Raw genomic sequence first — 54,777 nt, 5'->3', positions numbered from 1 at the left:
CGGCCCGCGGGATCGTGAGAACGGCGGCCTGTTGTTCGCGATCTGTTCGCACAATTGCCCGTCGACATTGCCACATGATCATTTTGCGCCTATATTGCAGTGCAACAATGTATTGCGACGCAAAATGGCGCGGCATCACGGTTGGAGGGTCGAGGACATGGAAGAACTGCACGGCTATTACCTCGAAGACCTCTCCGTCGGCATGACCGCGACCTATGCGAAGACGGTGACCGATGCCGATGTCGTCCTGTTCGCGGGCATCACCGGCGACAGCAACCCGGTCCATCTCGACCAGGAATTCGCCAAGCAGACGATGTTCGAGGGCCGTATCGCCCACGGCATGCTGACGGCCAGCTTCATCTCAACGGTGCTCGGGACCAAGCTGCCCGGGCCGGGCTGCATCTATGTCAGCCAAAATTTGAACTTCAAGGCGCCGGTCCGGATCGGCGACACCGTGCGCGCCCGGGTGACGGTCACCGCGGTTGACGAGAAGCGCGGACGTCTCGTCGTCGAGACCGTTTGCCGCGTCGGCGACGTGGTGGTGATCGAGGGCGAGGCCAAGCTCCTGGTGCCGCGCCGGCCGGTCCAGAAGGTCGCGGCGGAGTAAGCGCAAGCTCATTGCCCGTTTTTCGGTAAACGCCCTACCCAGGGCTGAGAGCAGGCGATATCTTCATATCGGACTTGACGCATGTCGGACCTCATGGTTCGACAGGCTCACCATGAGGTCCTCGTCCTGAGCTTCCTCACCCTGCGGTTCGGCAGGCTCACCATGAGATCCTCATCCTGAGCTTCCTCATTCCGAGCCTGTCTAGGGCGAAGGATGAGGGCCGCGCGGAAGACGTCGGAGGCTGCCGATTCGATGCGATTGTTTCGACATTATAGCGAAGTGCCGGTGGAGGCGCGGGGCGCCGTCGTCGCGCTCGGCAACTTCGACGGCGTGCATCGCGGCCATCAGGCGGTGATCGGCGAGGCGGCGCGCCTCGCGCGCGAAGCGCGCGCGCCCCTCGCCGTGCTGACCTTCGAGCCGCATCCGCGCGAATTCTTCCAGCCCGATCAGCCGCCCTTCCGACTGACGCCGTTCCGGATCAAGGTCCGTCAGCTCGAGACGATCGGCGTCGATTACCTGTTCGTGCTGCATTTCGATGCGGAGCTCGCCCGCAAGAGCGCCGAGGCGTTCGTGGTCGAGGTGCTAGGCGAGGGGCTGGAGGCGGCGCACATCGTCGTCGGCTACGATTTCGTGTTCGGCCATCAACGGCGCGGCAACGCGGCGCTGCTGCGTGATCTGGCAGGACCGCAGGGCGTCGGCGTCACCTCGGTCGAGCCGGTGACGAGCGAATCCGGCGAGGTCTTCTCCTCGACCCGGATCCGCGAGCATCTGCGCGCCGGACAGCCGCTGAAGGCCGGCATTCTTCTCGGTCGCCCGTGGGAGATCGAGGGGCGGGTCGAGCATGGCGACGCCCGCGGCCGGCTGCTGGGTTTTCCAACCGCGAACCTGGCGCTGGGCGACTATATGCAACCGGCACTCGGCGTCTATGCGGTGAAGGCCGGCATCGACGAGGGGCGCGGCACGGTCTGGCGCGACGGCGTCGCCAATCTCGGCCGGCGGCCGACGGTCGGCGGCGAGCGGGTGCAGCTCGAGGTCCATCTCTTCGATTTCGCGGGCGATCTCTATGGCCGTCATCTGCGTGTGGCCCTGATCGACTTCCTCCGCGGCGAGAAGAAGTTTGACGGGCTCGAGAGTTTAAAGGCACAAATTGCCGCGGACACCGAGGAGGCGCGCCGCCTCATGGCCGCTTATACCGGTCCGGCGCCGGGGGCGGCGCCGTCGCGGCCCAAGATCCCGGAGGATCGGTTCATCCGTCCGGGCGTCTATGAGGGCGCGTTGCGTCCACGGACCAAGTCGAGGAATTGAGCGAGATCAGCGTGGATTATAAATCGACCGTCTTCCTGCCGCGCACCGGCTTCCCGATGCGCGCCAATCTCCCCGAACGCGAGCCCGAGATTCTGAAGCGCTGGCAGGCGATGGATCTGTGGCGCCGCTTGCGCGCGGAGGCACGCGGGCGCGAGAAGTTCATCCTGCATGACGGTCCGCCCTACGCCAACGGCGCCATCCATATGGGCACCGCGCTGAACAAGATCCTGAAGGACGTCGTCAATCGCTCGCAGCAGATGCTGGGCAAGGACGCGAACTATGTTCCCGGCTGGGACTGCCACGGCCTGCCCATCGAATGGAAGATCGAGGAGAAATATCGCGCGGCGGGGCAGGATAAGGACGCCGTGCCGATCGTCGAGTTCCGCCGGGAGTGCCGGGAGTTCGCCGAGCACTGGATCGACGTGCAGCGGGAGGACTTCAAGCGTCTCGGCGTCGAGGGCGACTGGAGCCACCCCTACACCACCATGGCCTATGCCGCCGAGGCGCAGATCGTCCGCGAGATCGGCAAGTTCCTGATGAATGGCGGGCTCTACAAGGGCTCGAAGCCGGTGCTCTGGTCGGTGGTTGAGAAGACCGCGCTGGCCGAGGCCGAGGTCGAGTATCACGATCACGTCTCGACGACGATCTTCGTGCGCTTCCCGATCGTGACGGCCTCGGTTCCCGCGCTCGAAGGCGCGAACGTCGTGATCTGGACGACGACGCCCTGGACGATTCCGGGCAACCGCGCCGTCGCCTATGGCGAGGATATCGACTATTGCGTGGTCGAGGTCACGGAGGTTGCCGAGGGCGGTGGCGCGGTCGTGGGCGAGCGGCTGCTGCTGGCCCGCGAACTGGCGCAAACGGTGCTCGCCGAGGCCGGCGCAACGGCGCATGAGGTCATCGCCACGATCGCGGGACTCGATCTCGCGGGGACCGTCTGCCATCATCCCTTGCATCGCCAAGGCTACGATTTCGCCGTGCCTCTGCTTCCGGGGGACTTCGTCACCACCGAGCAGGGAACGGGCCTCGTCCATATCGCGCCCGGTCACGGTGCCGATGACTGGGAACTCGGCATGGCGCATGGCGTCGAGGTGCCGCAGACGGTCGGCGAGGATGGCATCTATTACGATCACGTCCCGCTCTTCGCCGGGCGCCATGTTCTCACGCCCTACGGCAAGAAGGGCGATGCCGACCCGGCCGTTGTGACGGCGCTGACCGAGGCCGGCGCGTTGCTGGCCTCCGGCAAGCTGACCCACAGCTATCCGCATTCCTGGCGCTCGAAGGCGCCGCTGATCTTCCGCAACACGCCGCAATGGTTTATCTCGATGGAGACGAACGGCTTGCGCGAGACGGCGTTGAAGGCCATCGCGGAAACCCGCTTCGTCCCGCCGCAAGGGCGCACGCGCCTCAATTCGATGGTCGCGAACCGGCCCGACTGGGTCATCTCGCGGCAGCGCGCCTGGGGCGTGCCGATCCCCGTCTTCGTCGACAAGAAAACTGGCCAGCCCTTGCGCGACCAGGCGGTGATCGACCGCGTCGCCGAGGCCTTCGAGGCGGAGGGGGCCGACGCTTGGTTCGCCAGCGATCCGGCACGGTTCCTCGGCAGCGATCACAATCCCGACGACTGTGAACAGGTCACCGACATCGTCGACGTTTGGTTCGACAGCGGCTCGACCCACAGCTTCGTGCTCGAGAAGCGTGACGACCTGCAATGGCCGGCCTCGCTCTATCTCGAAGGCTCGGACCAGCATCGCGGCTGGTTCCATTCTTCGTTGCTCGAATCCTGCGGCACGCGCGGACGCGCGCCCTACGAGGCGGTGCTGACGCATGGCTTCGTGCTCGACGAGCAGGGCCGCAAGATGTCGAAGTCGCTGGGCAATGTCGTCGTGCCGCAGCAGGTGATGAAGCAGCACGGCGCGGACATCCTGCGGCTCTGGGTCGTCGCCTCCGACTATTCCGAGGATCTGAAGATCGGGCCGGAGATCCTGAAGCATCACGCCGAAGCCTATCGGCGGCTGCGCAACACGCTGCGCTATCTCCTGGGTGCGCTGGCGGGTTTCAGCGAGGCCGAACGGCTGCCGGAGTCGGAGATGCCGGAGCTGGAGCGGTGGGTGCTGCATCGGCTCTACGAACTCGACGGCGAAGTCCGCGCCGCGGGAGAGGGGTTCACCTTCCACAGCCTGTTCACGGCATTGCATAATTTTTGCGCGGTCGAGTTGTCGGCCTTCTATTTCGACGTCCGCAAGGATTCGCTCTATTGCGATGCTGTGGACGCGCCGCGGCGGCGGGCGGCCCGGACCGTGCTCGACCATCTGTTCTCCTGTCTCACCGCATGGCTTGCGCCGATCCTCTGCTTCACTGCCGAGGAGGCGTGGCAGCATCGGAACCAGGATGACGAGAGCAGTGTGCATCTGCGCCTGTTTCCCGAGATTCCGGCGACATGGCGGGACGACAGGCTTGCCGAGAAGTGGGAGACGCTGCGCGCGCTTCGGCGGGTCGTCACCGGCGCGCTGGAGCTCGAGCGTGCCGCCAAGCGCATCGGGTCGAGCCTGCAGGCGCGGCCGACGGTCTATGCCGGGGCCGATTTCATTGCCGCTCTCGACGGGGTCGACCTGGCAGAGATCGCCATCACCTCCGCGGTCGCCCTGGTCGAAGGCACCGCCCCGGAGGGCGCCTTCACGCTGCCCGACGTGCCGGGCGTCGGCGTTGTCGTCGAGCCGGCGGAGGGGGAGAAATGCGAGCGCTGCTGGCGGGTCCTGCCCGAGGTGGGCACGCAGCCCGACCATCCGGATATCTGCGAGCGCTGCGCCGAAGTGGTGGCGTCCCGTCCTGAAGCGGCAGATTAGCCCTTGATGGCCCGTTCGCACAGCATGTGGCGCCTCGGCATTCCGCTGGCCGGCCTCGTGATGGTGCTGGATCAGCTCACCAAATGGGTGATCCTGTCGCAGGTGATGCAGCCGCCGCGCGGGATCGAGGTGACGCCGTTCTTCAACCTGGTTCTGGCCTGGAACCGCGGAATCAGCTTCAGCCTGCTCACGAACGACACGGCGGCCGGCCCCTTCATACTGGCGGGGATGGCCGGCGCGATCGTCCTCGGCCTGGCTTGGTGGCTCGGCCGTATCGACCGCCGTTGGCCGGCTGTCGGCATTGGGCTGGTGATGGGCGGCGCTCTCGGCAACATCATCGATCGGTTGCGGTACGGCGCGGTTGTCGATTTCCTCGACTTCCACCTCGCCGGCTGGCACTGGCCGGCTTTCAATCTGGCCGATGCCGCCATCACGGTCGGAGTCGGGATGCTGATCGTGGACGGGTTGTTCGATAAGCCGGAACGCGCTAAATAGGGACCCCCGCAGGAGAGGATGCAGATGCAAAAGAATGCCTGGACTGGCGGTTTTGCCGCCAAGGCTTGTATCCGCGGTCTTGCCGCCATCGCCCTCATGGCCGGCCTCAGTGGCTGCAGCCAGACCCAGGACGCGCTCGGCCTGACCAAGAGCGCACCGGACGAGTTCCAGGTCTTCCAGCGTGCGCCGCTCAGCCTGCCGCCGAACTTCGCCCTGCGCCCGCCTGAGCCCGGGGCACCGCGGCCGCAGGAAGGAACGGCGCGGGATCGGGCGGAATCCGCTGTGTTCGGCGAAGCCGGGACGAGTTCCACACAGACGGCGATGTTCGGGAATCTAACGCCCGGCGGTGCCCTGGGAGGGGGCACGGGAGGCACCTTGGGCGGTGACTATACGGGCGGGACAGCCCGGCCGACCGGGCCGTCGTCGGGCGAGCAGGCCCTTCTGGCAGAGGCGGGGGCCATGGACGCCAACCCCGAAATTCGCGCAGTAATTGAGCGGGAGACGGCAGCCCTGGTCGAGCAGGACAGCGATTTCGTCGAGCGGCTGATCTTCTGGCGCGACCCGGAGCCCTTCGGCACCGTCGTCGATCCGGCCGAGGAGGAGCAGCGGATCCAGGAGAATGCGGCGCTCGGCAAGCCCGTGACGGCAGGCGAGACACCGACGATCGAGCCCAAGAAGCGCGCGCCGCTCGAAGGGCTGTTCTAGCCCGCGCTATCGGAACTCCGTGAGGCCGGGCCTCGCCCTTCGTCCCTCAACAAGCCCGGGATGAGGATACCGAGTCCTCATGCTGAGCTTGTCGAAGCATGAGGTACGGCAACTCGTTCCGATGACGCGAACGCAACACCGTCCTTTGAATCGACGCGATCGATCGCCATATCTTTGGCCAATTTCTCTGGCCTATCTGCCGAAGACCTTTCCAGGAGCAGGCATGATCCGATCGACGCTGGCGAGACGCCTTTGCTTGAGCGCCTTGTTCGCCTTTACCCTCGTTGGGGCCGGACCGGCTCCTGCGGCGGTCTTCAATCCGGAGACCTTCACGCTCGACAACGGGCTGCAGGTGGTGGTGGTCCCCAATCATCGGGCGCCGGTCGTCACCCATATGGTGTGGTACCGCGTCGGCGCCGCCGACGAGCCCCTGGGCAACTCAGGTATCGCCCATTTCCTCGAACATCTGATGTTCAAAGGCACCGAGACGATGCCGCCGGGCGCGTTCTCGAGCGAAGTCGCCCGGCTGGGCGGTAATGAGAACGCCTTCACCGCGCAGGACTATACCGCCTACTTCCAGACCGTGGCCGCCGAGCATCTGGAGACGATGATGCGCTTCGAAGCGGATCGTATGGCAAACCTGGCGCTGACCGACGAGCATGTGCTGCCCGAGCGTCAGGTAATCCTCGAGGAGCGGCGGCAGCGGGTCGAGAACGATCCCGGCGCCCAACTCAGCGAGATGATGCGCGCCAGCCTGTTCCTCCATCACCCCTATGGCACGCCCATCATCGGCTGGGAGCATGAGATGCGCGGCCTGACGACCGCGGACGCCCTCGCCTTCTATGAGAAATGGTATACGCCGAACAACGCGATCGTAGTGATCTCGGGCGATGTGACGGCGGAGGAGGTCCGGCCGATGGCCGAGCGGACCTACGGCCAAGTCCCCCGCCGCGCGGTACCGGAGCGCAAGCGGGTCGAGGAGCCGGCGCAGACCGCGCCGCGGCGCGTGGTGTTGGAGAGCGCCCAGGTGCAGCAGCCTTCCTGGTCGCGCCTCTATCTGGCGCCGAGCTATAACCGCGATCCGGAGAATGCCGCCTATGCGCTGGAGGTGCTGGCCGAGATCCTCGGCGACGGCCCGCCCGGCCGGCTCTATCGCGGCCTGGTCGTCGAGGACAAGGTGGCGACCAGCGCCGGAGCCTATTACAGCGCCGACGCCTTCGATCTCGGCACCTTCGGCTTCTATGGCAGCCCGCTCCCCGGCGCGGAGATCGAGCCCGTCGAAGCGGCGATCGATGCGGCGATCGACCGGCTGCTGAAGGAGGGCGTGACCGAGGCGGAGGTCGAGGCGGCGAAGGGACGACTGCAGGCGGGCGCGGTCAAGGCGCGCGACAGCCTCTTCGGCCCGGCGCGCACGTTCGGCGCGGCGCTCACCACCGGCAGCACGATCGAGGATGTCGAGTCCTGGCCCGAGCGGATCGGGGCGGTGACGGTCGAGCAAGTGAACGAGGCGGCGCGTGCCGTTCTGACGCCGGAGACTTCGGTCACCGGGCTGCTGCTTCCCAAGCCGACATCTTAGACATTCCGAGCCAGCGCTCTTGAGGAGACAAGGGATGATGCGAGTCCAGAAGTTTCTCGCCGCCGGCGCGATCGCGCTCATGACCGCGGCGGGTGGCGCGTCGGCGCAATCGAATCCGGTCGAGCGGGCGATCCCGGTCGAACGGGTGGTGAGCCCCGGCGGCATCGAGGCCTGGCTGGTCGAGGACCACGGCAACCCGATCATCTCGGTCGCGCTGGGCTTCCGCGCCGGCGCCGCCAGCGACCCCGAAGGCAAGGCGGGGCTTGCCGAGATGGTGTCGGGCCTGCTCGACGAGGGCGCCGGGGACCTCGAGTCCCAAGCCTTTCAGCAGCGTCTCGCCGATCTCGCCGTGGACCTCGGTTTCGATGCCGGTCGCGACAGCTTCACCGGGTCGATGCGGACCCTGACGGAGAATCGCGATGCTGCCTTCGATCTGCTGCGTCTCGCTTTGACCGAGCCTCGCTTCGATCCCGGACCGGTCGAGCGCATCCGCAGCCAGGTTCTGGCTCGGCTCGCCAGCAGGGTCAACGACCCGACGGAGATCGCCGATCGCGTCTGGTGGCGGGCGACCTTCCCCGATCATCCCTATGGCCGTCAGCCGTCGGGCAGGCCGGAGACGATCGGCCGCATCACGACGGAGGACCTTCACAATTTCGTCGACCAGCGCTTTGCTCGCGACAATCTGGTGCTCGGCGTGGTCGGCGACATCACGGCGGCCGAGCTCGGGCCGCTGCTCGACGAAACCTTCGGCGCCCTGCCGCCGGCTGCCACGCCCGTATCCGTGGAGCCGGTGACACCGAGCGCGGCCGGCGAGCTGATCGTCGTCGACCGAACTGTGCCGCAGAGCGTCGTCATGTTCGGCCAGCGCGGTCTCCAGCGCAACGATCCGGACTTTTACGCCGCATCCCTCGTCAACCACATCCTCGGCGGCGGCGGGTTCTCGTCACGGCTCATGCAGGAGGTCCGGGTGAAGCGCGGCCTTGCCTATTCCATAGGTACCTATCTCTATCCGCTCGATCACGCCGGACTTCTGATGGGGCATGTCGCCACGCAGAACACGCGGGTCGGCGAGTCGATCGACGTGATCCGCGCCGAGTGGCGGCGCATGCAGGAGGAGGGACCCACGGCGGAGGAGCTGGCGGACGCCAAGACCTATCTGATCGGCTCCTATCCCCTGAACTTCACCAGCACGGGCAGCACAGCGCAGGTGCTGGTCGCGGTGCAGCTCGAAAATCTGGGCATCGACTATTTCAACCGGCGTACCGCTCTGATCGAAGGCGTGACGCTCGATGAGGCCAAGCGGGTCGCCGGCGAACTGCTTGATCCGGCGAACCTCGCCACGATCGTGGTCGGCGCGCCCGAAGGCCTCACCCCGACCCGATCCGCGCCGGACGACGCGAGCTGACGCCGGCGTTGGCCGCTGACCGAGTTGTTTGCTACTGTTCGGAGTCACAGCTAGACGGCACGGAGCGCCGGCTTCTACGTTTGAGAAGCTCGTGCTTCGACAGGCTCAGCACGAGGTCCTCATCTTGAGCTCGCCGAAAGATGAGGGGCGACTCCTGGGTTTCTGAAGCTGACTCAATCACTGCCGTCTCCAAGAGAGTTCAGTATGCCGATCCGCCTGCTGCCGCCCGATCTGATCAACCGAATCGCCGCCGGCGAGGTGGTTGAGCGCCCGGCCTCCGCCGTCAAGGAGCTGGTCGAGAACGCGATCGATGCCGGCGCCACCCGGATCGAGGTGGTCCTGCGCGATGGCGGGCGCAGCCTGATCGCGGTGACCGACGACGGCTGTGGCATGGATGCCGCCGAGCTCGCGCTCGCGATCGAGCGCCACGCCACCTCGAAGCTGCCGGGCGACGACCTGACGCATATCGCCAGCCTGGGATTCCGCGGCGAGGCGCTGCCCTCCATCGGCGCGGTCGGCCGGCTGACCCTGACCAGTCGCAAGCGCGGCGCCGACAGCGCCTGGAGCCTGACCGTCGAAGGCGGCGTGAAGGGCGCGCCGCAGCCGGCGGCGCTGGCGGTCGGCACGCGGATCGAGCTGCGCGACCTGTTCTTCGCCACGCCGGCGCGGTTGAAGTTCCTGAAGGCGCCGCGCACTGAGTTCACCCATGCGGTCGATGTCGTGCACCGCCTCGCGATGGCGCATCCGCACATCGCCTTCGCGGTCCATGACGACACGCGGGCGGTGGTGCGTCTGGCCGCGCAGGCGCCCGACCTCGTCGGCGGTGCGGAGGCGGCGCGGCTTGCGCGGTTGGCCGCAATCATGGGACGGGACTTCGCCGACAACGCGCTGGCGCTCGACGCCACGCGCGAGGGCGTCCGGCTGACCGGCCATATCGGTCTGCCGACCCTCAACCGCGCGACGGCGGCGATGCAGTTCCTGTTCGTCAACGGCCGGCCGGTGCGCGACCGGTTGCTGCAAGGGGCGGTGCGCGGCGCCTATCAGGATTTCCTGGCCCGCGACCGCCACCCGCTGGTCGCCCTCTTCCTCGAGCTGCCGGCGGAGGAGGTGGACGTCAACGTCCACCCAGCCAAGGCCGAGGTCCGGTTCCGCGATCCCGGCCTGGTGCGCGGGCTGATCGTAGGCGGTGCCAAGCATGCGCTGGCGGCGGCCGGCCACCGCGCCTCGACCACGGTGGCGACGGCGGCGCTCGGCAGCTTCCGGCCCGCCGTTGGCGGCGGGGCCTTACCCTATCTACAGCATCATGCGACGCTACCGCGCGGCCTCGCCGAGCAGGCGGCGGCCGCCTTCGCGCCGCTGACGGAAACTGACCGGATCGGCGAACTGCCAGGCTTTGATGCGCCGGCCGCGCCGCCCGGACAGCCGCAGCCCCGCGAAACCGAGCCCGCCGCCGAAGCCTATCCGCTCGGCGCCGCGCGGGCGCAGGTCCATGGCACCTACATCGTCGCGCAGACGGCGGACGGAATCGTGATCGTCGATCAGCATGCGGCGCATGAGCGGCTGGTCTATGAGCGGATGAAGCAGGCGCTCGCCGACGGCGGGGTAAAGCGCCAGGGCCTGCTGATTCCGGAGGTGGTGGAGCTAGATGAGCCGGCGGCGGCCCGGTTGGCGGCCCGCGCGGCGGAGCTGGCGGAACTCGGCCTAGTGCTGGAGCCCTTCGGTCCCGGCGCCGTCGTGGTGCGCGAGGTGCCGGCGCTGCTCGGCGCCACCGATGTGCCCGGCCTGATCCGCGACCTCGCCGACGAGCTCGCCGAGTTCGGCCAGGCGCTCGGGCTGAAGGAGCGGCTGGAGACGGTCTGCGGCACGCTGGCCTGTCACGGCAGCGTGCGCGCCGGCCGACGCCTCAACCCGCAGGAGATGGACGCGCTCCTGCGCCAGATGGAGGCGACGCCCCATTCCGGGCAGTGCAACCACGGTCGCCCGACCTATGTCGAGCTGAAGCTCGCCGACATCGAAAGGCTGTTCGGGCGGCGGTGAGGCTGATCTTTGATCGCGATTGAGTCGCCGTGCTTCGATAAGCTCAGCATGAGGGCCTCACCCTGAGCTAGTCGAAGGGCGAGGTCCGACGAGTTTCAGAGCCGCAGCCAGCCGCGCTGCGCCGCATAGGCCAGCGGCAGGCCGATAGCGAAGGCGATCGCCGGGTTGAGGGCGACGCCGATCGCTGCCAGCGTGAGGACGATGAACAGCTCCTCGTCCCTGTAGCGCTGCGGCTTGGAGGACTGCGCGAGGTCGATGCCGGAAAACAGCAGCAGGGCGCCGAGCACCGCGTCGGGGACGAGCTGCAGCAGCAGGAACCCGCCGTCGCCCAGCAGCACGCCGAGCGCCACGAAGGTGAGGCCGATCAGCAGCGGCGCGGTCGCCGTGCGGGCGCCGAAGCGGTAATGCCCGGTGACGCCCCCGGCGCCGTGGCACATCGGATAGCCGCCCAACGGTGCCGCCAGCAAATTGCCGATCCCGGTCGTCAACGATAAATTGCGCTCGGTGACCGCATGGACCTCGCGCGGGAAGAGTTCCCGCGTGACCGCGGCGGTGACGATGATCGCGTTGGTCAGTGTCAGCGGGATCTGCGGCAGCACGGCATATTGCGTGCCGTGCAGGATCTGCTCCCAGCTCGGGATCACGATCGGCGGCAGGTGAAGGCCGAGTTCCAGGTCCGGGAAGGGCGGCGACTCGCCGAAGACCTGCCCGGCGATCACGCCAACGACGACCGCCGCCAGCGCCGCCGGCAGGCGGCTGTTGCGCAGCATCACCAGGATCAGCGCGCAGATGCCGAGACCGAGCCAGAGATGCTCGCTGAGCAGCTCGATGCCGAGCGCGGCGAGCGAGAGGCCGAGGCCGAGCTGCAGGCCCGCGGCGACGGTCGGCGGGATGATCCGGGCGATCCGGTCGACGAGGCCGGTCGCGCCGACGATCAGGAAGAACAGCCCGATCACCAGCCCGGCGCCGGCGATGGAATGGGTGTCCATCGGCTCGATCAGCACGGCGGCGGAAGCCGCCTTCATCGGCTGAATCGCGATCGGCAGGCCGTAGAACGCGCCGGAGAAGGCGTAGAACAGTCCGAAGGTGGTCAGGATGCCGGCAGGCGCCATGCCGACCACGGTGATCGCGCCGATGATGTGCGGCAGGAACGTGCCGAGATCGCCGAGCGCGCCGGAAATTTCGCGCGGATCGCGGCCGAAGCGCGGTCGGGCGAACATCGGCGGTTCGTCCGCCGCCTGGGTCCGACAGCGGACCTTGATGTCGGGCAGCCGGAAGACGCGGCGGAGCACCCCCTGGGGGGCGTCCTCGACGCGGTAAACGCCGGCGCGCGCGCGGCACTGCTTGTCGATCTCGGTCTCTGTTGTCATGTCGTCGTAATTACGGCCCACTATGTTGCCGCGCAACCATCTCACATGCCGTATCGGATTGGTCATGGAAGAAACGACGTCGAGCCGAATCGCCGCCGGAGCCGACGAGCGCTCGTTCCTGAGCATTCTCCTGGTGTTCCTGAAGCTCGGCGTCACCTCCTTCGGCGGTCCGATCGCTCACCTCGGCTATTTCCGCGACGAACTGGTGACCCGCCGCAAGTGGCTGGACGAGCGGGCCTATGCCGACCTGGTTGCGCTCTGTCAGTTCCTGCCCGGCCCGGCCAGCAGCCAGGTCGGTTTCGCGCTCGGCCTCACCCGCGGCGGCTTCGCGGGCGGTGCAGCCGCCTGGCTCGGCTTCACCCTGCCGTCCGCCCTTGTCTTGGTCCTCTTCGCCTATGGCGCGGACCTCTTCGCGGGGACGGCTGGCGCCGGCATCCTGCATGGGCTGAAAATCGTGGCGGTCGCGGTCGTGGCGCAGGCGGTCTGGGGCATGGCCCGGACGCTCTGTCCCGACCGGCAGCGCGCGAGCATCGCGCTCGCGGCGACGCTGATCGTGCTCGGCCTGTCCACCGCCTTCGGCCAGATCGCGGCGATCCTCCTGGGCGGTCTGGCCGGCCTGTGGCTCTGCCGGGCCGATCCGGTCATGCCGTCGGACCATCTATCTGCCCCGATTCCGCGTTCGGTCGGCGCGATGGCGCTGGCTCTCTTCTTTCTGCTGCTCGGGATGCTGCCGATTGCCGCGGCACTGCTCCCAGGCCAATCCGTCGCGCTGCTCGATTCCTTCTACCGCTCCGGCGCGCTCGTGTTCGGCGGCGGCCATGTGGTGCTGCCGCTGCTGCAGGCGGAGGTCGTCCCCCCCGGTTGGATCGGCGAGGACGCGTTCCTCGCCGGCTACGGTGCCGCCCAGGCGGTGCCGGGGCCGCTCTTCACCTTCGCCGCCTATCTGGGCACGGTGATGGGGCCGGCGCCGAACGGCGTGGCCGGCGCGGCCCTCTGCCTCGTCGCGATTTTCCTGCCGGGCCTGCTGTTGGTCGTCGGCGCGCTGCCGTTCTGGGACGCGTTCCGCCGCCGCTCCACCGCACAGGCTGCCCTGCGCGGCGTCAATGCCGCCGTGGTCGGCCTCCTCGGTGCCGCGCTCTACGACCCGGTCTGGACCAGCGCGATCCGCAGCCCCGGTGATTTCGGGCTGGCGCTGACCGGCTTCGTCCTGCTCACGGTCTGGAAGGCGCCGTCCTGGCTGGTGGTTGTCGTCGTCGCCGGCGGTGCTGCCGTCCTGGCGCTTTTCTGAGACGTGACTTATGTCCGGAACCGGAGGAACACGAACCGCGCCTTGCCGTAGCGGCGCTCGTCAAAGCTCGTGAACCCCGAGGGCGCTGCGAAATTCTCCTTCGCCTCGACTTCGACGATGCAGAGTGCGCCGTCCGCAACCCAGCCTCGGTCGGCAAGGGCGGCGAGGGCGGGGGCGCCGAGGCCGCTGCGATAGGGCGGGTCGAGGAAGGCGAGGCTGCAGGGTTCGGCCGGGCCGGGCGGTGGGCGCGTCGCATCGGCCTGGTGCAGTGTCACCCGGGCACGCTCGCCCAATGTCGCGACGTTGGCGCGGATCACCGCGATCGCGCGAGGCTCGCTGTCCATGCAAGTCAGGCGCGCGGCGCCGCGCGACAGCGCCTCCAAGCCCAGCGCTCCGGTCCCGGCGAAGGCGTCGAGCACGACGGCATCGACGAGCGGCGAGGTGCCGTCCTCGGTGAAGCCGCCATGCTCCAGGATATTGAACAGCCCCTGCCGCGCCCGATCGGAGGTTGGGCGGACGTCGAGTCCCTCGGGCGCCTGCAGGGGCCGGCCCTTATGGCGTCCGGCGACGATTCGCATGATGTTTTATCGCCGAGGGTTTCTTGGCGGCGGCCCGCCGGGGCGCGGGCCTCTCCGGTTCTGAGCCGAGCTGGTCGCGCAGCACCCTCGCCGGCACCTCCTCAGCGGCACCGGGCAGCAGGTTGCCGAGCTGGAATGGGCCGAAGGCGACGCGGATCAGTCGGCTGACCGGCCAGCCGAGATGTTCGCAGACGCGGCGGATCTCGCGGTTCTTGCCCTCACTCAGGCTCATGGTCAGCCAGGCATTTTCGCCCTGCTGGCGGTCGAGCCGGGCCCGGATCGGACCATAGGCGACGCCGTCGACGGTCACGCCTTCGGCAAGCGCGTCCAGGCGGTCGAGATCAACCCGGCCGTGCACCCGCACCCGATAGCGGCGGGTCCAGGCGTTGCTCGGCAGCTCCAGCCGGCGGGCCAGGGCGCCATCATTGGTGAGCAGCAGCAGCCCTTCCGAGCCGAGGTCGAGCCGGCCGACGGCGATGACCCGCGGCAGGTCTTCGGGCAGATTGTCGAACACCGTTGGACGGCCCTGCGGATCCTTCGCCGTGGTGACCAAGCCGCGTGGTTTGTGATAGCGCCATAGCCGCGGCGGCTGCTTCTCGGGAATCGGCCGCCCGTCGACGGCGATCTGCGCCGCCGGGCCGACATTGACCGCCGGGCTGGTCAGGACCTTGCCGTCGACCATGACGCGGCCCTCGGCGATCCACCGCTCCGCCTCGCGCCGCGAGCACAGGCCGACGCGCGCAAGGCGCTTGGCGATGCGCTCGTTTGTGCCTTCGGTCAGTTCGCTGTCGCGCTTATGTCGGACCATCGGTGAATAAGCCTGCAGATATAAGCCCTCTACCCTTGTGGGAGAGGAAGGGGACCCATGCGAAGCACGGGGAGGGTGAGGGGGCGTGAGGCAAGATTCTTCCGCGCGTGGACGCGCGCAAAACCCCTCACCCTGCCCATCTCGCACAAGGGGAGAGGGAGGTAAAGCGCGTCAGGGGATGTTCAACATTCTTCGGTGAATGACAAGGGATCGAATGACAGGAGGAGCGATTGTCTCAGCGACAGGAGGCGATGAAGGCGTCGAAGATCTTCGCGTCGCCGACGCTGATCGAGAATTCCGGATGCCACTGGACGCCGAGACAGAAGCGCCGGCCCGGATCCTCGATGCCTTCGATCACGCCATCCTCGGCGACCGCATTGACGATGATGCCCGGGCCGACCGCCTTCGCCGCCTGATGATGGGCGCTGTTCACCGACAGCTCGGCCACGCCGCAGATGCGGTGCAGCAGCGTGCCGGCCTCGACCCGGACGCTGTGCCCCGGCTCGTCGCGCGGGTTGGGTTGCTCATGCGCTAGGGCCGCGCCCACTTCGTCGGGGATGTGCTGGATCAGCGTGCCGCCCAGGATGACGTTGAGAAGCTGCTGCCCGCCGCAGATTCCGAGGACGGGCATATCGCGCTCCAGCGCGCCGCGCGTCATCGCCGCCTCGAAGGCGGTGCGCCGGCCCTTGGTCTTCACCGTCGCGTGCCGGCTCGTCGCGCCGAACAGGCTGGGATCGACGTCGAAGGCGCCGCCGGTGACGATCAGCCCGTCGATCCGGTCGAGATAGGCCGCGGCCTGCTCCGGCTCGTGCGGCAGCAGGATGGGCAGGCCCCCGGCGCGCGTCACCGCACCGCAATAGTTCTCGCGGACCGCGTACCAGGGAAACTTGGAATAGCCGCCCGGCTCTTCGGAATCCAGAGTCAGGCCGATCACGGGTTGGGTCATACAAATAATCTTATCACAGGGGGCCGGTTAAGAAATCGCCATGAGGCGTCATGGGTAGCGGTTCCATGGCATTGCGTCCATGGCCGATTGACAAACGGCCGCCGCCGCGCAATACTTATCCGGATGGTTAAGTATCAAGATTCCGCCCTGGATCGCACCTTCGCCGCGCTTTCCGACCCGACGCGGCGTGCCCTGATCGCGCGGCTGAGCGAGCAGCAGCCTTTGTCGGTCAGCGAACTGGCGCGCCCTTTCGAGATGTCGCTGCCGGCGGTCATGAAGCATCTCGACGTCTTGTCGGATGCCGGGCTGGTCACCCGGAAGAAGACCGGCCGCACGGTGTCCTGCCGGTTGAATGCCGGCCCGATGAAGGAAGCGACCGACTGGCTGGAACGCTACCAGCGCTTCTGGTCGGAGAGCCTCGACCGCCTGGCCACGCTCGTGGAGGAGGATGAATGACGACCAAGCCGAGCCTGACGCTGGTCCGCCGCATCAAGGCGCCGCCCGCGAAGGTATATGCCGCCTTGACCCGGCCGGAGCAGATGTCCGGGTGGTGGGGGCCGCACAACACCGAGGTCGTGCATGCCGAAGCCGACCCGCGCATCGGCGGCCGGTTCCGCGTGATCATGCGCGCCACCGATGGCGAGCAGCACGACGTCAGCGGCGTCTATCGCGAGGTGGAGCCCGACCGGAAGCTGGTCTTCTCCTGGGCATGGATCACGACGCCCGAGCGCGAATCGCAAGTGACGATTTCACTCCGGCCGATCCAGGACGGGACCGAACTGACCCTGCTCCATGAGCAGTTCTTCGACGAAGCTGCCCGCGACGGCCACCGGGAAGGGTGGAGCGAGGCGCTCGACCGACTGGAACGACAATTCGCATGATGACGAAGGAGTCCGCATGAAGCTCTATTATTGGGACACGCTCAATCCGCGAAAGGCGTGCGCTGTCGCGAAGTACCTGAATTCGCCCGTGGAGTTCGTTCCTGTCGACCTCGGCAAGGGCGAGCATAAGAGGCCCGAATACCTGGCGATCAATCCCAACGGCGTCGTCCCGGCGCTTGAAGACTCCGGCAAGACGCTTTGGGAATCGAACGCGATCATGTGCTATCTGGCCGACAAGGCGGGGTCGGATCTGTGGCCGCATGACGAACGCCAGATCGAGATCATCCGCTGGCTGAGTTGGGACGCGCTCGAATTCGCGCCGCAGGCCGGCACGTTCTATTTCGAGCACATCATCAAACCCCGCTACAGCCTAGGCGATCCCGATGCGACCGCGCTCGAGCGCGCGACGGTTCAGTTCAAACGGTTCGCCGGCGTGCTGAACAATCATTTGCGCGGCCGCGACTATCTAGTGGGCGACGGCCTGACGGTTGCTGATTTCGCCGTCGCCGCGAGTCTGCCCTACGCCGACGAAGCCGGAATACCGCTGGACGGTTTCTCCGAGATCCAGCGCTGGCATGCCCGACTCAATGAGCTGGAGGCCTGGCGCCATCCGTTTCCGGACTGAAGGAGAGCAGCATGAATCGTCCGAAAATCGTGTCGCGGGATGAATGGCTCGTCGCCCGCAAAGCGCATCTGGCGCGGGAGAAGGAACTCACCCGGCTGCGCGACCAAGTGAGCGCCGAGCGGCGCCGGCTACCCTGGGTCAGGGTCGAGAAGAACTATGTTTTCGAAGGTCCGGATGGTCCGGCCGGTCTGCTCGACCTGTTCGCCGGGCGCCGCCAGCTCATCGTCTATCACTTCATGTTCGACCCGGATTGGGATGAAGGCTGTGCGGGCTGCTCTCTCCTGGTCGACAATGTCGGCCATCTCGCGCATCTGCATGCGCGCGACACGTCCCTCGTCCTCGTCTCCCGCGCGCCGTTGCGGAAGATCGAGCCGTTCAAGGCCCGCATGGGCTGGACCGTCCCCTGGTATTCGTCGTTCGGGAGCGACTTCAACCACGACTTCCATGCGACGCTGGACGAAGCCGTTGCTCCCGTCCAGCACAACTACCGGACCAAGGCGGAGCTCGAGCGGAGGGACGAGCCCTGGTTCCTACGGGGCGAGCAGCACGGCCTGAGCGTCTTCCTGCGTGACGGCGACGACATCTTCCACAGCTATTCGGCCTATGCGCGCGGCGTCGACCTGCTCACCGGAACCTACAACTATCTCGATTTGACGCCCTTCGGCCGACAGGAGGACTGGGAGGACTCACCCGAGGGCTGGCCGCAAACCCCCACCTATGGGTGGCAACGGCACCATGACCGCTATGACGACCTTCGCCCCGAGGCTGCGGACTCCTGCTGCGGTTCAGGAAAGCCCAAGGACGGCGAGGCGGGATGAAAAAGACCTGTCAGGCTCTGATGCCGCGTCTCAAGGAGCGAATGCCCTGAACTCGAGAACGGCCGGCGTCCACGCCTTCTTCCGCCTCGCCCTTCGTTCCTCCTCGGTTTCGGCGTCGTAGGTCACTGTGACTGGATTGCGTCCGAGTCCGTCCGAGGGCTCGAACGCATTGACGTTCACCGTGGCCCAGGCGGAGTCGTCCTCGGTCAGCAGGGCACCAACGTAGACGCCGCAAGTCTTGCAAACGAGGAAGTCCGCCGCCTTCAGACCAAACTGATAGCGGCTCAATCGATCGGTATCCTGAATGGTGATCCGGACGCGACCCTGCGGATCGGAGGTGCAGCGTGCGCCGTGACTGGAACAGAAGGAGCAGGCGCAGGCCCGTAGGGGCAATCGATCAATCGGCAACTCGGTCTCGAAAACGAGTTCGATGTTGCCGCAATGGCATCGACCGGACAATGCTGTGACGTCCGACTTCATGTCTCCTCCTTCAATGCGTTGGAGGGCACGGCGGTGCTGATCGTCGGAAAGCGCGGCCGGTCGTCGTCGATGCGCAGCCAGGGAAGCTGCTCCTCGGTCCAGACATGATCGTCCGGCCTCACATCCTGCGGCCGGTCGAGGCTGCCGAGCGTCACCTGGACCCGGTCGGCCAGGACGGTTTCATGCATCGTCAGCGTGCTGCCGCAGCGCCGGCAGAATCCCCGCTCAGCGTCGGCCGAAGAGCGATAGCGGGTCGGCCCGCCCTTCGTCCATGTGAAGGCCTCGACCGGAAAATGGACGAAGGCCAGGAAAGGGGCGCCGGAAACCCGGCGGCACATGCCGCAGTGGCAGATGACGGCGCGCAGCGGATCTGCTTCGGCGCGATACTGCACGTCACCGCAAAGGCATCCACCCGTCCACACCATGGCATCCTCCTTCGTCGAAGTCAGTCTAGCTCATCCAGCTCGATTCCATTACTTGGTTCGTGCGCCCGTATCATGCGGCTGGTTCGATCTGCTCCAACGTATCGCGTAGTCGGTTGCGGGCATGCCACAGGTCGTAATTGTCCTGCATGCGCAGATAGAGTTCTGGAGCCCCGCCGACCAGACGGCCGAAGCGCAGAGCCATATCGGCGGTGACCGACCCCGTACCGTTGAGCGCGGCATAGAGGGATGGGCGGCTCACCTTCATCCGGCGCGCGGCCTCGGAGATCGACAGTCGGACATGATCGTCGAGTATCTCGCGCATGAGCACGCCGGGATGTGTCGGCGGACGCTTGATGGGACGGGATAAATGATGCTCGCTCATGGTGACCTCCTTGGTGAAGCGATCAAGGTTAGTGGTACTGCTCCAGATCGACCCTGAGCGCATTGCCGTCTTGCCATTCGAAGGTGATGCACGACGGGCCATTGACATGGATCGTGTAGTGTTGCGGCTTACGGTGCAGGGCGTGAAAGTCGAACCCCGGCTGGCTGAGTTCCGAGAGGGCCGCTGCCGCCTCAAGAGCGTCGAGTCGAACAATGACCCGCTTCTGAAGCTTCGCTGCTACTTTTGACGACCGGCCAGTCTCGAACAGCTCCTTCAAGCCCTTGTGTCTGAAGCTCTCAATCACGGACGGAGTGTAAGGCGTTACCTATCACTCTGTCAAGTATTGCCTTACAATTCCATATGACGGGCCTATTGTCATACAGGTTTCAAGCTCTCGCCGCTCGGCGGCGCCCGTTTTCAGGTTGACCGGGCGCGATCGCCGAGGGCATGTCACGGGGCATGTCGAAGCTCGATCCCATGACGCTGGCGCTGGCCGAGGCAGAGGCCGCTGCTACGCGTGGCGAGGTGCCGGTCGGCGCCGTGATCGTCGATGGAACGACCGGTGCGCTGCTGGCCAAGGCGGGAAACCGGGTGGAAGAGCTCCACGACCCAACGGCGCATGCGGAGATGCTGGTGATCCGTGACGCCGCCGGCTCGGGACTCAAGCGCCTGACCGGCGCCGATCTCTACGTGACGCTCGAGCCTTGCCCGATGTGCGCCCAGGCCATGTCCTTCGCCCGGATCCGCCGCCTCTATTTCGGCGCCTACGACCCCAAGGGCGGCGGCGTCGACCATGGGCCGCGCATTTTCGGTCAGCCGACCTGCCACCACCGGCCGGAGGTCTATGGCGGCATCGGCGAGACCCGCGCCGGCGATCTGCTGAAAGCGTTCTTCCGCGAGCGGCGATGATGCCGCTGCGCTCGACAAACCGCCTGCGAACCGCCATCTGTGAGTGGCGATGCGGCATTTGGGGACATCTTCGATGACGGTTTCTCTTCGATCCAGCGGGCACCGCTGGCCGGCTCTGCTTCTGGCGCTCTTCCTGCTGACGCTGCTCAGCGGCTGCGGCGTCAACACGATCCCGACCCTGGAGGAGCAGGCCAAGGCGGCCTGGAGCCAGGTTCAGAACCAGTATCAGCGTCGCGCCGATCTGGTGCCCAATCTGGTCGAGACGGTGAAGGGCTTCGCGGCCCAGGAGCGCGAGGTGCTGACCGAGGTCGTCGAGGCGCGGGCGCGGGTTGGGCAGACGCAGATTTCGCCCGAGATGCTGACCGACCCGCAGGCCTTCGAGCAGTTTCAGCAGAATCAGGCGGCGCTCTCGAGCGCGCTATCGCGGCTCCTCGTCGTGGTCGAGCGCTATCCCGAGCTTCGCTCCAATCAGAACTTCCTAACGCTGCAGTCGCAGCTCGAAGGCACCGAGAACCGCATCGCGGTCGCACGCCGCGACTACATCCAGGCGGTGCAGCGCTACAACACCGAGCTGCGCACCATTCCCGGCCGCTGGTGGGCGGCGCTGGTCTATACGGATGCGGAGCCGATGCAGAACTTCACCGCGGAGGCTTCGGCCACGCAGGCGCCGCAGGTCGATTTCGGTGATCCCTCGTAAGTTGGCCCTCGTAAGTTGGCATTCGTGGTGAGTTTGCACCTCCGCCAGTGGGCCGCAGTCGCGCTCGCCTGCCTGCTGCTGGGCATCGCGGCCGCCGCGGCGCAGGAGTTCCCGTCGCTCACCGGTCGCGTCGTCGATCAGGCAGGCGTGATCGCGCCTGCCACCGAGCAGCGGCTCACGGAGCGCCTTGCGGCGCATGAGGCGGCGAGCGGCAACCAGGTTGTCGTCGTCACCCTCGACTCGTTGCAAGGCTACGACATCGCCGATTACGGCTATCAGCTCGGGCGCGCCTGGAAGATCGGCCGCGAAGGCGAGGATGACGGGCTGCTGCTGATCGTCGCGCCGAATGAGCGGCAGGTGCGGATCGAGGTCGGCTACGGCCTCGAAGGCACAATGACCGACGCGCTCAGCCACGACATCATCCAGAACCGGATCCTGCCACAGTTCCGGCAAGGCGATTACGAGGCGGGAATCGAGGCTGGCGTGACCGGGATCCTGTCGGTCCTCGACGGCGGCTACACGCCTGTCGGCGACCGCCGCACTGAGTCGCGGGAGCCGGTCGCGCCGATGATCCTGTTCTTCGCCTTCATATCGGTCGTTGCCCTGATGCGCTATTTCAAGGGCAATCGTCGCTCCCGCCGGCGCGGCTGGGGCTATGGGCCGGGTGTGATCGTCGGCGGGCATGGTGCCCGGCATCGCGGCGGATTCGGCGGTGGGGGTGGCTTCGGTGGCGGCGGCGGATCCTTCGGGGGCGGCGGCGCCTCAGGAAGCTGGTAGGGGAGTTGACAGGCATGGCTTTCCTGACAGATGCCGACCGCAGACGTATCGCCGATGCGATCCGCCAGGCGGAGGCGCGCACCAGCGGCGAGATCCTTACCGTCATCGCGCCGGCGAGCGACGATTACCGCTTCGTTCCGCTGCTGATCGCGGCGGCTGGGGCCTTCATCGTACAGGGCATCGCGTCGCTGCTGATGCCCTCCTGGGGCTTCCCGATGCTTTACGCCCTGCAGCTCGCGAGCTTCGTCCTGTTGCTGCTTTTTCTCTCATGGCAGCCGATCACCATGCGGTTGATCCCCACCTCGGTGAAGCAGGAGCGGGCGCGCCGGCTTGCGCAGGAGCAGTTCTATGCCCAGGGGCTGCACCGCACGCGCGACGGCACCGGCCTGCTGCTCTTCGTCTCGGTTGCCGAGCATTATGTCGAGATCCTGGCGGATTACGGCATCGACCGGAAGGTCCCGCCGGGCGCCTGGGCCGCGATCATCGGTGATTTCACCCGCGCCGTCCGCGAGCGGCGGGTCGCCGACGGCTTCATTCTTGCCGTCACCGAATGCGGCGACCTGCTGGCCCGGGATTTCCCACGGCGCCCCGACGACAAGGACGAGCTGCCGAACCGGCTGATAGAGCTCTAACGGGGCTTGCGATTATGCCCGGAGGGGTGGCCCCGCGTCATGCCTTCGGGGCGACGCCGCCGAAGCTTCGCAGGGCGCGGGCAAGCAGTGCTGCCAGCATGTCGGGGTCGGTTTCCCGGCCGAGCTTCACCGGGCGTTCGACGTAATAGGGCTGCAGGGACTGCCCCGGATCGATCTCGAAGCTCTCCGCATACTGGCCGTCGCCGAGGTCCTTCAACTCAACCTGGATCTTAAGCGTAAAAACCTCGGCGAATTGCCCGCCCATCTTCGGGCGCGGCAACGAATCGGCGTCGCTCATCTGTGGCTCCCCCTTAACGGATGAGTCAGCATAACAGGGGTTGCCCCGGAGCGGAACCGGGCGATCAACGTTCCAGGGCTCGCCAGCCGATATCCCGACGGCAGAAGCCGTTCGGCCAATCGATCCGGTCCACGGCTTCGTAGGCGCGTTTCCGCGCCTCGGCGACGTTTGGCCCAAGCGCGGTAACGCCCAAAACCCGGCCGCCGGCCGCCAGCAGGCGGCCGTCCTCGGCGCGTTGCGTTCCGGCATGGAAGATGGTGACGTCGGGCAACGCGGCCGCCTTGTCGAGGTTACGGATCTCCGTGCCCTTGCGGTAGTCGCCGGGATAGCCCTTGGCGGCCATCACCACGGTGAGGGCCGCCTGCTCGTACCAGCGTAGCTGGAAGTTCTTCAGCACGCCGTCGCGGGCGGCGATCAGCGCCGGCAGAAGGTCCGACATCAGCCGCATGCACAGGACCTGGCATTCGGGGTCGCCGAAGCGCGTATTGTATTCGAGCAGCTTCGGCCCGTCCTTCGTGATCATCAGCCCGGCGAAAAGCACGCCCTTGAACGGCCGCCCCTCGGCCGCCATCGCCCGCACCGTCGGCTCGATGATCCGGGCCATGATCTCATCCGCCATCGCCTCGGTCACCACCGGCGCGGGCGAATAGGCGCCCATGCCGCCGGTGTTGGGCCCGGTGTCGCCTTCGCCGACGGCCTTGTGGTCCTGGGCCGAGGCGAGCGGCAGCGCCGTCGCGCCGTCCACCAGCGCGAAGAAGCTCGCTTCCTCGCCCTCGAGGAACTCCTCGATCACCACCGCAGCGCCGGCCGCGCCGAACTGCCCCTGCGTCAGCATCGCATCGATCGCGGCCTCGGCCTCGGCCGGACCGCGGGCGATGACGACGCCCTTGCCGGCGGCGAGGCCGTCGGCCTTAACCACGATCGGTTCGCCGCGCTCGCGGACGAAGGCCTTTGCCGCCTCGGCGTCGGTGAAACGGCCATAGGCGGCAGTCGGAATGCCGTGGCGGGCGCAGAGATCCTTCATGAACCCCTTGGAACCTTCCAGCGCCGCGGCCGCGGCGGTCGGTCCGAAGGCCTTGATCCCGGCCGCTTCCAGCCGGTCCACGAGGCCCAGGACCAGCGGGGCCTCCGGCCCGACGACGACGAAGTCGATCCGTTGTTCCTGCGCGAAGGCAACCAGCCCGTCGATATCCTCGGCCGTGATCGGCACGCAGGTGGCCTCCTGCGCGATTCCGGCATTGCCCGGCGCGCAGTAGAGCGTATCGCAGAGCGGCGATGCCGCGAGCGCCCAGCACAGCGCATGTTCGCGCCCGCCCGATCCGACGACCAACAGTCTCATCCGCCAACTTCCTTCCGACACGATTTTCTCTTAGGACGGCGGCTCTCTTAGCATAGAATGCGGCGCGATGAACGATCTCCGGACCATCGGCGTCGCTCCCGCCGCAAAACCCAGCAATTTGCCCGAATATTCCGTCGGCGAGATCAGCCAGGCGGTGAAGCGCACGCTCGAGAACGCCTTCGAGCGGGTGCGCGTGCGTGGCGAGATTTCCGGCCTGAAGCGCGCCGGCTCGGGCCATGTCTATCTCTGCCTGAAGGATGCCGACGCAGTGCTCGACGCCGTCTGCTGGCGCGGCACGGCGGGGCGCCTCGCGGTGACGCCGGAGGATGGGCTGGAGGTTGTGGCGACGGGCCGGGTGACCAGCTTCCCCGGCCGGTCCAAATATCAGCTCGTGATCGACAGCCTCGAGGTCGCCGGCGAGGGTGCGCTCCTGAAGTTGCTCGAGGAGCGGCGCCGGCGCCTCGCCGCCGAAGGGCTGTTCGATGCCGACCGCAAGCGACCGATCCCGCTGCTGCCTGAGGTGATCGGCGTCGTCACCTCGCCGACCGGGGCGGTGATCCGCGACATCCTGCATCGGCTGGCCGACCGCTTCCCGCGCCATGTGATCCTGTGGCCCGTGCTGGTGCAGGGCGACGGCGCGGCGGCGCAGATCGCCGCGGCGATCCAGGGCTTTAATGCGCTGGCCGCGGACGGGACGGTGCCGCGGCCCGACCTTCTGATCGTCGCCCGCGGCGGCGGCAGCCTGGAAGACCTCTGGGCCTTCAACGAGGAAATCGTTGTGCGCGCCGCGGCCGCCAGCGCGATTCCGCTGATCTCCGCGGTCGGGCATGAGACCGATACGACGCTGATCGACTTCGCCGCCGACCTGCGCGCGCCGACACCCACCGCCGCCGCCGAAATGGCGGTGCCGGTCCGCGCCGAGCTGCTCGCCCAGGTGATGGAGGACACGCGCCGGCTCGTCGATTGCACGCATCGCATGATCGCGGATCGCCGGACCCGCACCGAGGACCTGGCGCGCGGCCTGCCGAGCCCGCGGCGGCTGCTCGAGGAGAAGGCGCAGCGGCTCGACGGCTGGACCGAGCGTCTGATGAACGCGCGGCAGCCCTTCTTTCGCGCTCGGACCGAGCAGGTGGCCCGCCATGGCGCGGCGCTGCGCACGCCGCAGCAGCAGATCGACCGGGCTCGCTTGCAGGTCCAGCATGACGGCGTGACGCTGCAGAAGGCGATGGAGCGGTCCCTGGCCGGGCGTGATCATGCCTTGCAGCAGACCGTCGCTATGCTGCGCCCGTCGACTCTGATCAAGCTGATCGATTACCGCCGGCTGCATCTCGACCGGCTCTCGGGGCTGCTCGAAAGCTATTCCTATCAGCGGGTGCTTGCTCGCGGCTTCGCCCTCGTGCGCGATGCCAGCGACCAGCCGGTCACCGCGGCGGCGGCGGTCGAGCCCGGATCGGAGCTTGTCCTTCAGTTCAAGGATGGGGAAGTGTCAACGGTCGCCGCCAGCGGGCCAGGGGGCAAGCCGGGGCGGGCCGCGGCGGCCAAGCCGCGTGCCGCAAATGGTGGGAAAGATCGTCAGGGATCGTTGCTATGAACCGCATATGGTGCCGGCCGCTGATCGCGGCCCTGGTTTTCCTGCTGATCGCCTGTGCCGAATGGTTCGGGATGGATGGCGCCCGGGCCGAGCCGCTGGCGCTGAACGGCACCTTCACCCAAGGCGGGCTGGTCGTCGGCGAGACGGCGCCCGGCAGCAGGGTCCTGTTCAACGGGCATCCGGTCCTTGTCTCGACCGAGGGGCTGTTCGTCATCGGCTTCAGCCGCGACGCGCCCCCGACGGCGACACTGCGCGTTGTCAATCCGAACGGCACGGTCGAGGAGCGGCAGCTCGATATTGCCCCCCGGACCTATGACATTCAGCGGATCGACGGCCTGCCGAAGGCCATGGTGAGCCCGAGCGAGGCCGTCTGGGCGCGCATCGCCGCCGAGAACGCCGCGATCGCGGAGGTCCGGAAGCGCAATACCGACCAGGCTTGGTTTGCCGACGGATTCGTCTGGCCGGTCATCGGGCCGATCAGCGGCATCTATGGCAGCCAGCGCATCCTGAACGGCGAGCCGCGCCGGCCCCATTACGGCGTCGACATCGCCATGCCGGTCGGTACGCCGGTCGGTTCGCCGGGCGAGGGCGTCGTCGTGCTGGCCGAGCCCGACCTCTATTATACCGGCGGCACGATCATCATCGACCATGGCCACGGCCTCACCTCTGCCCTGCTGCATCTCGAGACCGTGACGGTCGAGGTCGGCGATCATGTCCGCCCGGGCGACCCGATCGGCACCGTCGGCGCGACCGGCCGCGCCACCGGCCCGCATCTCGACTGGCGGATCAACCTGTTCGACGCCCGCATCGACCCGGAACTCGTGGTCGGGCCGATGCCGGAGTCTATCGTGCCCGCGTCTCAAACCGGCGGCGAATGAAATAGCTGACGGCAGACGTCAGGGTGCTCCCCGGCTTCTCCGGCCGGATGAATTTTTGAAGCCAGCAGCCGGTCGAGGGCTGCGCTGTCGGCCCATTCGATATGGACGGTAGCCACCTGGACGCGGTCGCGCAGCGCAGGCGGTAGGCGCACCGCATCCTTGGCGGTGGTTACGGGCCGGGCGTGAAGCCGGTCCGCCTGATCGCAGAGCTGCTCGACCTCGTCGGCGCTATAGGGATGGTGGTCGGGGAAGACGACCGTTGCCGCGACGTCGGCGCCGATCGCCCGAAGGCTGGCGAAGAACTTCTCCGGCCGACCGAGTCCGGCGAAGGCCAGCAGCTTACGTCCGGCCAGAGCCTGGGCCTCCGGGCCGGGCAGGAGGCGGGCACCGAGTACCGGCCTATCGGATAGGATGGGATGCAGGCCGGCGCGGTCCTCGCCGATCAGGACCACCGCGTCGGCGCGGGCAAGGGCACGGCCGACCGGCTCGCGCAGCGGACCGGCGGGCAGCACCCGCCCGTTGCCGAGGCCGTGTCCGCCGTCGATCACCAGCAGCGCCAGGTCCTTCGCCAAGCTCGGGTTCTGGAAACCGTCATCCATCACGATCACCTCGGCACCGGCCGTGGCGGCGGCACGGGCGCCCGCCGGCCGATTCCGCGCGACCCAGCAGGGCGCCGTCTGCGCCAGCAGCAGCGCCTCGTCGCCCACGTCCCCCGCGTGATGGCGCGCCGGATCGACGCGGAGCGGTCCGGCATCGCGCCCGCCATAACCACGGGTCAGGAAATGCACCTGCCGGCCCTGCGATCCGAGATGCCGGCCGAGCGCCAAGGCCACCGGCGTCTTGCCCGCGCCGCCCACGGTCAGGGCGCCGACGCAGATTATCGGAACCGGGGCCTTCCATGGCTGGATCGCCGCCTGCCGCAGCCGGCCCGCGGCGGCATAGCCGGCTGCCAGCGGAGCCAGCAGCGCCGGCAGCAGCCGGCCATCCTTCTCCCAGAAGTCAGGCGCGCGCATGGGCGTTTCCGTCGATAGGGTCGAGCAGGGGCGCAAGCTCGACCAGCACGGCATCGAGCACGCCTGCCTCGCGCGTCGCGAAGCTCGCCGCGGCGTCCGCTTGCCGGTCGCGCATCGCCCGGTCGGCGAGCAACCCGGCAAGCGCTTCCACCAGCGCAGGTTCGTCGGCGATCTTCGATGCCGCGCCGGCTGCGATCATCCGGTCATAGATCGTCTCGAAGTTGAAGACATGCGGGCCGGTCAGGACGGCCGTGTCGAGTTGCGCCGGCTCTATCGGATTGTGGCCGCCGATGGGGACGAGCGAGCCGCCGACGAAAGCGATGTCGACGGCCCGATAGAATAGCCCCAGCTCGCCCATGCTGTCGGCCAGATAGATGTCCACGGTGTCGTCGAGCACGTCGCCGCGCGATCGCTGCGCGACGCGCAGACCGGAGGAGGCGAGCGTCGCGAGGATCTCGGGCGCACGGGTCGCGTGGCGCGGCACGACGATGGTCAGCAGGGTCGGATGCCGTTCCTTCAGCCGCCGATGGGTCTGCGCGGCCACCGCTTCCTCGCCCGGATGGGTGCTGGCGGCGAGCCAAACCGGCCGATCGCCGATGCCGTGCCGGAGCTGCCGAAGCTCGGCCGGGTCGGCCGGAAGCGGCGCGGCGGCGAACTTCAGATTACCGACGGCCCTTGCCTGCCGCGCGCCAAGCGCGGCGAGGCGCGCCGCTTGCGCCTCATCCTGGCCGAGCGTGACGGCGAAGCCCTGCAGCAGCGGCCGGATCAGGCCGGGAAAGCGGTGCCATCGCCGGAACGACCGGTCCGACAGCCGCGCATTCAGCAGCGCCATCGGAATCCCGCGCCGCTGCGTTTCGCCGATCAGGTTGGGCCAGAATTCCGACTCGACCCACAAAGCGAGATCCGGCCGCCAATGATCGAGGAAGCCGCGCACCCAGGCCATCCGGTCGACCGGCACGAACTGGTGGAAGGCGCCAGCCGGCAGGCGCTTGGCCAGCAGGCCGGCGGAGCTGACCGTGCCGCTGGTGACGAGCAGGGCGGTTCCCGGGCGCTCGGCCAGCAGCCGCTCGATCAGGGCGAGGACGGAGAAGGTTTCGCCGACGCTAGCCGCATGAAGCCAGATCAGCGATCCCGGCGGCCGCGGGCGCGTGGGCCGGCCGAGGCGTTCGCCTAGACGCTCCGGATCCTCCTTGCCGCGGCGCAGGCGGCGGGCGAGATAGAACCGGATCGCCGGCTCGCCCAGATCGGTCAGCAGGCGGTAGAGCGGGGTCGTCATCGACCACCGGCGCCGAGCCGGCGCTTCGCATTCCGGAACCGGTCCTTGCGGTTCGCGGCCGGTTCCGCCGGCTCGATTGGGGCATGCCCCGTCAGACGGTCGGCCTCCGCCGAGATCGCGTTGAGGCGCCGCTCCAGCTCGAGCCTCGTCGCCTCGACCTGCTCGGCGTCGGCCTGCGCCGGCACCTCGATCGGCGCGCCGACGATGAACAGGCCGCGATTGAAGGGGTGCGGCAGCAGGAAACGATCCCAGCTCTTCAGCACATGCCGCCGGGCCACCGAATAGGTCACTGGCAGCATCGGCGCACCGCCGAGCCGCGCGATTTCGACCGCGCCGGCCGCCGCCCGCATGCGCGGGCCGCGCGGGCCATCGGGAGTAATGCCGACGGAATCGCCGGCGTCCAGCAAACCCACGCATCGCTTCAGGGCGGTTGCCCCGCCACGTGAGGACGAGCCGGCCACGACGCCGCTGCCGAAATGGCCGATCGTCCGGGCGATCAGACGCCCGTCGCGATGACCAGAGATCAGCATGTGATAGCGCATTGGCGGGCGCTGCGCGCAGGGCATCAGCAACAGCCGGTTGTGCCAGAAGCACACCACGAACGGGCGCTTGGCGCGGATCAGCGCATCCACCGCTTCGAAGCCCTGCCACTGCCAGCGGGTCGTCCGGAAGACCAGCCTGATATAGAGCGCCGCGATCCACGCCAGCACCGCCTGGCCGGCATCGCTGCCGAGCAGGCGCTTCAGGGGCCTCATGAATGCCTCGCCGAGGTGAAAGACTGTGGCCGCACGGCGGGGGTTATATCAAAGCCGCGGAGGCTTGAACCACAGCGACATCAAGCCCGCGCCCGCTCGCTCTCGCCGCCGGCGTCCACCCCATCGGCATCCGGAGTAAACTGGAGGCTGTAGAGGCGCGCATAGGCGCCGTCGCGGGCGATCAACTCGGCATGGCTGCCCGATTCGACGATGGCGCCCTTGTTCATGACATAGATCCGGTCGGCGCTGACCACCGTAGACAGGCGATGGGCGATGACCACCGTGGTCCGGCCGCGCTTCAGCCGGCCGAGAGCGAGCTGGACCTGGCGCTCGGATTCGGTGTCGAGCGCCGACGTCGCCTCGTCGAGCAGCAGGATCGGCGCATCGCGCAGCATCGCCCGCGCGATCACGATGCGCTGGCGCTGGCCGCCGGAAAGCCGGACGCCTCTCGGCCCGACGGGCGTGTCATAGCCGTCCGGCAGCGTGTCGATGAAATGGTGCGCGTCGGCGGCCTTGGCGGCGGCGATCATCTCCGCCTCGCTCGCATCGGGCCGCCCATACAGGATGTTGGCGCGCACCGTATCGTCGAACAGGATGCTTTCCTGGCTGACCAGCGCGATGGCGGCGCGCAGCGAGTCGAGCGTGACGTCGCGCACATCCTGCCCGTCGATCCGGACATGGCCGGCATCGACGTCGAAGAGGCGCGGAATCAGATTCAGCACGGTCGATTTGCCGGCGCCGGACGGGCCGACCAGTGCCACCGTCCAGCCGGCGGGTATGTCGAGGCTGAGGTCGTGCAGGGCCGGTGCCCCGTCCCCCTCGCTGTCATAGCTGAATTCGACCTGCTGCAGGGCGATCGCCCCGCCGGCGATCTGCAGCGGTCCGGCGCCCGGCCGGTCGGTGATCCGCGGGTGCATGTCCAGGAGGGTAAAGACGCGCTCGGCGGCGGCGAGGCCTTCCTGCATCTGGGTGTTGAGGATGGCGAGGCGTTTCATCGGCTCATAGGCCAGCAACAGCGCGGTGATGAAGGAGAAGAAGGCGCCCGGCGTCTTTGTCCCCTCAATGACCTGATGGCCGCCATAAAGGATGACGGCGACGATCGCCACGCCGCCCAGCGTCTCCATCACCGGATGCGCGATCGCGCGGATTCGCCCAGCCTTGAGCAGCAGGCGGAACAACCGCTCGATCGCCGCGGCGGCCCGGCCCGTCTCATAGGCCTCCATGCCGTAGGCCTTCACCTGCCGCGCGCCCTGGAATGTCTCGTCGAGCAGTCCCGACAGTTCGCCCGTCTGGGTCTGCGAACTCTTCGAGACCTTGCGCATGCGCCGCCCGATGCGGGCGATCGGCAGCACCGCCGTCGGGAACACGACAAAGGCGACGGCCGCGAGCAGCCAGTCCTGGTAGAACATCAGCCCGACGAGGAAGACAAGCGTCAGCGAGTCCTTGCCGAGGCTGGTGAGCGTGGTGGAAACGGCGGCCCGCAGCAGATTGGTGTCGTGGGTGAAGCGGGAGATCAGCTGGCCCGGCGCGTGATCGTGGAAGAAGCCGAGGTCCGCATTCATCAGGTGGCGGAACATCGTCGTCTGGAGGTCGGCGACGATGCGCTGGCCGACATAGGTCATGATGACCGCTTGGCCATAGCTGGCGGCGCCCTTGACGATGAAGATGGCGAGGACCGTGAGCGAGATGCCGAGCAGCGCCCCGCGATCCCCCTCCGTGAAGACCCGATCGATCACCGGCTCCATCTGATAGGCGAGCGCGGCGGTGGCCGCTGCCGCGACCGCCATGCAGACGAGCGCGAGCACGATCCGCCCGGCCTGCGGCCGGACGTTCCTGTGCAGAAGCCGCCCCATCAGCGGGCGGGTTCGGCTATCGGCAAGGCCGATGCGTTGGCTGGAGTCCGTCAAATGCCCTGTCCCAGAAAGTCGGCGCGACCATAGCATAGCACCACCCCGGATGCGCCAATTTCCGATCAGACCGGCCGGGTGTTGATTAACGCGCTCGATCAGCGGAAAGGATGGAGATTGTCCAGGAACTGCTGGGCGCAGGCCCGCCAGGAATAGCCCAGCGCATAGGCGCGGCACTGCTCGGGGTCGATCGTCAGCGCCGATCTGGCCGCTTTGGCGAGATCCTCGTCCAGGCAGCCGACACCGGAGTGGCCGATCACGTCGAGCGGGCCGGGCACCGGATAGGCGGCGACCGGCAGGCCGGAGGCGAGCGCCTCCAGCAGCACGAGACCGAAGGTGTCGGTGCGGCTCGGGAAGACGAAGACGTCGGCCGCCGCGTAATGCCGCGCCAGCTCCTCGCCCTGCTTGGCGCCGACGAAGCGGACATCCGGATAGCGGCGCCGGAGCTCGCCCAGCATCGGGCCGTCGCCCACCACCAGCTTGCTGCCGGGCAGGTCGAGCCGCAGGAAGGCCTCGATGTTCTTCTCCACCGCCACGCGGCCGACCGAGAGGAAGATCGGGCGCGGGGCGTCCAGGAAGTCTTTGTCCTGGGGGCGGAACAGGTCGGTGTCGACGCCGCGCGACCAGCGCCGGATGTTGCGGAAGCCGCGCGCGGCGAGCTCCTTCTCGATCGACTCGGTCGCCACCATGACGTTCGCGGCGGCGCCATGGAACCGGCGCAGCACCGCATAGCTGAGGCGCAGCGGAATCCGCGCGCGGGCATGGATATATTCCGGGAACCGGGTGTGATAGGCGGTGGTGAAGGGCAGGCCGCGCTTGCGGCAATAGCGCCGCGCCGCCTGACCCAGCGGCCCTTCGGTCGAGATATGGACGGCACAGGGCTGGAAGGAATCGATCAGCGCCGCGAGGCGCCGGCCGGGGGCAAGAGCGAGGCGGATCTCCGGATAGGTCGGGCAGGGTACGGTGCGGAACAGGTTCGGTGAGATCACCTCGATCGGATGGCCGAGTTGCTCAAGCTCGTGCTTCACCCGGGTCATGGTGCGGACGACGCCGTTGATCTGCGGCAGCCAGGCGTCGGAGACGATGACGATGCGCATTCGGCTGTTGGGGCTGGCGTGAGTCGGCGCGGCGATCAGGCCGGAACGGCCTCGACCTCGAGCATCGAGAGCTGGCGCGACGCCGCCCAGTCGATGATCTCGAGCCGGCCATCGCGATGCTCGACCAGCGCCGTGCAGCTTTCGACCCAGTCGCCGTCATTGCAGTAGAGAACCGAGCCGATCTGCCGCATTTCCGCCTTGTGGATATGCCCGCAGATCACCCCGTCGACGCCGCGTCGCCGTGCTTCCTCCGCGACGGTCTGCTCGTACTCGCTGATGTACTTAACCGCGTTCTTGACCTTGTGCTTCAGATAGGCCGAGAGCGACCAGTAGGGATAGCCCAGCCGGCGCCGCGCCCGGTTGAACCAGTGATTGATCACCAGCATCAGGCGGTAGGCCTGATCGCCCAGGAGCGCCAGCCAGCGGGCATATTTGACGATGCCGTCGAATTCGTCGCCGTGGATCACCAGGAAGCGCCGCCCATCGGCCATTTCGTGAATCGCCTCGCCGACGACGGTGACGCCGCCGAACTGCAGCTCGGTGTAGTCGCGCAACGGCTCGTCATGATTGCCGGGGACGTAGATCACCTTCGTCCCCTTGCGCGCCTTGCGCAGCAGCTTCTGCACCACGTCGTTGTGGCTCTGTGCCCAGAACCAGGAGCGGCGGAGCCGCCAGCAATCGATGATGTCACCGACGAGGTAGAGATAGTCCGAGTCGGTGTGCCGCAGGAAATCGAGGAGATACTCGGCCTTGCAGCCGCGTGTGCCGAGATGGACGTCGGAGATCCAGATCGCTCGATAATGCTTTGCGGCAACGATGCTGTTCATCAGCACTCCACCCAATGACGGACGAGGCGATGAAACTGATAGCAATATTTGATGATCACACAAGAAAGAAAGTGTAGATGAAGGTGTGATGGGGTGAAACTTCAAGGTCCCTTCATAAAACTGCAATGTAAATGCAACAAGTGTATCTGCTGTATTAAGAAAGGCAGTGTTTCGTGACAACTGTGATTTCCGAACGGGTTGCAGAGATTGGCGGTTTGGCCGAGCGTCACCGCCTCCTCGTCATCTTCAACCCCAAGGCGGGCTGGCGCCGTCGGCGGCGGCTGCAGGCGGTGCTGGATCGGCTGCGGCGGCAGGGCTGCCGGATCACGGTTCGCGAGACGACGGCGCCGGGCGATGCCGAGTCCCTCGCCCGCATGGCGGACGGCGCCGGCGGCTCCTACGACGTGATCGTCGCGGCCGGGGGCGACGGCACGATCAACGAGGTGGTGAATGGCCTCGCGACGGCGGCCGGTGATGTCCCGCCTCCGCCGTTGGCCATCCTGCCGCTCGGTACGGCGAATGTCCTGGCGGCCGAGATCGGGCTCGATCCGAAGCCTTCGGCGGTCGCGGACGGCATCGCCGCCGGACCGGCCCTGCCGGTCGCCGTCGGCCGGGCGAACGGCCGCTACTTCACCATGATGGCCGGTGTCGGGTTCGACGCGCATGTGGTGGCCGGTGTGAGCCTTCGCCTGAAACGGCTGATCGGCAAGGGCGCCTATCTGGTCGAGACGCTGCGCCAGCTTCGCCGCTTCCCCTTCCATCGCTACGCGGTCACGATCGACGACATCCACTTCGATGCCGCATCCGTGATCGTCGCCAAATGCCACTTTTATGGTGGGCGCTTCATCTGCGCTCCGCTGGCTCGGCTCGACGCGCCCGACTTCCAGGTCTGCCTGTTCCTGAAGAGTGGCCGGTGGAACGCGATCCGTTACGCGGTTGCGCTCGCGCTCGGGCGTCTGCACAGATTGCCGGATTACCGGATCATTCAGGGCAAGCGGATCATCATCACCGGGCCGGAGGGCGATCCGGTCCAGGGCGACGGCGACATCATCGCCCGTCTGCCGGTCGCGATCGAGCTGTCACCGCGCCACCTCACTCTGGTTATGCCGGTCGACGCGGAACGGTAGGGGGTGTCTTCCTAGATCTCGCGCGCCAGGAGTTCCTCCTCGAACGGGAAGGTCGACAGCAGCTCGATCCCGGTTTCGGTGATCAGGACCTGCTGTTCGAGCTTCACGCCTTCGTCGCCGCCGACCTCGCCGATATAGCTCTCGATGCAGACGGTCATGCCTGCCTCGAACAGGCCGTCATAGCCGCCCCGCTCGAAATCCTGCAGGTAGGCGCAGTGCGGATATTCGTCGCACAGCCCGACCCCGTGCGCGACGACCGAATAGCGGTTGGCGGCACAGGACGCCGGCAGCGTCCAGGACCGCTCCGCGAAGGCGCGGAAGGACAAGCCCGGCTCGAGCAGGTCGATATTGTGGTGGATCTGTTCCCAGGCCAGGCGGTAGAGCCGCCGCTGCTCGGTGCTCGGCTTGCCGGGGCCGCAGAAATAGGTGCGCGAAATGTCGGCGCAATAGCCGAACGGGCCGATCAGGTCGCTGTCGAAGCTGACCAGCTCGCCGGCCCGGATGATACGGTCGCCGCATTCCTGGAACCAGGGATTGGTCCGCCCGCCCGAACTGAGCAGGCGCGTCTCGATCCATTCGCCGCCCATGGCGATATTGGTCTGATGCAGGATCGACCACAGCTCGTTCTCCGTCATGCCGGGCCGCAGTGCCTCGCGCATCCGGGCCATGCCGGTTTCGCACACGGCGACCGCGGCATTCATGCAGGCGATTTCCTCGGCCGACTTGATCCGCCGCGCCATCTCGATCGGCGCCTGGGCGTCCTGGATCTCGATTCCATGCGCCGCGAGTATCGTGGCGCCCGCCGGATCGCAATGGTCGAGCGCCAAGCGCCGGTTGCCGCTGCCATGGGTAAGCAGGAGGTCGGCGATCTCGTCGGCCCAGCGCTTTGCGCGCTCCTCGACCCGCGGCCCCGCGCCGAAATAGAACCAGGAGGTCGCCGGTCGTACCTCGTCGATCGTCTCCAACCCCTCCGACAGGAACTCGCAATTGTGGAAGTCGAATAGGATGACCGGCCCTTCGGTCGCGACGAAGCAGTAGCGGGCCGGATTGTGCAACGTCCACACCGCCATGTTGCGGCTGCCGGTGGCGTAGCGGACATTGATCGGGTCGTACAGCACGCAGCCGGCAAGATCGCGCGCCTTCAGCTCGTTCCGCAGCCGTTGCAGGCGATAGGCGCGCAAGGCGCGCATATCGATTCCCGCTTCGCTGTTGGTCAGGCTTGCCCCGGAGCTTCTGCGGGCCACGGTAATGGACGGGGCCGAGCGGGCGGGTGGCGTCGTGTCCGGCGGCATGGCCAAGCTCCCTGTGGATTATCCCGGAGGATTAGAAGAGGGCAGCCGCAGGACTTCGTCAATCTGACAGTTTAGGGGCGGGTTTGAAACCAGGGCTATTCAGCCAATTTGCGGCTACGGCCGCAGGATCAGCGTTGACGATAAGGCATTGTTCTGCGGGGCATGGTCCTCTCTGCGGTGAGCGACAGCAGCCGTCACGCCGACCGCCGTTTCGCCGGAGACGCCCAAGTTCAGATCCAAGACGACGTTCTCGAACAGAACTGTCTCGGTTGCGCTCGCCATCAGCTTCAAGGGTTCCGGGCGATCGAAATTCGCCGATACCGGTCCCTTGAAACGCAACTCGACGGTGACCGGCCCCGGTACGTCGCGGAAGGAGTTGTTCCGAATATCCACCCGCAACAGAAACGACTCGCCCGACCGGACAATCGGCACGCCGTCGAGAGCAGAATCTGTGGTCGCGTTGGGGTAAACTGACAGCGCGTCGCCATCCGCATCGAGTAGCCAGAGCCCGGTGATAGCTATATCGTCGCCGACCGCTCCCTGCATCGTCACCGTTTCCGTCCGGTCAGCAAAGCGAACCTCCCAGCTGCTCCAGACCTGGGTGCCTGGCGGTAAGCCCGGCGCTAGCAATGGACCGACTTCGTAGAAGCGGGTCGACGGTGTATCCCATGCAGTCAGCAACGTGTTCGGATCCAGGCTCGTATACTCGGCCTCGGCCGCCGGAAGCTTGCTCGCCTTGGGTGGATCGATCTCGATCCGCAGTCGGGTCTCGCGCTCCGCGTAAGCGATCTCCTTGTCGATCTCCAGCCCGAAGGTCAGCGGGCCGGTACCCGCCGGCCCGCCATCGATCGAGGCCCGCTCAATCGACCCGCAGGCCGTGAGCAGGATGCTGGCCGCAAGGAGGTAGCCGACGGTACCGATCCAAGCCACGGAACGCCCCCTGGAAAGTGCGCCGATATGCCCGGCTTGGCGCCGGGGGCGCGATTGCTTGTGAGACGCCGTCGATTCGTTCGGGAATGCTAACGGTTCGGGCGACAGGATCGCAAGATCGGTTCGACTCTCGGCACGTCTCCGGCCAGAATGGCCCGGCGGCAGGAGGACGCGGGGCAACCCCATGAAGGGGGCTGCCATGCGCAACGCGCTTCCTCTGGACCGCCGCGATGCCCGCGCGGATGTGCGGCAAGAGGTCGGCAATATACGCGCTCCGGCGGCTATCGAGAGAGCAGTGCCGGGCGCGAAAGACCGCTCGACATGGTGGCGGTCCATCGCCGCTTCCCTCCTATTCCACTTGGCCGTCCTCGGTGCCCTGAATCGGCTGCCAATCGAAGAGAGAAGTTCCGAGCCGCTACTGGCGATCCCGGTTGGCCTGGTTGGCATCGGTGGGGCCAAGGCGCCGACCGGCCCCGTCGGCGCGGGCGGTTCCCAGGCGGATGTCACCGAATCGACCGTCTCGCCCGGCCCGCCGGAACCGGCCGCTGTGAGCGATTCGGCGGCCGCACCGAGCGCAGCGGCATCGCCATCCGGCGCCGGTCGAGAGGTGAAGCAAGAACTGACACCGCCCACCGTCATCGACCAGCCCGCGCTCCCGCCGGCTGTCGAGCCGCCGTGGCCGCTACCAGAGCGCAAGCCCGAGCCACCGCGATCTTCAGCCCCGCGTCTGACCGAGCAGAGCGAGCGTCGGCTTTCCAATGTGACCGCGCTGATCGCGCCGGTCCCACCGGCGGAACCCACACGGACCACCACCGCGTCGTCGACGAGAACGGCGCCTGTCAGCGACAAGGAGACGCGTAAACTCGCTCTCACGACTGGACGAGCGGACAGCGAGGCGGGCGGCGCCGGACGGAACGGATCCGGCGACGACTATCTCGAGCGCCTGCGCCGCTGGCTGAATCAATTCAAGGACGAGGCGTACCCCGAGGCCGCGAAGGAACGGAAGGAAGAGGGAACGGTTATCCTATCCTTTGCGCTCGCTCGTGATGGCACGGTGCTCAGCGTCGGGATCCGGCGCAGCTCAGGCTTTCCAGCGCTGGACGCCGCCGCCATGAAATTGGTGCGCGAGGCGTCCCCGGTGCCACCCTTCCCGCCGATCTATAAAGAGAAGGTGCGACAGGTGGTGATGCCGATTCGGTTCTCGCTGACGTTCTTCCAGAAATTCTTCTGAATACGCGATTTTCATCGCTGCCGACCTGTAGATCGGCAGTCGCTTCCACAGATTGGCTTAATGGCCCGTTTGAAACCGCCCCCTACGGACGACGATGTTCTTCACGTTCCCGCGATGGTCATGCCGTCGACGCGGATCGTCGGCGCGTCGGTGCCGTAGCGGAAGACGAGATCGCTGGCGGGCGTCAGATTCAGGAACATGTCCTTGAGATTGCCGGCGATCGTGATCTCAGAGACGGGATAGGCCAGCGCGCCCTGCTCGATCCAGAAGCCGCTGGCGCCGCGGCTGTAGTCGCCGGTGACGCCATTGACGCCAAAGCCGATCAACTCGGTGACGTAGAAGCCGTTCGGGATGCCGGCGATCAGCTCCTCCGGCGACAGCTCTCCCGCCGACAGATAGAGGTTGGTCGTGGAGGGCGAGGGCGGGGATGAGGTGCCGCGCGAGGCATGGCCCGTGCTGGTGAGGCCAAGCTGCCGGGCCGCGCGCAGATCGAGGATCCAGCTCGCGAGCACGCCGTCCTCGACAATGGCGCGCCGCCGGTTTGCGACGCCCTCGCCATCGAAGGGCTTGGAGCGCAGGCCGCGTTGGCGGTGCGGATCGTCGGTGATGGTGACGCCGATCGGCAGGACGCGCTGCCCCATCTTGTCCTTCAGGAAGCTGGTGCCGCGGGCGATCGCCGTGCCGTTGATCGCCGACGCCAGATGGCCGACCAAGCTGTTCGAAACCCGCGGGTCGAAGACCACCGGCAACCGCGCCGTCGCTGCTCTGCGCGGCTTGAGCCGCTTCACCGCTCGCTCGCCGGCGCGCCGCCCGACGGTGGCCGGGTCCTCCAGGTCGCTGCCGAACACGGTCGAGGAGTAGTCGTAGTCGCGCTCCATCTGCGTGCCCTCGCCCGCCAGGACGGAGACGCTGACGCTGTGGCGCGACACGGCATAGCTGCCGGTGAACCCGTTCGACGCGGCGAGCGACACGGCCGAGCGCGCCCATCCCGCCTCGGCGCCTTCGGAATTGGTCACGCCCTCGACGGCGCGGGCCGACTCCTCCGCCGCGCGGGCGCGCTCCACGAGCATGTCGGGCGCCGGTTCTTCCGGATCGCAGAGTTCGATCTCGGGATGCTCGGTCGCGAGCTGGTCCGGGTCGGCGAGGCCGCAATAGGGATCCTCGGGCACGCTCTTCGCCATCGCGACGGCACGGTCGACCAGTTCGGCGAGCATGGCGGGCGCGGTGTCGGTCGAGGAGACCATCGCCTGCCGCCTGCCGATCAGCACGCGCAGTCCCAGATCCCGGCTCTCCGCCCGCTCCAGCCGCTCCGGCTGGCCCAGCCGCTGGGCCAGCGACATCGAAGCCGAGTCGACCAGCAGGGCGTCGGCGGCATCGGCCCCGGCCTTGCGCGCGCGGCCGATCAGGTCGTTCAGGAGATCGAGCGCATCGGCTTGGGAGGACGGGGTCGTGGCGGTGGGCATGACGAACTCCGGATTGGGGGGCCAGAAGGGCTAGGCTTAAAGAGCTAGGGCTTACTTGGCTCAGCCGAGCGGAAAGCGCAAGACCGGAAGCCAGCGGCCGGGTTCCAGGTCCGAGGGCTGCGCACCGGCCGGTCGCGCGCCCATGCGGCGATAGAACCCCTCGGCGTTCGGGTCGCTGACGACAATCAAGGTGGCATGGCCCAGCTGGCGGGCCGTGGCGACGGCATGCTCCCAGAGCGCCCGGCCCACGCCCCGGCCGATCGCCTCCGGCGCGACGAACAGATAATCGAGGCCGACTCCGTCCTTCTCCGGCTCGAACCCGTAGAAGCCGAGCAGTCTCCCGTCAGCCTCGGCGACATAATGCGGCTGCGCCTCGATCGCCGCGACCTTCAGCGTCATGACGGCGCGGCAGCGGGCCATGAAGCTCGCCTCATAGCCCCACACCGCCTTCGAGCGCAGCGAAAGATCGGTCAGGGCCTGCGCTTCTTCACTGCGGGCCGGGCGGATGATAAAAGGCACATCCACTCGGCCGCTCTCTCCCACAAGGGGAGAGGGAGAAGGTGCTTTCGATCTGTCACGCTCCTGAGTCAAAGCACCAAAGCGTACCCGACATCAGGATCGATCGTCGATCATGATCGTCCGCGGCGAAGCCGGTTGACTGCGCTGACGATCGCCTTGAACGACGCGGAGACGATGTTCGGATTCATGCCGACGCCGAACAGCGTCCTTCCGTCATCCGTCTTGATCTCGACATAGGCGACGGCCGTGGCCGAGGCGCCTTGGCCCACCGCATGCTCGCCATAGTCGATGACCCGGATCGTCTCGCCGCAATGGGTGCGCAGCGCGTCGATGAAGGCGTCGATCGGGCCGTTGCCCTTGCCCTCGATGGTGCGCTCCACGCCCTGGTCACGGATGACAGCCTTCAACCGCCGCATCTCCCCGGCATGGGTATCGGGGATGGTCAGATGCTCGACGAAGGCGAGCGGCCGGTCCTCGGCGAGATATTCCCGCTCGAAGCTCGTCCAGATATCGCCCGGCCGCAGTTCCTTGCCGGTCTCGTCGGTGATGCGCTGCACGACCTGGCTGAACTCGATCTGCAACCGGCGCGGCAGGCGCAGCCCATGCCCCTGCTCGAGGACATAGGCGACGCCGCCCTTGCCCGACTGGCTGTTGATGCGGATCACCGCTTCGTAGGTCCGGCCGAGATCGGCGGGGTCGATCGGCAAATACGGCACTTCCCACAGCCCGCTATTGCTCTTCGCCTGCGCCACCAAGCCCTTCTTGATCGCGTCCTGGTGCGAGCCGGAGAAGGCGGTGAAGACCAGTTCGCCGGCATAGGGGTGGCGCGGGTGAACCGGAAGCTGATTGCAATGCTCGACCGCCTGGACGATCTCGTCGATGTCGTTAATCTGCAGGCCCGGATCGACGCCCTGCGTCAGCATGTTGAGCGCCAGGGTCACGACGTCGACATTGCCGGTGCGCTCGCCATTGCCGAGCAGCGTACCCTCGATGCGGTCCGCCCCGGCCATCAGCGCCAGCTCCGCCGCGGCGACTCCGGTGCCGCGGTCGTTATGCGGATGCACGCTGAGGACGATGGCGTCGCGGTCGCGGATGTTGCGGCCGAACCATTCGATCTGGTCGGCGAAGATGTTGGGCGTCGCCATCTCGACCGTCGAGGGCAGGTTCAGGATCATCTTGCGCGCGGACGTCGGTTGCCAGACTTCCATCACCGCCTCGCAGATCTCGACGGCGAAGTCGAGTTCGGTCCCGGTGAAGCTCTCGGGCGAATATTGCAGCACGATCTCCGTCTCCGGCATCGCCCCGGTGCATTCCTTCACCAGCTTGGCACCGTTGACGGCGATATCGACGATGCCCGGCCGGTCGAGCCCGAACACGACCCGGCGCTGCAGGGTCGAGGTCGAGTTGTAGAGATGCACGATCGCGCGCCGCGCCCCGCGGATCGACTCGAAGGTCCGGCGGATCAGCTCTTCCCGCGCCTGGGTCAGGACCTGGATCGTCACGTCCTCGGGGATCAGATCCTCCTCGATCAGGCTGCGGACGAAGTCGAAATCGGTCTGCGAGGCGCTCGGGAACCCGACCTCGATCTCCTTGAAGCCCATGCGCAGCAGCAACTCGAACATCTGCCGCTTGCGGTCCGGCCCCATCGGCTCGATCAGCGCCTGATTGCCGTCGCGCAGATCGACGCTGCACCAGATCGGCGCGGTCTCGATCACGCGGCCGGGCCAGCGCCGGTCGGGCAGGTCGATCGGCGGGAATGGTCGGTATTTGTGAATGGGCATGGCGGTCATCTGAACTTTCCTTCTCCATCAGCGCAGATATTGCGGGAACGGCGACCGGCATACAGCCGTCGAGCAGCCGTTAGGCTCGACGGCTGCCGATAAGTCGCAGAAGGAGGAGGGAGTCAGGGAGTCTTTGAGAGCACATCGAACAACGCACGCAAGCGGTTAACGGAAAACGACGGTGACCCGGCGTCCCTCAGGACGCCGGGGTCAGAAGTCGAAGCTCCGAAACCCAGCGATGCGTTAGCCGATACATGGATCAAAGGGTAGGCGAGGGACTCGCTCCGGTCAAGGCTGCTTCGGCTGCGGGCTCAGGCGAACGCGCTCGCCCGCTGCGTGAGCTGTCGGATGCGCCGGTCCAGCTTGCGGCGAGCCTCGGCCTTCGACCAGCCGGCGAGCTGCAGCAGGGTCCGCCTGCTGTTCAGGCTCTTGAGGTCGACGATGACCGGGGTGACGACCCCGGCCTCGTCCTGCCGCAGGATGATGTTCAGCAGGTTCAGGTCATAGAGCAGAACGTCATGCGCCCGCAGCCGCTCGAACAGGCTCTCGAAGCGACGCCACAGATCGGGGTCCGCGATCTTGCCGTGCCGGCCGATATGCTCGGCTAGCGCGACCGACTGCTGCCCGTCATGGTCCCGGACCAGCTCGACCACCAGGCCGGGGCCGAGGTTGGTCGGCTGGATGCCGAAATATTCCGGGAGGTGACCGCGCAGCGACTCCTTCACAAGGCAGTAGTTCCGCATCTCCGCGCTGTTGAAATCGAGCCAACCGGTCAGGTCGATGATCCTGTGATGCAGCCGGTTCGCCAGCTTCCGGGGCTTGGGGTCCGCAGATTGCGAGCGGATCTTGATGCATTTCGACGGGTCGTCGGGATGCAGGTAGCAGACGCGATTCCGGCCGATGCGGAATGGCTGCATGCCGGACAGGTCGATGGTCATGGCGGCGATGCTACTTCCAAATCGGCTTGCCGCTCCCTGGCAGGCCATATTCCGCCCATTTCCGCGTCACCTCCTCGATCACCGCGTCGGCCATGCGGATCTTGCGGCCCCATTCGCGCTTCGTCTCCGGCGGCAGCTTGTTGGTGGCGTCGAGGCCGAGCTTGCCGCCCAGCCCGCTCTCGGGGCTCGCGAAGTCGAGATAGTCGATCGGCGTGTTCTCGACCACGGTGATGTCGCGCGCCGGGTCCATGCGGGTCGAGATCGCCCACATCACTTCCTTCCAGTCGCGCGCGTCGATGTCGTCGTCCACGACGATCACGAACTTGGTGTACATGAACTGCCGCAGGAAGGACCAGACGCCCATCATCACCCGCTTGGCATGGCCGGGGTAGGCCTTGCGCATCGACACCACGGCAATGCGGTAGGAGCAGCCTTCCGGCGGCAGCCAGAAATCGACGATCTCCGGGAATTGCTGGGTCAGCAGCGGAATGAACACCTCGTTCAGTGCCTCGCCCAGCACCGAGGGCTCGTCCGGCGGCCGGCCGGTGAAGGTCGAGAGATAGATCGGCTGCCGCCGCATCGTGATCGCGCTGACCGTGAAGACGGGAAAGGGTTCCACCGCGTTGTAATAGCCGGTGTGGTCGCCATAGGGGCCCTCGTCGCCGTAATCGGTCAGCGAGACATGGCCCTCCAGCACGATTTCCGCCTGCGCCGGCACCTTCAGCGGCACGGTCTTACAGTCGACCAGCTCCACCTTCGCGCCGCGCAGCAGGCCGGCGAACTGGTACTCCGACAGCGTGTCCGGCACCGGCGTGACGGCGGCGAGGATCGTGCCCGGATCGGCGCCGATCACCACGGCGGCCGGCAGCGGCTCCGGCTTCTCGGCCTTCCAGCGGGCATGGTGCTGCGCGCCGCCGCGATGCTTCAGCCAGCGCATCAGCGTGGTGTTGCGCCCGGTCACCTGCATCCGATAGATGCCGAGGTTGAAATCGTCCTCGCGGCGCTTGCCGGGCCCCTTCGTCACCACCAGAGGCCAGGTGATCAGCGGCGCCGGCTCGCCCGGCCAGCAGGTCTGGATCGGCAGGCGGGCGAGGTCGATCTCGTCGCCCGTGAGCACCACTTCCTGCGCCGGCGCGGAGCCGACGCTCCGCGGCTTCATCGCCATCACCGTCTTGAGCAGCGGGAACAGTTCCAGCGCCTCGCGCCAGCCGCCGGGTGGCTCCGGTTGCTTCAGGAAGGCGAGTGTCTCGCCGACCTCGCGGAGCTGTTTCGGCTCGCGGTTCATGCCCCAGGCGACGCGCTCGACGGTGCCGAACAGATTGACGAGCACCGGCATGTCATAGCCCCCGTTCTCACCGACGACATTCTCGAACAGCACCGCGGGCCCGCCTTCGGCGAGCAGCCGCGTCTGGATCTCGGTCATTTCCAGGATCGGGCTGACGGGCGTCGAAACGCGGACGAGCCGCCGCTCGCGGTCCAGCCGGTCGATGAAATCGCGCAGGGAGGAGTAAGGCATCGAGAAGGATTTACCACAGAGGCACAGAGGAGCAGGAAATCTACCGAACTCTGTGCCTCTGTGTCTCTGTGGTTCTATAGATTGGGCTTGTCGCCATTGCACCTGCGAATGATACGGCAGGGATTGCCGACCGCCACGACGCCCGCCGGCAGGTTCCGCGTCACGATGCTGCCGGCGCCCACCACGGTTTCGTCGCCGATCGTCACGCCAGGCAGAACGATGGCGCCGCCGCCGATCCATGCGCCGTTGCCGATGACGACCGGCGCTGCCGATTCGAGCCCGGCTCGGCGCTCCGCCGCATCGATCGGATGCTTTGCGGTGTAGATCTGCACCTGCGGGCCGATCTGCACATCGTCGCCAATCGTGATCGGCGCGCAGTCCAGAAAGACACCGCCGAAATTCACGAACAGGTTTCGGCCAACGCGGATGTTGTAGCCATAGTCGCAGGCGAAGCTCGGCTCGATCTCCACGTCCGGCCCGACCTCTCCGAATAGACGGCGCAGAAGCGCGATCCGCTCCTCGGGATCATCGCCCGTCGTCGCGTTGTACGCCCGGACCAGCGCCCGCGCACTCCGACGCTCCGCCACAAGCTCGGGGTCCGAGGCGCGGTAGAGCACGCCCGCGAGCATCTTCTCCTTTTCGCTCTGGTCCGTCATTGAACCGCGCGATCTATCCGTCAGTCCGCGACCGTACCGCCCGCCTCCTTGACGGCACGCTCGTAGGCTCGCTCCGACTTGTAGGGGCCGTGCTTCGGGAACTTGGCCGGGTCCGCCTTGACGATGCCGCGGCCATGCGGCAGGACCTTCGAATAGCCGCCGTCGCGGCCGATCAGCGGGATATAGCGCCCCTGCCGCGAGAAGGTGCGGCGCATGGTGGCGGAATAGTCGCGAAACGTCTTGAACTCCTCCGGGTCCTTCTCGAACAGATACTCGTAGGCGGCAACGAAATCGCGCACGAAGTCCGCGTCGACCTCCTGCAGGTTCGAGATCACCCAGCAGCGGTCCTCGAAGGTCCAGTAGCAGGCGAGGCCGATGAAGTCGCCCTCCCGCGTGATATAGGGGCAGAAGGGAAAGGCGCGGCAGGCGAGGCTGCGGTTGTCGCGCTCGCAGTGGCGCGCCCCTCGGCACTCGATGGCGGCGCAGTCCGTCGACAGCTCGGCGACGATCTGGCGGCTGGCGCTGTCATGGGGCTTGAAGCGGCGCCACATGTCGGTGCGCGTCTTCAGCAGGCGCCATTCCGCCTTCTGCACGATCGGTATCGCGTTCTTGGTCGAGCAGCAGACAGGTTCGCCGCCGTTCAGGGGCGCGCATTTGCGGCCGCAGTCATGGCGCGAGATCGAGGCCTGGAAGCGGTCATAGATCTCTCGGAAGTCGTCGGGTTGGATGCTTGGTGTTTTGGTCATATCTCGACTATACAAACGGCGCGGTCGGGCGCAATGACGCAGGAGCGATTTGGAACGATGGCGCGATATTGGGTGGTCGGCGGACAGTACACCGATACGGATTTCGATAAGATTGCCGGCGGCGGCCCTGAGCAGCGGGCCGGCCCGTTCAAGGATTACGAGGCGGCGAAGGCCGAATGGCAGCGCCTCGCCTGGTCGACCGTCGACGATGCCAACAGCCGCTATCGCATCGAGGAAGAGTCGGAGCAAGGCCCGCAGCATTACTGGGTGGTCGGCGGAGTCTACAAGGACACGCATTTCAAGGAGCCGGCGGCGGGTACGAAGGAGCAATGGTTCGGACCCTTCGACTCCTACGAGGCGGCGAAAGCCGAATGGCAGCGGCATGCCTGGGCAACGGTCGACGACGCGCTCTCCCGCTACCGGATCGAGCGCCTGTCCGACGACCATCTTCCCGCGGACCACAAGACCGCCGCGCGATGACGCTCTGGCCGGTGCCCAATGGCGCGGCCGAGCGCTTGGCCCTGGCGAAGGGCTATCCCTTCTTCATTCCTGAGGAGTCCTATCTCCTCGCCGACGGCGCGGTCCGCCCGCTACCGGCGCTGGATGACCCGGTGTTCGCGGGGCGCACGCCAGTGCTGGCTGTCGGCTCCAACCAGTCGCCCGATCAGTTGCGGCGGAAGTTCGCGCATTTTCCGCCGCCGGCCCGCATCCCGGTGACGCGGGCCTGGCTCGCCGATTTCGACGTTGTCTATGCGACCCACATCACCCGCTACGGCTCGATCCCGGGCAACCTCTTCCCGACGCCGGGGGCGCGGGTGCGGCTCTCGGTCACCTGGCTCGACGCGGAGCAGCTCGCCGCGATGCACGCCACAGAGATCGCCGGCGAGCACTATGTCTTCGGCCGGCTCGGCGCGGTCGAACTGGCGATCGACAACGGGCCGATGCTGCGCCAGGTCCATGGCTATGTCAGCCTGCAGGGCTGCCTGCGGGAGGATGACGCACCGGTCGGGCTGGCCGCGATCCGGGCCGAGGGCCGCCCCTATCCCGGCCTGCCGCAGGAAGCGATGCTGGAGCTGCTGCGCCGCCGCTGCGCCTCGCCGCTCGCGCTCGACGATTTCATCCTCGCGCTGGTCACCGACCCGGACCTCCGCGACGCCTGCACGCAGCGGCTGCGCGCGGACGGCCTGCCTTTCGCCTGGACCCATCTCGATGTCGTCGAGACCGGATAGAGGTTGCTGATGCGCGCGTCGACGGAATCTGCTATTCGACTGGCGATGCGGGACGCGGCTTGGGGACTGCGCGACTCGGGGGACCATCAATGCTTGATCTCGGCGGAGCCGGCGAGTTCATCGGCCTCTTCGCGGGGGCGCTGACAACGCTGTCTTTCCTGCCTCAGGCGCTCAAAGTCTATCGAACGCGCTCGGCGAGGGACCTGTCGCTCGCCATGTTCCTGCTGTTCTGGCTCGGGATCGTTCTCTGGATCGTCTATGGCGTCCTGCTGGGATCGCTCGCCATCATTCTGGCCAACATTGCGACCCTGTTGCTTGCCAGCGCAATCCTGTGGTTCAAGCTGCGATTCGGTTAGGCCATGCTTGCACCCGACCTGCGCTCGGAGATCCGCTGGCTTTCGAGCGGCTTCCTTCTGACGCTCTGCTCCGGCTTCGGACAGACCTATTTCATCGCCATCTTCGCCGGCTATCTGAAGGCGGATCTTGCCATGACGGATGGCCAGTTCGGCAGCCTCTATACGGTCGGTACGCTGGCGAGCGCGGCCCTGCTCATGTGGGCCGGGAAGTTCGCCGACAAGTTCTCGATTCGCTGGCTTGGGGTTGGCGTGATGGCAGGACTGGCCTTGACGTCGCTGGCCATGGCGTCCGTCGCTTCCGCCTGGATGCTTGCTTTGGTGCTGTTCGGCCTGCGCTTCTTCGGCCAGGGCATGCTGACCCACGTGGCGATGACGGCCATGGGTCGGTGGTTCAACCGCAAGCGGGGACGGGCCGTTTCCATCGCCGCGCTCGGCTTTCCGGCAGGCGAGGCGGTACTGCCGCTGATCGCCGTCACGGCTATCGGTCTCGTTGGCTGGCGACTGATGTGGGTCGCGGCAGCCGTCGCCCTCGTTGCGGTGCCGGTACCCGTTCTGATCGCCCTTCTGAGGCGCGAGCGGACCCCGACCGCCGGCCCCGCCGCGCCGGGCGATTGCGGCGAGGATCCCGTCCGCCGTGACTGGACCCGCGGCGAGGTTCTGAAGAGCCGCCTCTTCTACGCGTTGATGCCGGGCGTTCTGGCGCAGCCTTTCATTGCGACCGGCATCTTCTTCAACCAAGTCACCATCGTCGAGATGAAGGGCTGGGAGCTCGCTTGGTTCGCGGCCGGTTTCCCGGTCCTGGCTGGGGTCAGTGTCCTGTCGGCGCTCGCGGCCGGCTGGATGGTGGACCGCTTCGGCGCGCGCCGTCTGCTGCCGTCGTTCCTCGTCCCGCTCGGGGTCGCCATCCTGATCCTGACCTATGTGACGAGCCCCTATGTCCTGCCGGTCTTCATGGCGCTCGTCGGGCTCACGCTCGGGAGCTCCGCCACCATCCAGGGCGCGCTCTGGGCGGAGCTCTATGGGACCAGGCATCTGGGCGCGATCCGGGCGTTCGCCACGGCGGGGATGGTCTTCTCCACGGCGCTGTCGCCGGGGCTGATCGGTATCCTCATGGATGCCGGCGTGGCGCTGGAGGCGCAGTTTCTGGCGATGGCGGCCTACTGCTTCATCGCCGCGCTCTGGATGGGCTCGCTGATGCCGCGGCTCAACCGTTTGGCAGCAGCCTGACCTCGTCGCCTTGGCGAATCGCGCCCGGCTGCAGAAGCTCCGCATAGATGCCGGCGCGCGTCGCATTGTGCTCGCGCACCGTCTGCAGGATCGCGGGATCCTGGGGCAGATCGCCCTGCGGCAGCACGGTCATCACGCAGCGCTTGCAATGATCCGCGATCCGCAGGCGAAGGGACTCACCGATCGCAAGCTCTCGGCCGATCCAACCGGTCTCGGGAAATCCGGTGCTCTCCCCGGTATCGATCACGACGTTCGGCCGGAACCGCGCCAGCTCGAACCGGCCCTCCGGATAATGCCGGCCGAGTTCCCGGAGCGTCGCCGTGGTCAGCAGATGCAGCGGCGACAGGGCATAGGCGGCCTCCGCGGTGGCGAGCGACGCGAAGCGCACTGGCCGGCCGAGATGCTTCGAAAGCCGCGCGTCGATGTCCGGCAGGTCGCCGGTAAACCGGGTGCCGTCGGGCAGGGTAATCTCGACCGGCGGCATCGGGGCGTCGGGCTCGGGCGGTGCGGTGAACCGGGCGGTATAGGTGACGAGATCCCGCCATTTCCGCTTGCCGCCGGCGGAGGTGATGGCTTTGCCGATCTCCGGGTCGACGACGCCATAGGCGCGGTCGCCGCAGATTCCGGACGCGCCGACTTCGGCCTCCACCAGGGCTTCGCCGCGCATCGACTGGACGGGATAGCGCCACAATGCGCCGACCGTTCCGATCCGTTCGCCGTTCTGTCCCATCATCCCCTCCGCAGTGGCGGGGAAGGATGACATCTGCCGATAGAATGGTGCAACCGTCAGCCCGTCACGCGCCAGACCACCGTGTCGCGAACCTCTTGGTCTTCGAGCTCCCGGGTCGTCGGTACCGCGTAGCGGGCGAGGGGTTCGAGCCCGTCGCGCGGCAGATAGGCGCGGCCGGGATCGCCGAGCAGCACCGTCGTCCCGCGACGGGCGAGGCGCTTCAGCCAGGCTTCGACCCGGCCGGCGAGCGGGCGCTCGTAGCAGATGTCGCCCGCCAGCACCAGATCGACTCCCGGATCGTCGTGGTCGAGCAGATTTTCGGTCGCGACCGCGACGGAAACTGCGTTGGCCGCGGCATTGAGGCGGATCGCGGCGGCGGCGAAGGCGTCGATGTCGTTCGCGGTAACCGCCGCGGCGCCCGCCTTCGCGGCGGCGATGGCGCCGAGGCCGCTTCCCGCCGCGAAATCCAGCACGCGACGGCCAGCGACGAGCGCCGGATTGTCGAGGATGTGACGCGCCAGGGCCTGACCGCCCGGCCAGGCGAAGGCCCAGTAGGGCGGCGGCACGCCCGACGCGGCGAGCGTCGCTTCCGTCGCCTCCCAGATCGGCGTGATCGCGTCGGCGAGATAAAGTTGAATTTCCGGCACCAGCGGCGGGTGGGCAAGCGCGGTCTCTGCGCGGACAAAGTCGGCGGGATCGGTGAGGGGATTGGTCACCCGTTCAGGCGCCCAAGCACGATGCCGGTCAGCAGGATCCAGCCGAGCCAGCGATTGGCGCGGAACTTGGTGAGGCAGTCATGCGGATCGTCGAGCTTCACTTGCAACCCCTGCCAGGCGAGATGCGCGGCGACCAGCGCCAGCGCGATCCAGCCCGGCCAGCCGATGCCGGCGAGATGCAGGCTCGCCCCGAACAGCAGGAGCGCCACCCCGGCGAAGCCGAACAGCCAGGGCCGGGTCTGCGCGCCGAAGCGCAGCGCCGTCGACTTGACGCCGATCAGCGCGTCGTCCTCCTTGTCCTGGTGCGCATAGATGGTGTCGTAGACCATCGTCCAGGCGATGCCGGCGGCATAGAGCGCCAGCGCCGGCGGGTCGAGCCGCCCGGTCACCGCCGCCCAGCCCATCAGCGCACCCCAATTGAAGGTGAGGCCGAGAAAGGCCTGCGGCCAATAGGTGATCCGCTTCATGAAGGGATAGATCGCGATGAGCGCCAGCGAGGCGACGCCGAGCCCGATGGCGAAGCCGTTCAGGCTCAGCAGGACCGCCAGCCCGATCGCGAGCTGCAGGCCGAGGAAGGCCGCGGCCCGTAGCACGGTGACGGCGCCGCTCGGGATCGGCCGCGTCGCGGTGCGGGCGACTCGGGCATCGAAGTCGCGGTCGACGATGTCGTTGAAGGTGCATCCGGCCCCGCGCATCACGACCGCGCCGATCCCGAACAGGACCAGCAGCCGCCAATCCGGCCAGCTACCGGGTGGGGCGGCGAGGGCGATCGCCCACCAGCCAGGGAACAGCAGCAGCCAAGTGCCGATCGGCCGGTCGAGTCGCGCCAGCCGCAGATAGGGCCGCGTCGGTTCTGGCGCAAAGCGGTCGATCCAATCGCCCGGACGGATGTCGGCGGCGTCGTTCAGCGGGTCGGTTCCGAAGCCTTCATGCATTGGCTATGTTTAGCATCAGAACAAGGGCACTCAAGCAGGGATCGCCATGGCGGAGGATAGAGCGGCAGGCGACAAGATGGATGGGCAGCCGGAGACGCGGCTCTATGTCGAAGCTGATCTTGCCGCGGGCCAGAGCCTCGGCCTCGATCATGCGCGCGCTCATTATCTGCGCCATGTGCTGCGTCTCGATGCCGGCGCGGTCGTGGCGCTGTTCAACGGGCGCGACGGCGAATGGCTCGCCCGCATCGACGGCTTCGGCAAGGGCTGGTGCTCGCTCACCATCGGCGAGCGCCGCCGCCCGCAGGCGCCCGACCGCGACCTGTGGTTGGTCTTCGCGCCGATCAAGCGGGCACGGATCGATTTCGTCGCCGAGAAGGCGACCGAGCTCGGAGTCGCGGCCCTGCAGCCGGTGTTCACGCGCTTTACCGCGATGACGCGCGTCAATACCGAGCGGCTGCGCGCCAACGCCGTCGAGGCGGCGGAGCAGACGGAGCGGCTGAGCGTGCCGGAGGTGTTCGAGCCGCTCTCGCTTGAGAAGCTGCTGGCCGAATGGCCGGTGGAGCGCCGGCTGCTGGTCTGCGCCGAGGCCGGTCCGGCCCGGCCGATCGCGACGGTGCTGAGCGAGATCGCACGAACGCGGGGGACCGGTCCGGAAGCCGGTCTGCAGCCCTGGGCGGTGCTCACCGGGCCGGAGGGCGGCTTCGCGCGATCCGAGCTTGACGCTCTGGGGAAACTGCCCTTTGTTACGCCCGTCGGCCTGGGGCCCCGCGTGCTCAGGGCCGACACGGCGGCATTGGCGGCCCTTGCCTGCTGGCAGGCGATCCTCGGAGACGGTGAAGATCGTCCGCCGGTGCGTATGCTTTCAGAAGACGTACCAACAGGTCAGTGCTAGAGCCTCATTCATGTCAGCCCCTCCGAAGTCGCACGGTGAGCCGATCACCGACAAGAGTCAGCTCGTCGCCTATCTGGAGGCCGGCTGCAAGCCGCTCGCCGACTGGCGCATCGGTACCGAGCATGAGAAGTTCGCCTTCACCTGGTCGGACCTGCGGCCGCTGCCCTATGACGGGCCGTCGGGTATTCGCGCGCTGCTCGAAGGGATGCAGCGGTTCGGCTGGGAGCCGATCATCGAGAACGGCAATCCCATCGCCCTGATGAAGGGGCGCTGCAACATCACGCTCGAACCGGGCGGCCAAGTCGAGTTGTCGGGCGCGCCCGTCGAAGCCCTGCACGACACCTGCGCCGAGGTGCAGCGGCATCTGCAGCAGGTGAAGGAGGTCGGCGGTGAGCTCGGCATCGGCATGCTCGGCATGGGCTTCCAGCCGAAATGGTCGCGCGCCGACTCGCCCTGGATGCCGAAGGGCCGCTACGGCATCATGCGCGACTATATGCCGAAGAAGGGCAATCTCGGCCTCGACATGATGCTGCGGACCTGCACCGTGCAGACCAATCTAGACTTCGCGTCGGAGGCCGACATGGTGCGCAAGATGCGCGTCAGCATGGCCCTGCAGCCGGTGGCGACCGCGCTGTTCGCCGATTCGCCCTTCATCGAAGGCAAGCCCAACGGCTTCATGAGCTATCGCAGCCATATCTGGACCGACACCGATCCCGACCGCTGCGGCACCCTGCCGTTCGTCTTCGAGGAGGGCATGGGGTTCGAGCGCTATGTCGACTACATGCTCGACGTGCCGATGTATTTCGTCTATCGCGACGGCGCCTATATCGACGCCAGTGGCCAGTCCTTCCGCGACTTCATGGCCGGCAAGCTTCCGGCGCTGCCGGGCGAGATCCCGGGCATGGGCGACTGGTCCGACCACCTGACGACGGCGTTTCCCGAAGTGCGGCTGAAGCGTTATCTCGAGATGCGCGGCGCCGATGGGGGCCCCTGGGACCGTCTCTGTGCCCTGCCGGCCCTATGGGTCGGCCTGCTCTACGATTCGACCGCGCTCGACGCCGCCGCGGATCTCATCAAGGGCTGGACCCAAACCGATCATGACTATCTGCGCCGCGAGGTGCCGCGCCAGGCGCTGCACACGCCCTTCAAGGGCCGCACGATGCGCGAGTTGGCGCTGGAGGTGCTGGGAATCGCCCGGGGCGGGCTCAGCCGCCGCGCCCGCTTCGACAAAGTGGGCGACGACGAGACCCATTTCCTCGCCATCCTGCAGGAGATCGCGGATTCAGGCCTCTGTCCGGCCGAGCAGAAGCTGGCGCTCTATCACGGCCGCTGGCAGGGCAGCGTCGATCCGGTGTTCCGCGAGTTCGCTTATTAATTTGCTTATTAAACTGGCCCGGTCATTGCCGTAGGGGCGGCCCTGCATGGCCGTCCCGATTCGAATGCCCTTCGGGTTCCTGGATCTTGTGGACAAACTCGACTACCCGGCGGCCCGATCATCAGTAGGTTATGCCCAATTTTACAAGCCCCTGCGCAGCCTAAGGCATTCTCGCGCCGTTCAGTCGCGCCATATATCGTCGGGCCCTGTCTCAAGACCGAACACGTCATCCCTGCGGCCTAAGGTTCCCATGTGGCTGCGTGTATTAAGATGCGCGAGGCGATAGGCGTTGGCGAAACCATTCTCGCTGATGGTACTGGGCACCTGCTCCACATGAACGAGGTTATTGGCTGCCAGAACGGAAAGGGCACGTCGGATATTGCTTCGCGCTACCCCGCTGTATTCCTCGATCTTAGCGTAGGTAATCATTGCCATGTTCCTGCGCCGGTCTCGACGCGAGGCGAATAGGAAATACAGCTTGAGCGCCTCGAGTTCGGCGGGGCGGCGGAGCCGGAAATCGCCGAAGGCCGCGACCGCGGCGTTGCGGTATAGACCTTTGGCCGGGAACTGCGCCCAGCCTCTTTCTGGGTCATAGCCGGCCAGCCGATAGGTGCTACGCCCTTCCGGCTCGCGCTCGATCAGGCCGCGCTCCGCGAGGGCACCAAGGCCGGCCGACAGCTTCGCCCGGCTGAGCGTCGTCATGCTGCTGAGCGCATCATAGGTCAGCTGCGCAATCCCGCTCCTCTCATCGGCATGATGGCTGATCACGGTCAGCCCCATTAATGCGGCAAGATTGGTGCCACCTTCGCCATGCGCCCAGCGAAAATTCCGCAAGCCCCCGTCTTCGATCCAGCGGGTGGGGAGCTTCACCCAGTGCCGCAGTTTTCTCATCGCCCCTTCCGCTCCTTCGCCACAGTGAAGACGACATAAATCGCCCATGCCGATAGCCCGAATGCGCCGAGTGCTATCAGCGCAATCACATGGTCGCGCGACAGATTTGCAAATGCCGCTACTAAATTCGTGAAAATTTCCATCGAAATCGCTCCTTGATTTTCAACGAGCGATTTTTTAGCGCTTTCCCTGTTTCTAGTTCTAGAGACAATCTGGCGGGAGTTCCGGTCAAATTCAGAGTTTTCTGTTTATTTTCAGGAGATTATATATGTTGGAGAGAGGCTATAAAAGGTTCTAATTTAGTTCACGACAGTAGTCCTTGTGAACTAAACGGGCTTAGTCGGTGCCTTTTGGCACTGTCCGCTCATCAATCGCGGTCGCGCGTTGGCCTCGGTCGGAGTGTCAGGCGGAGGTCCGCGGAGGGCGCTTGGCGTCCCGAGCGAAGAGCAGATCGCGGCCGAGGTCAACGAGCGTCACAATCGTAACACCAGCGTTGATAATCAGCAGGAATAAGGCTTGTGTCTCTAGAACCTGCTCACGCGAAAGCCTGTCCAGGCTTTCCACGATCAGAACGGAGCCGGGCTCAATTCTTCCCTGGCGCACCAGTTGAGTGGCCACGAAGCTGCTCGGGCCGGCTCATGCGCAGATATGAAT

The 54,777-nt window shown here is 66.9% G+C and carries 58 protein-coding genes (1 of these 58 cut by a window edge); 28 read left to right on the top strand and 30 right to left on the bottom strand.

The window, feature by feature from the left end; genetic code table 11:
• From DT069_RS20535 to mutL, 9 genes are all read left to right on the top strand, one after another.
• A protein-coding gene (locus tag DT069_RS20535) for an amidase (RefSeq protein ID WP_119462191.1) crosses the window boundary here: on the top strand, window positions 1-18 show its final stretch. The gene continues 1,428 nt to the left of window position 1, outside the view; 18 of the gene's 1,446 nt are visible here — the last part of the coding sequence; its start codon lies off the left edge, out of view; its stop codon occupies window positions 16-18.
• Window positions 19-157: 139 nt separating this feature from the next.
• On the top strand, window positions 158-607 hold the full coding sequence (locus tag DT069_RS20530) for a MaoC family dehydratase (protein WP_119462190.1): 450 nt from the start codon (window positions 158-160) through the stop codon (window positions 605-607).
• Between the two features lie 252 nt (window positions 608-859).
• On the top strand, window positions 860-1,912 hold the full coding sequence (locus DT069_RS20525; protein WP_119462259.1) for a bifunctional riboflavin kinase/FAD synthetase: 1,053 nt from the start codon (window positions 860-862) through the stop codon (window positions 1,910-1,912).
• Window positions 1,913-1,917: 5 nt separating this feature from the next.
• A complete protein-coding gene (gene ileS / locus DT069_RS20520) occupies window positions 1,918-4,758 on the top strand; it encodes an isoleucine--tRNA ligase (RefSeq protein WP_119462258.1) in 2,841 nt (946 codons plus the stop codon).
• 6 nt (window positions 4,759-4,764) lie between these two features.
• Window positions 4,765-5,253 carry a signal peptidase II gene (lspA, locus tag DT069_RS20515; RefSeq protein ID WP_425450433.1) on the top strand — a complete coding sequence of 163 codons (489 nt, stop codon included), beginning with the start codon at window positions 4,765-4,767 and terminating at the stop codon, window positions 5,251-5,253.
• A gap of 24 nt (window positions 5,254-5,277) precedes the next feature.
• Window positions 5,278-5,958 (top strand): DUF3035 domain-containing protein, encoded by a 681-nt coding sequence (locus tag DT069_RS20510; protein WP_119462257.1) that lies wholly within the window; start codon window positions 5,278-5,280, stop codon window positions 5,956-5,958.
• Between the two features lie 223 nt (window positions 5,959-6,181).
• Window positions 6,182-7,534, top strand: coding sequence for a M16 family metallopeptidase (locus DT069_RS20505; RefSeq protein WP_119462188.1), 1,353 nt, complete (start codon window positions 6,182-6,184; stop codon window positions 7,532-7,534).
• 34 nt (window positions 7,535-7,568) lie between these two features.
• A complete protein-coding gene (locus tag DT069_RS20500) occupies window positions 7,569-8,939 on the top strand; it encodes a M16 family metallopeptidase (RefSeq protein ID WP_425450432.1) in 1,371 nt (456 codons plus the stop codon).
• Between the two features lie 204 nt (window positions 8,940-9,143).
• Complete coding sequence (gene mutL / locus DT069_RS20495; protein ID WP_119462187.1) at window positions 9,144-10,976, top strand: DNA mismatch repair endonuclease MutL; 1,833 nt, start codon at window positions 9,144-9,146, stop codon at window positions 10,974-10,976.
• 95 nt (window positions 10,977-11,071) lie between these two features.
• Here mutL and DT069_RS20490 read toward each other — a convergent pair whose 3' ends face one another.
• Window positions 11,072-12,346 carry a putative sulfate/molybdate transporter gene (locus DT069_RS20490; RefSeq protein ID WP_162913326.1) on the bottom strand — a complete coding sequence of 425 codons (1,275 nt, stop codon included), beginning with the start codon at window positions 12,344-12,346 and terminating at the stop codon, window positions 11,072-11,074.
• 64 nt (window positions 12,347-12,410) lie between these two features.
• Between DT069_RS20490 and chrA the strand changes: the two genes are divergently transcribed.
• Window positions 12,411-13,634 carry a chromate efflux transporter gene (gene chrA / locus DT069_RS20485; protein WP_119462185.1) on the top strand — a complete coding sequence of 408 codons (1,224 nt, stop codon included), beginning with the start codon at window positions 12,411-12,413 and terminating at the stop codon, window positions 13,632-13,634.
• Window positions 13,635-13,642: 8 nt separating this feature from the next.
• Here chrA and rsmD read toward each other — a convergent pair whose 3' ends face one another.
• The 3 genes from rsmD to DT069_RS20470 form a co-directional block, all read right to left on the bottom strand.
• Entirely contained in the window at window positions 13,643-14,212 is a 570-nt protein-coding gene (gene rsmD / locus DT069_RS20480; RefSeq protein WP_119462184.1) for a 16S rRNA (guanine(966)-N(2))-methyltransferase RsmD, read from the bottom strand.
• A complete protein-coding gene (locus DT069_RS20475; protein ID WP_119462183.1) occupies window positions 14,187-15,020 on the bottom strand; it encodes a pseudouridine synthase in 834 nt (277 codons plus the stop codon). Before DT069_RS20475 ends, rsmD begins: the two co-directional genes overlap by 26 nt.
• Window positions 15,021-15,255: 235 nt before the next feature.
• Complete coding sequence (locus DT069_RS20470; RefSeq protein WP_119462182.1) at window positions 15,256-15,966, bottom strand: gamma-glutamyl-gamma-aminobutyrate hydrolase family protein; 711 nt, start codon at window positions 15,964-15,966, stop codon at window positions 15,256-15,258.
• A gap of 123 nt (window positions 15,967-16,089) precedes the next feature.
• Between DT069_RS20470 and DT069_RS20465 the strand changes: the two genes are divergently transcribed.
• From DT069_RS20465 to DT069_RS20450, 4 genes are read left to right on the top strand one after another with little or no spacing between them, the layout of a single operon-like run.
• The gene (locus DT069_RS20465) at window positions 16,090-16,422 is read left to right on the top strand and encodes an ArsR/SmtB family transcription factor (protein ID WP_119462181.1); all 333 of its coding nucleotides are present in this window, start codon (window positions 16,090-16,092) and stop codon (window positions 16,420-16,422) included.
• Window positions 16,419-16,847, top strand: a complete 429-nt coding sequence (locus DT069_RS20460) for an SRPBCC family protein (RefSeq protein WP_119462180.1) — start codon at window positions 16,419-16,421, stop codon at window positions 16,845-16,847. The genes DT069_RS20465 and DT069_RS20460 overlap by 4 nt, the downstream gene beginning before the upstream one ends.
• A gap of 16 nt (window positions 16,848-16,863) precedes the next feature.
• Window positions 16,864-17,472, top strand: a complete 609-nt coding sequence (locus DT069_RS20455; RefSeq protein ID WP_119462179.1) for a glutathione S-transferase family protein — start codon at window positions 16,864-16,866, stop codon at window positions 17,470-17,472.
• 11 nt (window positions 17,473-17,483) lie between these two features.
• Window positions 17,484-18,290 carry a DUF899 domain-containing protein gene (locus DT069_RS20450; protein ID WP_425450431.1) on the top strand — a complete coding sequence of 269 codons (807 nt, stop codon included), beginning with the start codon at window positions 17,484-17,486 and terminating at the stop codon, window positions 18,288-18,290.
• 30 nt (window positions 18,291-18,320) lie between these two features.
• Here the strand turns inward: DT069_RS20450 and DT069_RS20445 are convergent, their stop codons facing one another.
• The 4 genes from DT069_RS20445 to DT069_RS20430 form a co-directional block, all read right to left on the bottom strand.
• Window positions 18,321-18,770: a GFA family protein gene (locus DT069_RS20445; protein ID WP_119462177.1), complete on the bottom strand. Its 450-nt coding sequence runs from the start codon at window positions 18,768-18,770 to the stop codon at window positions 18,321-18,323.
• Window positions 18,767-19,195: a GFA family protein gene (locus DT069_RS20440; RefSeq protein WP_119462176.1), complete on the bottom strand. Its 429-nt coding sequence runs from the start codon at window positions 19,193-19,195 to the stop codon at window positions 18,767-18,769. Before DT069_RS20440 ends, DT069_RS20445 begins: the two co-directional genes overlap by 4 nt.
• 70 nt (window positions 19,196-19,265) lie before the next feature.
• Window positions 19,266-19,577 (bottom strand): HigA family addiction module antitoxin, encoded by a 312-nt coding sequence (locus tag DT069_RS20435; RefSeq protein WP_162913325.1) that lies wholly within the window; start codon window positions 19,575-19,577, stop codon window positions 19,266-19,268.
• Between the two features lie 28 nt (window positions 19,578-19,605).
• Window positions 19,606-19,881: a type II toxin-antitoxin system RelE/ParE family toxin gene (locus DT069_RS20430; RefSeq protein ID WP_119462174.1), complete on the bottom strand. Its 276-nt coding sequence runs from the start codon at window positions 19,879-19,881 to the stop codon at window positions 19,606-19,608.
• Window positions 19,882-20,036: 155 nt separating this feature from the next.
• Here DT069_RS20430 and DT069_RS20425 point away from each other — a divergent pair, with 155 nt between their 5' ends.
• From DT069_RS20425 to DT069_RS20410, 4 genes are all read left to right on the top strand, one after another.
• Window positions 20,037-20,486 carry a nucleoside deaminase gene (locus DT069_RS20425; RefSeq protein ID WP_425450430.1) on the top strand — a complete coding sequence of 150 codons (450 nt, stop codon included), beginning with the start codon at window positions 20,037-20,039 and terminating at the stop codon, window positions 20,484-20,486.
• Window positions 20,487-20,559: 73 nt separating this feature from the next.
• On the top strand, window positions 20,560-21,183 hold the full coding sequence (locus DT069_RS20420) for a LemA family protein (protein ID WP_119462173.1): 624 nt from the start codon (window positions 20,560-20,562) through the stop codon (window positions 21,181-21,183).
• Window positions 21,184-21,210: 27 nt separating this feature from the next.
• On the top strand, window positions 21,211-21,960 hold the full coding sequence (locus tag DT069_RS20415) for a TPM domain-containing protein (RefSeq protein ID WP_425450429.1): 750 nt from the start codon (window positions 21,211-21,213) through the stop codon (window positions 21,958-21,960).
• 14 nt (window positions 21,961-21,974) lie between these two features.
• Complete coding sequence (locus tag DT069_RS20410; RefSeq protein WP_119462172.1) at window positions 21,975-22,592, top strand: TPM domain-containing protein; 618 nt, start codon at window positions 21,975-21,977, stop codon at window positions 22,590-22,592.
• 37 nt (window positions 22,593-22,629) lie between these two features.
• Here DT069_RS20410 and DT069_RS20405 read toward each other — a convergent pair whose 3' ends face one another.
• Together DT069_RS20405 and purD are read right to left on the bottom strand one after the other, a co-directional pair.
• On the bottom strand, window positions 22,630-22,890 hold the full coding sequence (locus DT069_RS20405) for a hypothetical protein (RefSeq protein WP_119462171.1): 261 nt from the start codon (window positions 22,888-22,890) through the stop codon (window positions 22,630-22,632).
• Between the two features lie 64 nt (window positions 22,891-22,954).
• Complete coding sequence (gene purD, locus DT069_RS20400; RefSeq protein WP_119462170.1) at window positions 22,955-24,229, bottom strand: phosphoribosylamine--glycine ligase; 1,275 nt, start codon at window positions 24,227-24,229, stop codon at window positions 22,955-22,957.
• A gap of 67 nt (window positions 24,230-24,296) precedes the next feature.
• On the opposite strand from purD, the gene xseA reads away from it, so the two are divergent.
• Window positions 24,297-25,820: an exodeoxyribonuclease VII large subunit gene (xseA, locus tag DT069_RS20395; RefSeq protein ID WP_119462169.1), complete on the top strand. Its 1,524-nt coding sequence runs from the start codon at window positions 24,297-24,299 to the stop codon at window positions 25,818-25,820.
• Window positions 25,817-26,698, top strand: coding sequence for a M23 family metallopeptidase (locus DT069_RS20390; RefSeq protein WP_425450428.1), 882 nt, complete (start codon window positions 25,817-25,819; stop codon window positions 26,696-26,698). Before xseA ends, DT069_RS20390 begins: the two co-directional genes overlap by 4 nt.
• Here DT069_RS20390 and lpxK read toward each other — a convergent pair.
• The 6 genes from lpxK to DT069_RS20360 all read right to left on the bottom strand — a co-directional run bounded on the left by lpxK (window position 26,680) and on the right by DT069_RS20360 (window position 33,573).
• Entirely contained in the window at window positions 26,680-27,711 is a 1,032-nt protein-coding gene (gene lpxK / locus DT069_RS20385) for a tetraacyldisaccharide 4'-kinase (RefSeq protein WP_119462168.1), read from the bottom strand. The genes DT069_RS20390 and lpxK overlap by 19 nt on opposite strands.
• A complete protein-coding gene (locus tag DT069_RS20380) occupies window positions 27,698-28,987 on the bottom strand; it encodes a 3-deoxy-D-manno-octulosonic acid transferase (protein WP_119462167.1) in 1,290 nt (429 codons plus the stop codon). Before DT069_RS20380 ends, lpxK begins: the two co-directional genes overlap by 14 nt.
• Window positions 28,984-29,742 carry a lysophospholipid acyltransferase family protein gene (locus DT069_RS20375; protein ID WP_119462166.1) on the bottom strand — a complete coding sequence of 253 codons (759 nt, stop codon included), beginning with the start codon at window positions 29,740-29,742 and terminating at the stop codon, window positions 28,984-28,986. The genes DT069_RS20380 and DT069_RS20375 overlap by 4 nt, the downstream gene beginning before the upstream one ends.
• Window positions 29,743-29,822: 80 nt before the next feature.
• Complete coding sequence (locus DT069_RS20370; protein ID WP_425450427.1) at window positions 29,823-31,649, bottom strand: ABC transporter ATP-binding protein; 1,827 nt, start codon at window positions 31,647-31,649, stop codon at window positions 29,823-29,825.
• 98 nt (window positions 31,650-31,747) lie between these two features.
• Complete coding sequence (locus tag DT069_RS20365) at window positions 31,748-32,746, bottom strand: glycosyltransferase family 4 protein (protein WP_119462164.1); 999 nt, start codon at window positions 32,744-32,746, stop codon at window positions 31,748-31,750.
• Window positions 32,747-32,781: 35 nt separating this feature from the next.
• A complete protein-coding gene (locus DT069_RS20360; RefSeq protein WP_119462163.1) occupies window positions 32,782-33,573 on the bottom strand; it encodes a UDP-2,3-diacylglucosamine diphosphatase in 792 nt (263 codons plus the stop codon).
• Between the two features lie 173 nt (window positions 33,574-33,746).
• On the opposite strand from DT069_RS20360, the gene DT069_RS20355 reads away from it, so the two are divergent.
• Entirely contained in the window at window positions 33,747-34,700 is a 954-nt protein-coding gene (locus DT069_RS20355) for a diacylglycerol/lipid kinase family protein (protein ID WP_119462162.1), read from the top strand.
• An 11-nt stretch (window positions 34,701-34,711) separates the two neighbouring features.
• Here DT069_RS20355 and DT069_RS20350 read toward each other — a convergent pair whose 3' ends face one another.
• Both DT069_RS20350 and DT069_RS20345 read right to left on the bottom strand, forming a co-directional pair.
• Window positions 34,712-35,992 (bottom strand): M24 family metallopeptidase, encoded by a 1,281-nt coding sequence (locus DT069_RS20350; protein WP_119462161.1) that lies wholly within the window; start codon window positions 35,990-35,992, stop codon window positions 34,712-34,714.
• A gap of 114 nt (window positions 35,993-36,106) precedes the next feature.
• Window positions 36,107-36,922, bottom strand: a complete 816-nt coding sequence (locus tag DT069_RS20345) for a hypothetical protein (RefSeq protein ID WP_119462160.1) — start codon at window positions 36,920-36,922, stop codon at window positions 36,107-36,109.
• A gap of 199 nt (window positions 36,923-37,121) precedes the next feature.
• Between DT069_RS20345 and DT069_RS20340 the strand changes: the two genes are divergently transcribed.
• A complete protein-coding gene (locus DT069_RS20340) occupies window positions 37,122-38,153 on the top strand; it encodes an energy transducer TonB family protein (protein ID WP_425450426.1) in 1,032 nt (343 codons plus the stop codon).
• A gap of 101 nt (window positions 38,154-38,254) precedes the next feature.
• Here the strand turns inward: DT069_RS20340 and DT069_RS20335 are convergent, their stop codons facing one another.
• The 7 genes from DT069_RS20335 to DT069_RS20305 all read right to left on the bottom strand — a co-directional run bounded on the left by DT069_RS20335 (window position 38,255) and on the right by DT069_RS20305 (window position 45,772).
• A complete protein-coding gene (locus DT069_RS20335) occupies window positions 38,255-39,616 on the bottom strand; it encodes a TldD/PmbA family protein (RefSeq protein WP_119462158.1) in 1,362 nt (453 codons plus the stop codon).
• A 60-nt stretch (window positions 39,617-39,676) separates the two neighbouring features.
• Window positions 39,677-40,141 (bottom strand): GNAT family N-acetyltransferase, encoded by a 465-nt coding sequence (locus DT069_RS20330; protein WP_425450425.1) that lies wholly within the window; start codon window positions 40,139-40,141, stop codon window positions 39,677-39,679.
• 104 nt (window positions 40,142-40,245) lie between these two features.
• Window positions 40,246-41,925 (bottom strand): 2-isopropylmalate synthase, encoded by a 1,680-nt coding sequence (gene leuA / locus DT069_RS20325; protein ID WP_119462157.1) that lies wholly within the window; start codon window positions 41,923-41,925, stop codon window positions 40,246-40,248.
• A gap of 302 nt (window positions 41,926-42,227) precedes the next feature.
• Window positions 42,228-42,854, bottom strand: coding sequence for a YrbL family protein (locus DT069_RS20320; RefSeq protein WP_162913323.1), 627 nt, complete (start codon window positions 42,852-42,854; stop codon window positions 42,228-42,230).
• Window positions 42,855-42,864: 10 nt separating this feature from the next.
• Entirely contained in the window at window positions 42,865-44,370 is a 1,506-nt protein-coding gene (locus tag DT069_RS20315; protein WP_119462155.1) for a UbiD family decarboxylase, read from the bottom strand.
• A 74-nt stretch (window positions 44,371-44,444) separates the two neighbouring features.
• A complete protein-coding gene (locus tag DT069_RS20310; RefSeq protein ID WP_119462154.1) occupies window positions 44,445-45,026 on the bottom strand; it encodes a sugar O-acetyltransferase in 582 nt (193 codons plus the stop codon).
• A 20-nt stretch (window positions 45,027-45,046) separates the two neighbouring features.
• Entirely contained in the window at window positions 45,047-45,772 is a 726-nt protein-coding gene (locus DT069_RS20305) for a hypothetical protein (RefSeq protein WP_119462153.1), read from the bottom strand.
• 57 nt (window positions 45,773-45,829) lie between these two features.
• On the opposite strand from DT069_RS20305, the gene DT069_RS20300 reads away from it, so the two are divergent.
• From DT069_RS20300 to DT069_RS20285, 4 genes are all read left to right on the top strand, one after another.
• The gene (locus tag DT069_RS20300) at window positions 45,830-46,252 is read left to right on the top strand and encodes a DUF4170 domain-containing protein (protein WP_119462152.1); all 423 of its coding nucleotides are present in this window, start codon (window positions 45,830-45,832) and stop codon (window positions 46,250-46,252) included.
• A complete protein-coding gene (locus DT069_RS20295; protein WP_119462151.1) occupies window positions 46,249-47,001 on the top strand; it encodes a hypothetical protein in 753 nt (250 codons plus the stop codon). The genes DT069_RS20300 and DT069_RS20295 overlap by 4 nt, the downstream gene beginning before the upstream one ends.
• A gap of 89 nt (window positions 47,002-47,090) precedes the next feature.
• Entirely contained in the window at window positions 47,091-47,357 is a 267-nt protein-coding gene (locus tag DT069_RS20290; protein ID WP_119462150.1) for a SemiSWEET transporter, read from the top strand.
• 3 nt (window positions 47,358-47,360) lie between these two features.
• Window positions 47,361-48,584, top strand: a complete 1,224-nt coding sequence (locus DT069_RS20285; RefSeq protein ID WP_119462149.1) for an MFS transporter — start codon at window positions 47,361-47,363, stop codon at window positions 48,582-48,584.
• Here the strand turns inward: DT069_RS20285 and DT069_RS20280 are convergent.
• Genes DT069_RS20280 through ubiA form a run of 3 tightly spaced genes read right to left on the bottom strand, consistent with a single transcriptional unit; the run spans window position 48,562 to window position 50,965 of the window.
• Window positions 48,562-49,317 carry an MOSC domain-containing protein gene (locus tag DT069_RS20280; protein WP_425450424.1) on the bottom strand — a complete coding sequence of 252 codons (756 nt, stop codon included), beginning with the start codon at window positions 49,315-49,317 and terminating at the stop codon, window positions 48,562-48,564. The two genes, DT069_RS20285 and DT069_RS20280, sit on opposite strands and share 23 nt — an antisense overlap.
• Before the next feature lie 53 nt (window positions 49,318-49,370).
• Window positions 49,371-50,030, bottom strand: coding sequence for a class I SAM-dependent methyltransferase (locus DT069_RS20275; protein ID WP_119462147.1), 660 nt, complete (start codon window positions 50,028-50,030; stop codon window positions 49,371-49,373).
• Complete coding sequence (ubiA, locus tag DT069_RS20270; protein ID WP_119462146.1) at window positions 50,027-50,965, bottom strand: 4-hydroxybenzoate octaprenyltransferase; 939 nt, start codon at window positions 50,963-50,965, stop codon at window positions 50,027-50,029. The genes DT069_RS20275 and ubiA overlap by 4 nt, the downstream gene beginning before the upstream one ends.
• Window positions 50,966-51,011: 46 nt before the next feature.
• Between ubiA and DT069_RS20265 the strand changes: the two genes are divergently transcribed.
• Both DT069_RS20265 and DT069_RS20260 read left to right on the top strand, forming a co-directional pair.
• Window positions 51,012-51,857, top strand: a complete 846-nt coding sequence (locus DT069_RS20265; protein ID WP_425450423.1) for a 16S rRNA (uracil(1498)-N(3))-methyltransferase — start codon at window positions 51,012-51,014, stop codon at window positions 51,855-51,857.
• A gap of 10 nt (window positions 51,858-51,867) precedes the next feature.
• A complete protein-coding gene (locus tag DT069_RS20260; RefSeq protein WP_119462144.1) occupies window positions 51,868-53,232 on the top strand; it encodes a glutamate--cysteine ligase in 1,365 nt (454 codons plus the stop codon).
• A gap of 180 nt (window positions 53,233-53,412) precedes the next feature.
• Here DT069_RS20260 and DT069_RS20255 read toward each other — a convergent pair whose 3' ends face one another.
• The gene (locus DT069_RS20255; RefSeq protein ID WP_425450422.1) at window positions 53,413-54,171 is read right to left on the bottom strand and encodes a hypothetical protein; all 759 of its coding nucleotides are present in this window, start codon (window positions 54,169-54,171) and stop codon (window positions 53,413-53,415) included.
• Between the two features lie 354 nt (window positions 54,172-54,525).
• Window positions 54,526-54,741: a recombinase family protein gene (locus tag DT069_RS20250; RefSeq protein ID WP_425450421.1), complete on the bottom strand. Its 216-nt coding sequence runs from the start codon at window positions 54,739-54,741 to the stop codon at window positions 54,526-54,528.
• Between the last annotated feature and the right edge of the window lie 36 nt (window positions 54,742-54,777).

Source organism: Virgifigura deserti (assembly GCA_003576685.1).
GTDB classification, from domain to species: Bacteria; Pseudomonadota; Alphaproteobacteria; order Dongiales; family Dongiaceae; genus Virgifigura; species Virgifigura deserti.
The sequence above is the reverse complement of the archived record's forward strand: the minus strand, read 5'-3'. Positions and strand labels throughout refer to the sequence as shown.

Excerpts from the sequence above, each read along its gene's own strand:
- lpxK (WP_119462168.1), bottom strand. The coding sequence starts at position 27,711 with ATGCGCGCGCCTGACTTCTGGGAGAAGGATGGCCGGCTGCTGCCGGCG.
- DT069_RS20525 (WP_119462259.1), top strand. The coding sequence starts at position 860 with ATGCGATTGTTTCGACATTATAGCGAAGTGCCGGTGGAGGCGCGGGGC.
- DT069_RS20420 (WP_119462173.1), top strand. The coding sequence starts at position 20,560 with ATGACGGTTTCTCTTCGATCCAGCGGGCACCGCTGGCCGGCTCTGCTT.
- xseA (WP_119462169.1), top strand. The coding sequence starts at position 24,297 with ATGAACGATCTCCGGACCATCGGCGTCGCTCCCGCCGCAAAACCCAGC.
- DT069_RS20365 (WP_119462164.1), bottom strand. The coding sequence starts at position 32,746 with ATGCGCATCGTCATCGTCTCCGACGCCTGGCTGCCGCAGATCAACGGC.
- DT069_RS20285 (WP_119462149.1), top strand. The coding sequence starts at position 47,361 with ATGCTTGCACCCGACCTGCGCTCGGAGATCCGCTGGCTTTCGAGCGGC.
- mutL (WP_119462187.1), top strand. The coding sequence starts at position 9,144 with ATGCCGATCCGCCTGCTGCCGCCCGATCTGATCAACCGAATCGCCGCC.
- DT069_RS20460 (WP_119462180.1), top strand. The coding sequence starts at position 16,419 with ATGACGACCAAGCCGAGCCTGACGCTGGTCCGCCGCATCAAGGCGCCG.
- DT069_RS20295 (WP_119462151.1), top strand. The coding sequence starts at position 46,249 with ATGACGCTCTGGCCGGTGCCCAATGGCGCGGCCGAGCGCTTGGCCCTG.
- DT069_RS20530 (WP_119462190.1), top strand. The coding sequence starts at position 158 with ATGGAAGAACTGCACGGCTATTACCTCGAAGACCTCTCCGTCGGCATG.
- DT069_RS20440 (WP_119462176.1), bottom strand. The coding sequence starts at position 19,195 with ATGGTGTGGACGGGTGGATGCCTTTGCGGTGACGTGCAGTATCGCGCC.
- DT069_RS20510 (WP_119462257.1), top strand. The coding sequence starts at position 5,278 with ATGCAAAAGAATGCCTGGACTGGCGGTTTTGCCGCCAAGGCTTGTATC.
- DT069_RS20260 (WP_119462144.1), top strand. The coding sequence starts at position 51,868 with ATGTCAGCCCCTCCGAAGTCGCACGGTGAGCCGATCACCGACAAGAGT.
- leuA (WP_119462157.1), bottom strand. The coding sequence starts at position 41,925 with ATGACCGCCATGCCCATTCACAAATACCGACCATTCCCGCCGATCGAC.
- ubiA (WP_119462146.1), bottom strand. The coding sequence starts at position 50,965 with ATGCATGAAGGCTTCGGAACCGACCCGCTGAACGACGCCGCCGACATC.
- purD (WP_119462170.1), bottom strand. The coding sequence starts at position 24,229 with ATGAGACTGTTGGTCGTCGGATCGGGCGGGCGCGAACATGCGCTGTGC.
- DT069_RS20320 (WP_162913323.1), bottom strand. The coding sequence starts at position 42,854 with ATGACCATCGACCTGTCCGGCATGCAGCCATTCCGCATCGGCCGGAAT.
- DT069_RS20405 (WP_119462171.1), bottom strand. The coding sequence starts at position 22,890 with ATGAGCGACGCCGATTCGTTGCCGCGCCCGAAGATGGGCGGGCAATTC.
- DT069_RS20475 (WP_119462183.1), bottom strand. The coding sequence starts at position 15,020 with ATGGTCCGACATAAGCGCGACAGCGAACTGACCGAAGGCACAAACGAG.
- DT069_RS20425 (WP_425450430.1), top strand. The coding sequence starts at position 20,037 with ATGTCGAAGCTCGATCCCATGACGCTGGCGCTGGCCGAGGCAGAGGCC.
- rsmD (WP_119462184.1), bottom strand. The coding sequence starts at position 14,212 with ATGCGAATCGTCGCCGGACGCCATAAGGGCCGGCCCCTGCAGGCGCCC.
- DT069_RS20380 (WP_119462167.1), bottom strand. The coding sequence starts at position 28,987 with ATGACGACCCCGCTCTACCGCCTGCTGACCGATCTGGGCGAGCCGGCG.
- DT069_RS20310 (WP_119462154.1), bottom strand. The coding sequence starts at position 45,026 with ATGACGGACCAGAGCGAAAAGGAGAAGATGCTCGCGGGCGTGCTCTAC.
- DT069_RS20435 (WP_162913325.1), bottom strand. The coding sequence starts at position 19,577 with ATGAGCGAGCATCATTTATCCCGTCCCATCAAGCGTCCGCCGACACAT.
- DT069_RS20465 (WP_119462181.1), top strand. The coding sequence starts at position 16,090 with ATGGTTAAGTATCAAGATTCCGCCCTGGATCGCACCTTCGCCGCGCTT.
- chrA (WP_119462185.1), top strand. The coding sequence starts at position 12,411 with ATGGAAGAAACGACGTCGAGCCGAATCGCCGCCGGAGCCGACGAGCGC.
- DT069_RS20490 (WP_162913326.1), bottom strand. The coding sequence starts at position 12,346 with ATGACAACAGAGACCGAGATCGACAAGCAGTGCCGCGCGCGCGCCGGC.
- DT069_RS20375 (WP_119462166.1), bottom strand. The coding sequence starts at position 29,742 with ATGAGGCCCCTGAAGCGCCTGCTCGGCAGCGATGCCGGCCAGGCGGTG.
- DT069_RS20265 (WP_425450423.1), top strand. The coding sequence starts at position 51,012 with ATGGCGGAGGATAGAGCGGCAGGCGACAAGATGGATGGGCAGCCGGAG.
- DT069_RS20350 (WP_119462161.1), bottom strand. The coding sequence starts at position 35,992 with ATGCCGCCGGACACGACGCCACCCGCCCGCTCGGCCCCGTCCATTACC.
- lspA (WP_425450433.1), top strand. The coding sequence starts at position 4,765 with ATGGCCCGTTCGCACAGCATGTGGCGCCTCGGCATTCCGCTGGCCGGC.
- DT069_RS20450 (WP_425450431.1), top strand. The coding sequence starts at position 17,484 with ATGAATCGTCCGAAAATCGTGTCGCGGGATGAATGGCTCGTCGCCCGC.
- DT069_RS20280 (WP_425450424.1), bottom strand. The coding sequence starts at position 49,317 with ATGATGGGACAGAACGGCGAACGGATCGGAACGGTCGGCGCATTGTGG.
- DT069_RS20255 (WP_425450422.1), bottom strand. The coding sequence starts at position 54,171 with ATGGGCGATTTATGTCGTCTTCACTGTGGCGAAGGAGCGGAAGGGGCG.
- DT069_RS20390 (WP_425450428.1), top strand. The coding sequence starts at position 25,817 with ATGAACCGCATATGGTGCCGGCCGCTGATCGCGGCCCTGGTTTTCCTG.
- DT069_RS20335 (WP_119462158.1), bottom strand. The coding sequence starts at position 39,616 with ATGCCCACCGCCACGACCCCGTCCTCCCAAGCCGATGCGCTCGATCTC.
- DT069_RS20315 (WP_119462155.1), bottom strand. The coding sequence starts at position 44,370 with ATGCCTTACTCCTCCCTGCGCGATTTCATCGACCGGCTGGACCGCGAG.
- DT069_RS20305 (WP_119462153.1), bottom strand. The coding sequence starts at position 45,772 with ATGACCAAAACACCAAGCATCCAACCCGACGACTTCCGAGAGATCTAT.
- DT069_RS20300 (WP_119462152.1), top strand. The coding sequence starts at position 45,830 with ATGGCGCGATATTGGGTGGTCGGCGGACAGTACACCGATACGGATTTC.
- DT069_RS20500 (WP_425450432.1), top strand. The coding sequence starts at position 7,569 with ATGATGCGAGTCCAGAAGTTTCTCGCCGCCGGCGCGATCGCGCTCATG.
- DT069_RS20505 (WP_119462188.1), top strand. The coding sequence starts at position 6,182 with ATGATCCGATCGACGCTGGCGAGACGCCTTTGCTTGAGCGCCTTGTTC.
- DT069_RS20290 (WP_119462150.1), top strand. The coding sequence starts at position 47,091 with ATGCTTGATCTCGGCGGAGCCGGCGAGTTCATCGGCCTCTTCGCGGGG.
- DT069_RS20470 (WP_119462182.1), bottom strand. The coding sequence starts at position 15,966 with ATGACCCAACCCGTGATCGGCCTGACTCTGGATTCCGAAGAGCCGGGC.
- DT069_RS20410 (WP_119462172.1), top strand. The coding sequence starts at position 21,975 with ATGGCTTTCCTGACAGATGCCGACCGCAGACGTATCGCCGATGCGATC.
- DT069_RS20455 (WP_119462179.1), top strand. The coding sequence starts at position 16,864 with ATGAAGCTCTATTATTGGGACACGCTCAATCCGCGAAAGGCGTGCGCT.
- DT069_RS20445 (WP_119462177.1), bottom strand. The coding sequence starts at position 18,770 with ATGAAGTCGGACGTCACAGCATTGTCCGGTCGATGCCATTGCGGCAAC.
- DT069_RS20340 (WP_425450426.1), top strand. The coding sequence starts at position 37,122 with ATGCGCAACGCGCTTCCTCTGGACCGCCGCGATGCCCGCGCGGATGTG.
- DT069_RS20360 (WP_119462163.1), bottom strand. The coding sequence starts at position 33,573 with ATGAACAGCATCGTTGCCGCAAAGCATTATCGAGCGATCTGGATCTCC.